General features: G+C 60.8%; 58 protein-coding genes and 1 tRNA gene (1 of these 59 running past the window's edge). 32 read left to right on the plus strand and 27 right to left on the minus strand.

Features of this window, described 5'->3' with window-relative positions; translation table 11 throughout:
* Positions 1–178: 178 nt before the first annotated feature.
* The 11 genes from HMPREF2526_RS04225 to HMPREF2526_RS04275 form a co-directional block, all read right to left on the minus strand.
* Complete coding sequence (locus HMPREF2526_RS04225) at positions 179–832, minus strand: response regulator (RefSeq protein WP_049156612.1); 654 nt, start codon at positions 830–832, stop codon at positions 179–181.
* An 11-nt stretch (positions 833–843) separates the two neighbouring features.
* Positions 844–1053 (minus strand): hypothetical protein, encoded by a 210-nt coding sequence (locus HMPREF2526_RS04230; RefSeq protein WP_049156615.1) that lies wholly within the window; start codon positions 1051–1053, stop codon positions 844–846.
* 48 nt (positions 1054–1101) lie between these two features.
* Positions 1102–2178: a sensor histidine kinase gene (locus tag HMPREF2526_RS04235; RefSeq protein ID WP_070546038.1), complete on the minus strand. Its 1077-nt coding sequence runs from the start codon at positions 2176–2178 to the stop codon at positions 1102–1104.
* A 15-nt stretch (positions 2179–2193) separates the two neighbouring features.
* Positions 2194–2469: a cell division protein CrgA gene (gene crgA, locus HMPREF2526_RS04240; RefSeq protein WP_010188168.1), complete on the minus strand. Its 276-nt coding sequence runs from the start codon at positions 2467–2469 to the stop codon at positions 2194–2196.
* A 68-nt stretch (positions 2470–2537) separates the two neighbouring features.
* Positions 2538–4478, minus strand: a complete 1941-nt coding sequence (gene pknB, locus HMPREF2526_RS04245) for a Stk1 family PASTA domain-containing Ser/Thr kinase (RefSeq protein WP_070546040.1) — start codon at positions 4476–4478, stop codon at positions 2538–2540.
* A 6-nt stretch (positions 4479–4484) separates the two neighbouring features.
* Positions 4485–5903 (minus strand): serine/threonine-protein kinase, encoded by a 1419-nt coding sequence (locus HMPREF2526_RS04250; RefSeq protein WP_049156622.1) that lies wholly within the window; start codon positions 5901–5903, stop codon positions 4485–4487.
* Positions 5903–7333, minus strand: a complete 1431-nt coding sequence (locus HMPREF2526_RS04255; protein WP_049156625.1) for a penicillin-binding transpeptidase domain-containing protein — start codon at positions 7331–7333, stop codon at positions 5903–5905. The genes HMPREF2526_RS04250 and HMPREF2526_RS04255 overlap by 1 nt, the downstream gene beginning before the upstream one ends.
* Positions 7330–8682, minus strand: coding sequence for an FtsW/RodA/SpoVE family cell cycle protein (locus HMPREF2526_RS04260; RefSeq protein WP_070517667.1), 1353 nt, complete (start codon positions 8680–8682; stop codon positions 7330–7332). The genes HMPREF2526_RS04255 and HMPREF2526_RS04260 overlap by 4 nt, the downstream gene beginning before the upstream one ends.
* Positions 8683–10020, minus strand: a complete 1338-nt coding sequence (locus tag HMPREF2526_RS04265; protein WP_070517668.1) for a protein phosphatase 2C domain-containing protein — start codon at positions 10018–10020, stop codon at positions 8683–8685.
* Positions 10017–10469: an FHA domain-containing protein FhaB/FipA gene (locus HMPREF2526_RS04270; protein WP_046648650.1), complete on the minus strand. Its 453-nt coding sequence runs from the start codon at positions 10467–10469 to the stop codon at positions 10017–10019. Before HMPREF2526_RS04270 ends, HMPREF2526_RS04265 begins: the two co-directional genes overlap by 4 nt.
* A 44-nt stretch (positions 10470–10513) precedes the next feature.
* Positions 10514–11338, minus strand: a complete 825-nt coding sequence (locus HMPREF2526_RS04275; RefSeq protein ID WP_070512829.1) for a DUF3662 and FHA domain-containing protein — start codon at positions 11336–11338, stop codon at positions 10514–10516.
* A gap of 190 nt (positions 11339–11528) precedes the next feature.
* Between HMPREF2526_RS04275 and HMPREF2526_RS04280 the strand changes: the two genes are divergently transcribed.
* A tRNA-Leu gene (locus HMPREF2526_RS04280) sits at positions 11529–11613 on the plus strand.
* Between the two features lie 107 nt (positions 11614–11720).
* On the opposite strand, the gene HMPREF2526_RS04285 is transcribed toward HMPREF2526_RS04280, so the two are convergent.
* Complete coding sequence (locus tag HMPREF2526_RS04285; protein ID WP_070546042.1) at positions 11721–12356, minus strand: Abi family protein; 636 nt, start codon at positions 12354–12356, stop codon at positions 11721–11723.
* A 207-nt stretch (positions 12357–12563) separates the two neighbouring features.
* On the opposite strand from HMPREF2526_RS04285, the gene HMPREF2526_RS04290 reads away from it, so the two are divergent.
* Both HMPREF2526_RS04290 and HMPREF2526_RS04295 read left to right on the plus strand, forming a co-directional pair.
* A complete protein-coding gene (locus HMPREF2526_RS04290; RefSeq protein WP_070546044.1) occupies positions 12564–13280 on the plus strand; it encodes an ASCH domain-containing protein in 717 nt (238 codons plus the stop codon).
* A 48-nt stretch (positions 13281–13328) separates the two neighbouring features.
* Positions 13329–13742 carry a hypothetical protein gene (locus HMPREF2526_RS04295; RefSeq protein WP_049156658.1) on the plus strand — a complete coding sequence of 138 codons (414 nt, stop codon included), beginning with the start codon at positions 13329–13331 and terminating at the stop codon, positions 13740–13742.
* Between the two features lie 2 nt (positions 13743–13744).
* Here the strand turns inward: HMPREF2526_RS04295 and HMPREF2526_RS04300 are convergent, their stop codons facing one another.
* Positions 13745–14290, minus strand: coding sequence for a membrane lipoprotein lipid attachment site-containing protein (locus HMPREF2526_RS04300; RefSeq protein WP_049156661.1), 546 nt, complete (start codon positions 14288–14290; stop codon positions 13745–13747).
* Between the two features lie 70 nt (positions 14291–14360).
* Between HMPREF2526_RS04300 and HMPREF2526_RS04305 the strand changes: the two genes are divergently transcribed.
* Both HMPREF2526_RS04305 and HMPREF2526_RS04310 read left to right on the plus strand, forming a co-directional pair.
* Positions 14361–15158: a trypsin-like serine protease gene (locus HMPREF2526_RS04305; protein WP_070546046.1), complete on the plus strand. Its 798-nt coding sequence runs from the start codon at positions 14361–14363 to the stop codon at positions 15156–15158.
* Positions 15159–15220: 62 nt separating this feature from the next.
* The gene (locus HMPREF2526_RS04310; RefSeq protein WP_070546048.1) at positions 15221–16048 is read left to right on the plus strand and encodes an esterase/lipase family protein; all 828 of its coding nucleotides are present in this window, start codon (positions 15221–15223) and stop codon (positions 16046–16048) included.
* Here the strand turns inward: HMPREF2526_RS04310 and HMPREF2526_RS04315 are convergent.
* A complete protein-coding gene (locus HMPREF2526_RS04315; protein ID WP_070546050.1) occupies positions 16045–16677 on the minus strand; it encodes a VC0807 family protein in 633 nt (210 codons plus the stop codon). The genes HMPREF2526_RS04310 and HMPREF2526_RS04315 overlap by 4 nt on opposite strands.
* Before the next feature lie 69 nt (positions 16678–16746).
* On the opposite strand from HMPREF2526_RS04315, the gene HMPREF2526_RS04320 reads away from it, so the two are divergent.
* Complete coding sequence (locus HMPREF2526_RS04320) at positions 16747–17469, plus strand: PaaX protein (RefSeq protein ID WP_118783644.1); 723 nt, start codon at positions 16747–16749, stop codon at positions 17467–17469.
* Positions 17466–17606: a hypothetical protein gene (locus tag HMPREF2526_RS13355; protein ID WP_168162654.1), complete on the plus strand. Its 141-nt coding sequence runs from the start codon at positions 17466–17468 to the stop codon at positions 17604–17606. The genes HMPREF2526_RS04320 and HMPREF2526_RS13355 overlap by 4 nt, the downstream gene beginning before the upstream one ends.
* Positions 17607–17610: 4 nt before the next feature.
* On the opposite strand, the gene HMPREF2526_RS04325 is transcribed toward HMPREF2526_RS13355, so the two are convergent.
* Complete coding sequence (locus tag HMPREF2526_RS04325) at positions 17611–18123, minus strand: hypothetical protein (protein WP_239663634.1); 513 nt, start codon at positions 18121–18123, stop codon at positions 17611–17613.
* A gap of 35 nt (positions 18124–18158) precedes the next feature.
* Complete coding sequence (locus tag HMPREF2526_RS04330) at positions 18159–19475, minus strand: M20/M25/M40 family metallo-hydrolase (protein WP_070546055.1); 1317 nt, start codon at positions 19473–19475, stop codon at positions 18159–18161.
* Positions 19476–19553: 78 nt separating this feature from the next.
* On the opposite strand from HMPREF2526_RS04330, the gene bioB reads away from it, so the two are divergent.
* From bioB to HMPREF2526_RS04345, 3 genes are read left to right on the plus strand one after another with little or no spacing between them, the layout of a single operon-like run.
* Positions 19554–20534 carry a biotin synthase BioB gene (gene bioB, locus HMPREF2526_RS04335; protein WP_046648630.1) on the plus strand — a complete coding sequence of 327 codons (981 nt, stop codon included), beginning with the start codon at positions 19554–19556 and terminating at the stop codon, positions 20532–20534.
* Positions 20534–20788: a biotin synthase auxiliary protein BsaP gene (locus HMPREF2526_RS04340; protein ID WP_046648628.1), complete on the plus strand. Its 255-nt coding sequence runs from the start codon at positions 20534–20536 to the stop codon at positions 20786–20788. Before bioB ends, HMPREF2526_RS04340 begins: the two co-directional genes overlap by 1 nt.
* 11 nt (positions 20789–20799) lie before the next feature.
* A complete protein-coding gene (locus HMPREF2526_RS04345; protein WP_049156682.1) occupies positions 20800–21723 on the plus strand; it encodes a Sir2 family NAD-dependent protein deacetylase in 924 nt (307 codons plus the stop codon).
* Here the strand turns inward: HMPREF2526_RS04345 and HMPREF2526_RS04350 are convergent.
* Positions 21720–22469 carry an esterase/lipase family protein gene (locus tag HMPREF2526_RS04350; RefSeq protein ID WP_049156683.1) on the minus strand — a complete coding sequence of 250 codons (750 nt, stop codon included), beginning with the start codon at positions 22467–22469 and terminating at the stop codon, positions 21720–21722. The genes HMPREF2526_RS04345 and HMPREF2526_RS04350 overlap by 4 nt on opposite strands.
* A gap of 167 nt (positions 22470–22636) precedes the next feature.
* Between HMPREF2526_RS04350 and amn the strand changes: the two genes are divergently transcribed.
* The 6 genes from amn (at position 22637) to HMPREF2526_RS04380 (ending at position 27619) form a co-directional block, all read left to right on the plus strand.
* A complete protein-coding gene (amn, locus tag HMPREF2526_RS04355) occupies positions 22637–24040 on the plus strand; it encodes an AMP nucleosidase (RefSeq protein WP_049156686.1) in 1404 nt (467 codons plus the stop codon).
* A gap of 53 nt (positions 24041–24093) precedes the next feature.
* Positions 24094–24609: a phosphoribosyltransferase gene (locus tag HMPREF2526_RS04360; protein ID WP_049156689.1), complete on the plus strand. Its 516-nt coding sequence runs from the start codon at positions 24094–24096 to the stop codon at positions 24607–24609.
* On the plus strand, positions 24609–26057 hold the full coding sequence (locus HMPREF2526_RS04365) for a SulP family inorganic anion transporter (RefSeq protein WP_049156692.1): 1449 nt from the start codon (positions 24609–24611) through the stop codon (positions 26055–26057). The genes HMPREF2526_RS04360 and HMPREF2526_RS04365 overlap by 1 nt, the downstream gene beginning before the upstream one ends.
* Before the next feature lie 117 nt (positions 26058–26174).
* On the plus strand, positions 26175–26657 hold the full coding sequence (locus tag HMPREF2526_RS04370; protein WP_046648618.1) for a ferritin: 483 nt from the start codon (positions 26175–26177) through the stop codon (positions 26655–26657).
* A gap of 64 nt (positions 26658–26721) precedes the next feature.
* On the plus strand, positions 26722–27108 hold the full coding sequence (locus tag HMPREF2526_RS04375; protein ID WP_046648617.1) for a hypothetical protein: 387 nt from the start codon (positions 26722–26724) through the stop codon (positions 27106–27108).
* Positions 27050–27619: an HAD-IA family hydrolase gene (locus HMPREF2526_RS04380; protein WP_049156695.1), complete on the plus strand. Its 570-nt coding sequence runs from the start codon at positions 27050–27052 to the stop codon at positions 27617–27619. The genes HMPREF2526_RS04375 and HMPREF2526_RS04380 overlap by 59 nt, the downstream gene beginning before the upstream one ends.
* On the opposite strand, the gene HMPREF2526_RS04385 is transcribed toward HMPREF2526_RS04380, so the two are convergent.
* Positions 27616–28692 (minus strand): ROK family protein, encoded by a 1077-nt coding sequence (locus tag HMPREF2526_RS04385; protein ID WP_070546057.1) that lies wholly within the window; start codon positions 28690–28692, stop codon positions 27616–27618. The genes HMPREF2526_RS04380 and HMPREF2526_RS04385 overlap by 4 nt on opposite strands.
* Before the next feature lie 97 nt (positions 28693–28789).
* On the opposite strand from HMPREF2526_RS04385, the gene HMPREF2526_RS04390 reads away from it, so the two are divergent.
* From HMPREF2526_RS04390 to HMPREF2526_RS04400, 3 genes are all read left to right on the plus strand, one after another.
* Complete coding sequence (locus tag HMPREF2526_RS04390) at positions 28790–29359, plus strand: LOG family protein (protein WP_049156802.1); 570 nt, start codon at positions 28790–28792, stop codon at positions 29357–29359.
* Between the two features lie 70 nt (positions 29360–29429).
* Entirely contained in the window at positions 29430–31091 is a 1662-nt protein-coding gene (locus tag HMPREF2526_RS04395) for a DUF885 domain-containing protein (RefSeq protein ID WP_070546062.1), read from the plus strand.
* A 93-nt stretch (positions 31092–31184) separates the two neighbouring features.
* Positions 31185–32435: an ATP-binding protein gene (locus HMPREF2526_RS04400; protein ID WP_070517082.1), complete on the plus strand. Its 1251-nt coding sequence runs from the start codon at positions 31185–31187 to the stop codon at positions 32433–32435.
* Here the strand turns inward: HMPREF2526_RS04400 and HMPREF2526_RS04405 are convergent.
* Entirely contained in the window at positions 32415–33467 is a 1053-nt protein-coding gene (locus tag HMPREF2526_RS04405) for an AbrB family transcriptional regulator (protein ID WP_246819854.1), read from the minus strand. The two genes, HMPREF2526_RS04400 and HMPREF2526_RS04405, sit on opposite strands and share 21 nt — an antisense overlap.
* Before the next feature lie 16 nt (positions 33468–33483).
* Between HMPREF2526_RS04405 and HMPREF2526_RS04410 the strand changes: the two genes are divergently transcribed.
* Positions 33484–34260, plus strand: a complete 777-nt coding sequence (locus tag HMPREF2526_RS04410; RefSeq protein ID WP_369816137.1) for a TSUP family transporter — start codon at positions 33484–33486, stop codon at positions 34258–34260.
* Here HMPREF2526_RS04410 and HMPREF2526_RS04415 read toward each other — a convergent pair.
* Genes HMPREF2526_RS04415 through HMPREF2526_RS04425 form a run of 3 tightly spaced genes read right to left on the minus strand, consistent with a single transcriptional unit; the run spans position 34257 to position 38219 of the window.
* Complete coding sequence (locus tag HMPREF2526_RS04415; RefSeq protein ID WP_049156712.1) at positions 34257–36446, minus strand: ATP-dependent RNA helicase; 2190 nt, start codon at positions 36444–36446, stop codon at positions 34257–34259. The genes HMPREF2526_RS04410 and HMPREF2526_RS04415 overlap by 4 nt on opposite strands.
* Positions 36439–37053 (minus strand): sugar O-acetyltransferase, encoded by a 615-nt coding sequence (locus HMPREF2526_RS04420; RefSeq protein ID WP_371326142.1) that lies wholly within the window; start codon positions 37051–37053, stop codon positions 36439–36441. The genes HMPREF2526_RS04415 and HMPREF2526_RS04420 overlap by 8 nt, the downstream gene beginning before the upstream one ends.
* A gap of 23 nt (positions 37054–37076) precedes the next feature.
* Positions 37077–38219 (minus strand): Fic family protein, encoded by a 1143-nt coding sequence (locus HMPREF2526_RS04425; RefSeq protein ID WP_046648684.1) that lies wholly within the window; start codon positions 38217–38219, stop codon positions 37077–37079.
* Positions 38220–38301: 82 nt separating this feature from the next.
* On the opposite strand from HMPREF2526_RS04425, the gene HMPREF2526_RS04430 reads away from it, so the two are divergent.
* From HMPREF2526_RS04430 to HMPREF2526_RS04460, 8 genes are all read left to right on the plus strand, one after another.
* Complete coding sequence (locus HMPREF2526_RS04430; RefSeq protein ID WP_046648604.1) at positions 38302–38838, plus strand: NADPH-dependent FMN reductase; 537 nt, start codon at positions 38302–38304, stop codon at positions 38836–38838.
* A 5-nt stretch (positions 38839–38843) separates the two neighbouring features.
* A complete protein-coding gene (locus HMPREF2526_RS04435) occupies positions 38844–39536 on the plus strand; it encodes an SDR family oxidoreductase (protein ID WP_070546068.1) in 693 nt (230 codons plus the stop codon).
* An 81-nt stretch (positions 39537–39617) separates the two neighbouring features.
* Complete coding sequence (locus tag HMPREF2526_RS04440; protein ID WP_046648600.1) at positions 39618–40304, plus strand: LysE family translocator; 687 nt, start codon at positions 39618–39620, stop codon at positions 40302–40304.
* Positions 40285–40563 carry an RNA-binding S4 domain-containing protein gene (locus HMPREF2526_RS04445; protein ID WP_046648682.1) on the plus strand — a complete coding sequence of 93 codons (279 nt, stop codon included), beginning with the start codon at positions 40285–40287 and terminating at the stop codon, positions 40561–40563. The genes HMPREF2526_RS04440 and HMPREF2526_RS04445 overlap by 20 nt, the downstream gene beginning before the upstream one ends.
* Positions 40563–41267, plus strand: coding sequence for a VOC family protein (locus HMPREF2526_RS04450; RefSeq protein WP_070546070.1), 705 nt, complete (start codon positions 40563–40565; stop codon positions 41265–41267). Before HMPREF2526_RS04445 ends, HMPREF2526_RS04450 begins: the two co-directional genes overlap by 1 nt.
* Positions 41239–41532: an MGMT family protein gene (locus tag HMPREF2526_RS12850; RefSeq protein ID WP_083295515.1), complete on the plus strand. Its 294-nt coding sequence runs from the start codon at positions 41239–41241 to the stop codon at positions 41530–41532. Before HMPREF2526_RS04450 ends, HMPREF2526_RS12850 begins: the two co-directional genes overlap by 29 nt.
* A gap of 2 nt (positions 41533–41534) precedes the next feature.
* Positions 41535–41885: a DMT family transporter gene (locus HMPREF2526_RS04455; protein WP_070546072.1), complete on the plus strand. Its 351-nt coding sequence runs from the start codon at positions 41535–41537 to the stop codon at positions 41883–41885.
* Entirely contained in the window at positions 41882–42190 is a 309-nt protein-coding gene (locus HMPREF2526_RS04460; RefSeq protein ID WP_070546074.1) for a DMT family transporter, read from the plus strand. The genes HMPREF2526_RS04455 and HMPREF2526_RS04460 overlap by 4 nt, the downstream gene beginning before the upstream one ends.
* Positions 42191–42230: 40 nt before the next feature.
* Here HMPREF2526_RS04460 and HMPREF2526_RS04465 read toward each other — a convergent pair whose 3' ends face one another.
* The gene (locus HMPREF2526_RS04465) at positions 42231–43505 is read right to left on the minus strand and encodes an HNH endonuclease signature motif containing protein (RefSeq protein ID WP_070546135.1); all 1275 of its coding nucleotides are present in this window, start codon (positions 43503–43505) and stop codon (positions 42231–42233) included.
* Between the two features lie 292 nt (positions 43506–43797).
* Here HMPREF2526_RS04465 and HMPREF2526_RS04470 point away from each other — a divergent pair, with 292 nt between their 5' ends.
* Positions 43798–44565 carry a hypothetical protein gene (locus HMPREF2526_RS04470; protein ID WP_141759873.1) on the plus strand — a complete coding sequence of 256 codons (768 nt, stop codon included), beginning with the start codon at positions 43798–43800 and terminating at the stop codon, positions 44563–44565.
* A gap of 100 nt (positions 44566–44665) precedes the next feature.
* Positions 44666–45268: a zinc metalloprotease gene (locus HMPREF2526_RS04475; RefSeq protein ID WP_046647030.1), complete on the plus strand. Its 603-nt coding sequence runs from the start codon at positions 44666–44668 to the stop codon at positions 45266–45268.
* Position 45269: 1 nt separating this feature from the next.
* Here HMPREF2526_RS04475 and HMPREF2526_RS04480 read toward each other — a convergent pair whose 3' ends face one another.
* Positions 45270–46112 (minus strand): PrsW family intramembrane metalloprotease, encoded by an 843-nt coding sequence (locus HMPREF2526_RS04480; RefSeq protein ID WP_049156732.1) that lies wholly within the window; start codon positions 46110–46112, stop codon positions 45270–45272.
* Complete coding sequence (locus HMPREF2526_RS04485; protein WP_049156735.1) at positions 46112–46603, minus strand: hypothetical protein; 492 nt, start codon at positions 46601–46603, stop codon at positions 46112–46114. The genes HMPREF2526_RS04480 and HMPREF2526_RS04485 overlap by 1 nt, the downstream gene beginning before the upstream one ends.
* 42 nt (positions 46604–46645) lie before the next feature.
* Here HMPREF2526_RS04485 and HMPREF2526_RS04490 point away from each other — a divergent pair, with 42 nt between their 5' ends.
* Together HMPREF2526_RS04490 and HMPREF2526_RS04495 are read left to right on the plus strand one after the other, a co-directional pair.
* On the plus strand, positions 46646–48562 hold the full coding sequence (locus tag HMPREF2526_RS04490) for a M13 family metallopeptidase (RefSeq protein ID WP_070546079.1): 1917 nt from the start codon (positions 46646–46648) through the stop codon (positions 48560–48562).
* Between the two features lie 13 nt (positions 48563–48575).
* Complete coding sequence (locus tag HMPREF2526_RS04495; RefSeq protein WP_246819143.1) at positions 48576–49385, plus strand: alpha/beta hydrolase; 810 nt, start codon at positions 48576–48578, stop codon at positions 49383–49385.
* 2 nt (positions 49386–49387) lie between these two features.
* Here the strand turns inward: HMPREF2526_RS04495 and HMPREF2526_RS04500 are convergent, their stop codons facing one another.
* Both HMPREF2526_RS04500 and HMPREF2526_RS04505 read right to left on the minus strand, forming a co-directional pair.
* Complete coding sequence (locus tag HMPREF2526_RS04500) at positions 49388–52681, minus strand: arabinosyltransferase domain-containing protein (protein WP_070546083.1); 3294 nt, start codon at positions 52679–52681, stop codon at positions 49388–49390.
* A 31-nt stretch (positions 52682–52712) separates the two neighbouring features.
* A protein-coding gene (locus tag HMPREF2526_RS04505; protein WP_070546085.1) for a galactan 5-O-arabinofuranosyltransferase crosses the window boundary here: on the minus strand, positions 52713–54581 show its 3' portion. The gene runs 78 nt beyond the window's last position; the window shows 1869 of its 1947 coding nt (coding positions 79–1947); its start codon lies beyond the right edge, outside the window — the gene reads right to left on this strand; it ends in the stop codon at positions 52713–52715.

The following is a 54581-nucleotide window of genomic DNA, read 5'->3' on the forward strand; positions in this document are numbered from 1 at the left end:
TTTTAGACCCAAAGATGCCTTTTGTCAGATGCCTTTTCCAGGGATGCCCTGACTTGGGTCAATTTAGTGCGGAAAAATCCCGCCCTGCCGCCGAAAACCACCAGGTAGCAGTGCCAAGAGTGGCGTAGCTCACCCACCCATGTCCTAGGTCGGTTCTGTCGCTAGAGCGAAGTCGGGCTCAGGAGCCAGCGCCACCCAGAATCTTGGTCACCAGGTTCAGGCGCGTGCTGGCGCCGAAGATGGTGATGAGGCGTGAGACATGCTTCTTCACGGCGGATTCCGAATAATGAGTGGCGGCGGCGATCTCTGAATTGGAGTTGCCGGCGAGGAGGAGCTTGAGGACGGCTATTTCGGCGTCGTGAAGCTCGTGGCTCTCAATGGCGGCGGCGACGGGATCGCGTGGGGTGGCAGGCTCACCGATGTAGTCGACCAAACGGTGCATGGCGGCGGGCGCCACGACGGTGCCACCTTCCACAGCGGCTCGAACCGCCTCAATGATGGAGCGCGGGCGTTGGTTCTTCAAGATATAACCCGCGCCGCCCGCCCGCAGGATCTTCAGCATCGTGTCATCCGAGTCGAAGGCGGTCACCGCCAAAAACGTCGGGGGATTCGGTCCGGAATTAAGGTGCTTGAGCAGCGTAATGCCGTCCATGTGCGGCATGTGAATATCGGCGAGGACGAGGTCCGGATTGACTTCTTCAATCTGCGCTAAGCAATCCGCACCATTGGTTGCCTCACCGACCACCGTGATGTCTTCGGTGGTCTGGAAATAGACGCGGAGCGTCGAGCGAACGAGCTCATCATCATCAACGAGGAAAACCCGAATGCTCATGGAGAAACAGTTTAGCCGCACCACCAGCGCTGGGGGCTGGTGGAGCAACGGAAGTGGTCGGCGAATTCGCTCGCGTACGACCTGTAGAAGGTGAATCCGGTGGACTCGGTGGTCTCAGCAGCAGCGTCAACGTTGGTTTCAGCGGGAGTCTCAGCAGCGCTGGCAATTGGTGCCGAGAACAGCGCGAGTGCTGCGGCGGCAACGGCGAGGGAAGTACGCATGTCGAACCTTTTAAAATCTAAGAAATAGCGGACTATCGGGCAATCTTACTATATTTTCCTTAGGCAGGCGGCCGGAAGAGAAAGGCGTGTGACCCAGAGATTGCCTTCTTTGCCGCTGCCGAAGCTGCCGTGCATCCTGCGAACACGGCGGGCGATTTCCCCCAAGCCCAGATTCGTCGTCATGTACTGGCGTGATTGTTGCGCCGCAATCTCGGAAGTGATCACGAGGTCGATGGATTTGGAGCTGCCGGTGGCCTCGATGCTCACACGGGATTCAGGGCGAGCGTACTTGAGGATGTTAATGGCGAGTTCAGAGAACACGAGGGAGAGCTTTTCCGGTAGCGCGAGCTCACCGTTCTTGCCTACATTGATCTGTGCTTCGCAGTGGAAGCCGTGGCTGCTCAGGAAGCTAACCATGGTGTCGAGGTCTTCTTCCAAGGACTTAACTCCCTGAGTCACGCTCTCATTCTTCATCACGCGCAATAGATCACGGACCTCGCCTATGGCCCGGCGGGCGTCGTTAGCAATCGCTTCCGCGGAGTCAGCCGCGGAAGGGTCCGTTTGGGTCAGCGCCAAGGTTTCGGAGCGCATGACCACGGAGGTTAGCGTCGCAGCCACCGAATCATGAAGGGCGGTCATCAGCGCCTCGCGTTGCTCGGCGGCGCGCTGTTCGGCGGCAAGACGCTGGTCCCGGTTTTTGCGCAGCGCGGCCCCAATGACGATGGCTACCGCATACAAGATGAGAGGCAGCGACAGGTTCAAGGGATCGAAATCCGGAAGATAGTTGTTCGCAGGATCCGTCGTGACGATGTAGGTGTACGCCACCGCTGGGGGAACCGCCCACAGCCAGCGTGTACGAAACGCCACGATGCCGACGATGACGGGGCTCCACGCCAAGAGCAGGAAAGACCGCCAATCGGAAAACCACATCGCCAGCGCAAAAAGCGCCCCGTACCCGCAGGCCGCCACAAGAGGGTAGCGGAGGGCCAGCGGAGTCAGCGTGACACCGAGGCCGGCGAGTACGAGTGCGCCAGGGGTGAGGAAGCTTTTGTCCACCGTGACGGTGAGCATCACCAGAATGATGCAGCCGACACCGGCGACGCTATAGAACCTCGAGGAGTTCATCGGCGGCGATGAAAACTAACGCCAGCCCATCGTCATCAACAGGCCGATGATGGCCAGGCCGAAGCCGATGCCGTAATTCCACGGGCCCAGCTCCTGCATGAACGGGATGGACTCACCTGCCAGGTAGTTCACGACCAGCCAGAGCAGGCCGAGGAGCATGAGGCCCAGCATGATGGCGATGTACCACTTCGGGGTGCCCTCAGAGTTGATCTTGACCGGGGTGCGGTTAGTAGCAGAGCTGGAGGACTGCGGGAGTGCGGAGCCCTCCGTCGTGATCTTGGACTTTGGCATTGTTACACCTTCACGAAGAATAGGGGGGGTTAATCTGTGGAATACCTTAGCAGCTGCGGCAATGAGAGCTACTGCGGCAGCAGCGCCGCAGGGTCAAACTCCCAGAACCGGACGTGGATGGTCGCATCCTTGCGGATGACATCACCGCGGCTTGCCGACGCCCACCCAATCTTGTCGCTGTCGATCGGGTTAGACGTTGGGATGCGCTCGCCCACCTCGAAGGAGCCGGACCAGCCCTTGGCGCGCAGCGCGGATTCGGCTTCCTGCTGGGTGGAATGCGTCAGGTCCGGTGCTTGGATGAGCATCGCGTTCGAGACCTCCAGAGTGACCTGGCTTCCCTTGGGAAGCTTCTGGCCCTTCTCGACGACCCTGAGCACCTGGTTTTCCGGAAGCTCAGAATCCACCGAATTCACGGAGACGTCGAAGTCCATGGAGGACAGCATCTCGACCGCGCGGTCACGATCCATACCGCTGACATCCGGGACGCTGACTTCCTTCTGCCCCTTGGAGACGGTGATCCGCACCTTCGAACCCTTGGACAGCTGCGTACCGCCCGCCGGGTTCTGGGAAATGATCTCGCCCGCAGGGGCCTCATCGTTCACCTGCTCGACGTCGGTGTGGAGCTCTAGCTCGGCTTCCTCCAGCGCGGCGGTGGCTTCATCCAGCTTCATGCCGGTGAGATCCGGGACCTCGGTGACCTCCTTGCCGGAGGACACCGTCAGCGTGACCGAGGAGTTCTTCTGCAGCTCTGAGCCTTCCGCAGGGTTGATGCGGATGACCTTGCCGCGCGGTACATCGGGGCTGGCTTCCTCGTTGATGCTTACCAGCAGGCCAAGCTTCTCTAGTTCCTCCACGACTTCGTTGCGCGGGCGGTTGGCCACCTTCGGGATAGTCACCATGTTCGCGCGCTGGGCTGCTTCATGCTGCTCCTGCTCGCGCTCGCGGGCCTCTTGGCGGGAGCTATCCCAGAAGTCCCAGGCAAAATAACCAATGATGGCGACGAGAGAGGCCGCGAGCAGCGCCGCCAGCCACTTCAGACCGGAGCCGGACTCATCGTCTTCAGAGGGACGAGTCGAGGCCACCGGTGCGCGGTGCTGCGCGGCCACGGGTGCCACCATCGTGGTGGGGTGATCCTCATCGTTGACGTGGGAGCGTGCTGCCTCCGGCAGCTGGCCTTGGGCCAAACGCTCGAGGTCATCGCCCATTTCCCAAGCAGATTGGTAGCGGTCCGCAGGGTGCTTGGCCATCGCCGTGAGCACGACGGCGTCGACGCCGAGGCGCTGCCGCTCCGTCAGATCTTCGGTGATGAGCTCGGAGGGCGGTGCGGGATCCTCCTGCACGTGCTGGTAAGCCACCGCAAAAGGTGTTTCACCTTCAAACGGCGTGCGGCCGGTAACCGTTTCATACATGACGCAGCCCAAAGCGTAGACGTCAGAGCGGGCGTCGGCAGGCTTGCCGCGGGCCTGTTCCGGCGAGAGGTACTGCGCGGTGCCGATCACCGCGGAGGTCTGCGTCATCGCGGACGTCGAATCATCCAGCGCGCGGGCGATGCCGAAGTCCATGACCTTCACCTGGCCGGTGTTGGTCAGCATGATGTTGGCCGGCTTAATATCGCGGTGGATAATCCCGGCCTCGTGGGAAGACTGCAAGGCATCCGCCACCGGCTTGAGCACGCGCGCGGCTTCTTCGACCGGCATGGGGCCATCCTCACGGACGATGTCGCGCAAGGTGCGGCCCTGCACGTATTCCATGACGATATAGGGCACCATCAGGCCGTCGACGTCCTTTTCACCCGTGTCGAAGACGGCGACGATGTTCGGGTGGTTGAGCTTGCCGGAATTCTGGGCCTCGCGGCGGAAACGCTCGCGGAAGTTTACGTCGCGCGCCATGTCGGGGCGCAGCATCTTGATGGCGACGGTGCGCCCCAAAACGGAGTCCTCGGCTTCGTACACCTCGGACATGCCGCCGGTGCCGATGGACTGGCGGAGGTGGTACCGATCACTGACCATGGTGGGTTACTGGCCTCCCTGTAGTGCGGATTCTTCGGTGGGGTTGCTCTGTGAGTCTAGTTCGGGCGCGGGCGTTGGGCTGTCATTGACCTGCGGTTGCGTCTCCTCCGTAGGGAACTCGGGCGGGTCCTGATGGGTCGTGTGTTCCGTGGTCACCGGTGGGGCGGGGATGACCGAGTGCGTCGTGGTAACGGTGACCCGGGTCGGTTCCTCCTCGACGGTGGTGATCTCGACAGTCTCGGGAGCTTCCGTTTCCTCTTCCTCTGTCGTCTCCGGCACAACCGTCTCGGTCACGATGACCTCCGTCGGCGCTGGTGGTGGGGTCGGTGCCGTGTTCCCCCACATCCGGTAGGCCATGAGTCCGACGGCCACGAGGGCGGCGATGGCCACGGCGATGAGCAACCCGGTGCCGAAACCACCTTTCTTGGCGGGGCGCTCCTCCGGCTCTGGTGTAGAAGGCTGGACGGCTGGCCGCACCGTGGTGGGGTGCGCCATGTTGGCCAGCATTTCCGTCGAGGCGGAGGGAGAAGGTTCAGCAGCGATGGGTGCGAGCGCCGCGGATTTGGGCTGCGGCGGGCGCTGGCCCTGGCGTACGGCCGAGATCGCATTGGTGAACTCGTTGCCATCAGCGAAGCGGGTGTTGGGGTCCTTGCGCAGGGCCATGCCGATCAGTTCCCGGGTGGGCGCGCTAATCGACGTCGACAAGGGCTCCGGCGCCTGACTAATGTGTGCCAGCGCCACCGATACCGAGGAATCACCGCTGAAGGGGCGCTTGCCGGCCAGCATCTCGTAGCCCACCACACCGAGTGAATAGACATCCGAAGTTGGGCCGACCTCGTAGCCCTGGGCCTGCTCGGGGGAGACGTACTGGGCGGTGCCGACGACCATGCCGGTGCGGGTCAGCGGCACGGCGGCGGCGGCCTTGGCGATGCCAAAGTCAGTGATCTTGACCTGCCCGTTTTGGGTAATCATGAGGTTGCCGGGCTTGATATCGCGGTGCACCAGGCCCATGTGGTGGATCACGGATAGGCCGTGGGAGGCCTGCTCCATGACGTCGAGCGCCAGGGTCTCCGGCAGCGCGCCCTCGCGTGCCAAGAGGTCTGCCAGGGATTCGCCGCGGATGTACTCCAGGGCCATGTAGCAGAAGGTGCGGCCGTTGTCCTCGAGCTCGCGGTAGTCGTAGGTGGCCACGACGTTCTCGGAATCGATGGACTCTGCCGCCTTGGCCTCGTTGCGGAAGCGCGAGAGAAACTCGTTGTTGTCGGAGAACTCGGGGCGCAGGACCTTGAGGGCGACTTCGCGGTCGTTGCGCACATCATCCGCCAGCCACACCGTGGACATGCCGCCGTGGCCGACGATCCACTGCAGCTGGTAGTCCTCACCGATCAGTTCTTGGAGGTGCTTTTTGTTATCTGCACTATTCACTACTGCTCACCTCCGTATGCGCGCAGGATGGCGCGGCCGATAGGCGCGGAGACCTGGCCGCCGGTGGCATTCTGGCCAAGGTGCCCGCCGTCCTTGACCACGACGCCCACCGCGATGTCCTTGTCCGGGTCGAAGGCCACGTACCATGCGTGCGGGGCGAGGCCCTCACCGTGCTCAGCGGTGCCGGTCTTCGAGGCAAAACCGTTTCCGTCGTAGCCGAAGGTGCTGCGCTCGGAAGCGAACATGAGGTCCTTGATGGTATTAGCCGTTTCTTCATCCACAGCTTCAGCGGCCTGGCGCGGTGTGGTGGTGCGCAGCTCATTCATTTGGGCATCGGTGATGCGGTTGACCAGGTAGGGCTCCATGCGCTTGCCCTTATTAGCCACGGTCCCGGCCATGATGGCTGCCTGGAGGGCGGACATGGTCACGTCGCGCTGGCCGATGGCGGATTGGGCGACTTGGGCGCCGTCGCCAAGCTCGCCGAGCGCGCCGGCGGAAGTATTAACACCCAACGAGTACTTCTCACCCACGCCGAAGCCCTCGGCGTACTTGCGCAGCTCATCGGCGCCGATGCTCTCCGACATCTGCACAAAGGCCGTGTTGCAGGACAGCGCGAAGGCCGTCTGCAGGGTGACGCTGTCCGCGCCGCCGCAGGACTGGTTGCCGTAGTTGGTGAGCTCCGTGACGGTATCGGGCAGCGTAATGGACGCTGCGCCGGTCAGCGTGGAGTTCGGCTCGAAGCCGTTGTTCAGGCCTGCTGCAGTGGTGATGATCTTGAAGATGGAGCCAGGGGGAAGGGTGTCCTGCGTGGCGTGGTTGACCAGCGGGGTGCCTTCCTGGTTCTGCAGCTGTTCCCACTTCTCGCCAGCGTTATCACCGAGCAGGTCGGAGACGTTGAAGCTGGGGGAGGAGGCCATGGCCAAAATCTTGCCCGTCGAGGGCTGGATGGCTACGGCCGCGCCGTTATAGCCCGGTCCAGCGAGCTGATCGTAGGCGGTTTGCTGTAGGGCTGGATCGACGGTGACTTCGACGTTCGCGCCCTTTTGCGGCTTGCCGGAGAGTATATCGAGCCAATTGCGCGCCAGGAGCGAATCATCCTTGCCATTGAGGATGTCATTCTGGGAGGCCTCCAGCTGGGAGGCGCCGAAGCGCTCCGAGAGGTAGCCGGTGATGTTGGCAAAGGCCGGGGAGTCGGCGGGGTAGGAGCGGGAGTAGTTGCCCTCGGCGTCGGCAGTGGACTGCGCCAGCACCGTGTTGCCAGCGAAGATCTGGCCACGCGGGGTCGTGCGCATCTCCAGGTAGCCGCGAACGTTCTTAGGGTTATGGGCGTACTTATCCGTCGAAAACGCTTGCACCACCGTGAGGTTTACCAGGAGGATGGCAGTGAGGATGAGGGAAAAAAGGGCGACGAGGCGGATCGATCGGTTCATCGGATGGCCTCCTGGACGGCGGGGAACATGGACGTGTCAGTGGGTGCGTTTGAGCTCAGCTCGCGCGCCGGGCGGCGTGCCGCGTTGGAGATGCGCAGCAGGATGGCCAGCAGCATGTAGTTGGCCATGAGCGAGGAGCCACCCGCAGACATGAACGGCGTGGTCAAGCCCGTCATGGGCAGCAGCGCGGAGATGCCGCCAGTGACGACGAAGACCTGCACGGCCAGCGTCAGGGCCAGCCCTGAAGAGACCAGTTTGCCATAGGTATCACGGCAGGTCAGCGCGGTGCGGAAGCCGCGAGAGACGAGCATGGCAAACAGCACAAGTACCGCGGCGAGGCCAACCAACCCGAACTCTTCACCGATTCCGGCCAGGATGAAGTCCGAGTGCGCCACCGGAACCATGTCCGGGTGGCCCTGGCCTAGGCCGGTGCCGGTAATGCCGCCGGAGGACATGCCGAAGAGCGCCTGGGAGAGCTGGTAGCCGGTGGAATCATAGTTAGCCAGCGGATCCAGGAAGTTGGAGAAGCGCTGCTGGATCTTCTCCGAGACCTGGTAGATGCCGAAGCCACCGATGCCCACGAGGATGACGCCAATGAGCAGCCAGCTCACGCGGTTGGTGGCCATAAAGAGCATGCCGAGCACGGTGCTAAACAGCAGCAGAGCCGGGCCGAAGTCATTGGAAATGCCCATGATGACAATCGCGATGCCCCAGATCACCAGGATGGGGGCGAGATCCCGCAGGCGCGGCAGGGAAATACCCAAGAACTTGTAGCCGGCCACCGTGAACAGTGAGCGCTTCTGGGTCAGCAGCATGGCGAAGAACAAAATCAGCAGGATCTTGGAGAACTCACCCGGCTGGATGGAAAAGGGTCCGAGCCACAGCCAGATGCGGGCGTCGACGCCCGGCGGCTGCGGCCACACCAGGGGTAATGCGAGGAGGATCAGGCCGAGCGCACCCAAGATATAGGAGTATCGGGTGAGCGAGCGGTGATCACGCAGGAGGACGAGCACCAGCGCGAAGAGAATGAGGCCCACGATGGTCCACATCACCTGCCGCACCGCCAGCCCGCCTCCGTTAGCTAGATCGAGGCGCTGCAACAGAATGAGCCCGGTGCCGTTGAGCACCGCGACGATGGGCAGCATGAGCTGATCCGCATAGGGTGCTAGGAAACAGAGCACCAAGTGAGCGACAGCAAAGACGCCGATGAAACCGCCGACGAGGTAGAGCACATCGAGTGTCAGCACGTTGCCTTGGGACAGCTCAAGGCTGACCAAGGTGATGGCGAAAACCACGGTGGCCAGCACGAGCAGGCCGAATTCGGTGCCGCGGGAGAAGAATTTACTCACCTACTTCACCTCCCGGCAGTTTCCTTTGGACGCGCTCTTGTCATCTTTTCCGTCTTTTCCGTCTTTCGAGGCCTTCGGGCAAGGCTTGAGCGCCTTGTCCGAGAGCTGCGACAGCTGCGTTTGCACCTCGTCATAGGAGCCGGAGGGCAGGTTGCCCACAGCGGCACGTTCAGATTCGGGCAAATCCTTCAGCGTGAACGGCGCAAAGTCGCCCGCGCACTCTCCGTGCCCGAGCTTGAGCGCATTGTCCTTGCCTAGGCACGCATTCTGATACGTGTGGTGCAGCGGGCGGCCAAAGATTTCATAATCCGCACCCTGCTGGATGGTGAGGGTGCCACCCTCATCCGTAGCCACGTAATAGTTATTGCCCAGATAATTCTTCATCCAGAGCCCGCCACTGACGACGAGCACGATGACGATGGCAAGGCATGCAATCACCTTCCACCCAATCCGGCTTCGTTGGGGCCGCCGCTGTGGTTCCTCCTGGGGCTTCTCCTCAGCGGCCTGGGCTTTTGGGGGCGAGATCAGCTTTGCGGCGCGGCTCGCGGAAGAATCCGGGTGCGTCGGCTCCGGAACAACACCTTGGATGGCTCCGACGGTGATGGGGGAGTCCTCGTCACCCTCCGCCTCCACGACTTCCGCCACCACAATGGTGACGTTGTCCGGGCCGCCGGAGCGCAGCGCCAGATCCCGCAGGGTGGTAGCGGCCTCTTCGACCGTGCCCTGCTTCAGCGCCTGCTCGATGGTGGAGGCCGTTACCGGATCCGATAGGCCATCCGAGCACAGCAGGAGGCGGTCGCCCGGTTCAGCATCGAGCATAAAGAGAGTCGGCTCCACCGGGCGGCCCGTGTAGGCCTTGAGGATCAACGACTTCTGCGGATGGGAGGAGACATCCTCCGGATCGAGCTTTCCCTCATCCACTAGGGACTGCACATAAGTGTCATCCTTGGTGATCTGGGTCAGCTTCCCCTTACGCAGCCGGTAGCCGCGGGAATCACCCACGTGGCACACGCCGAACTCGGAGCCGTTAAAAAGCAGGGCGGTCAGCGTGGTGCCCATGCCCTCCGTCTCCGGGTGCTCATCCACGTGCTCGCGGATCGCCGCATTGGCGTCTTCCGCCGCCGCGCCGAGCAGGGCCAGCATGTCGTTGTCGCCCGGATCACGCTCGAGGGAGGCCATGTGCTCCACCATGGTGGTGGAAGCGACCTCGCCGGCAGCGTGGCCACCCATGCCGTCGGCCAGCACCAGCAGGTGCGGGCCCGCGTGGGCGGAATCCTCATTGTTTTCGCGGACCAATCCGCGGTCCGTCACTGCAGTAAAAGTCAGGCTTAAAGTCATGCCATCAACCTCACGGTCGTTCGGCCAAGTTTGATATCGGAGCCGACTCCGACTCGTTCTGGCTGGTCAATGCGAACGCCACCAACAAAGGTGCCGTTGCGGGATTCGAGGTCCTCCACGAACCACTCGCTGCCCCTGCGGAACAGGCGGGCGTGGTGGCCGGAGGAGAAATCATCACCGGTGACAAAGTCACAGTCTTGCGCGCGGCCCATCGTACAGTCTTCGAGCGTGCCCAGTTCCATGTGGGAACCGCGCAGCGGCCCGTCCACGATGGCGATTTCACGCGGCGCTTCGCGACGCCTCTGGGCCCCCTTCACCGGGGACGATGCCTGGTAGACGCCGGCGGCCTTATTGGCGTCGCGGCGCATGGCGTTGAGCGCGACCAAGATAAACAGCCACAGCAACACCAGCAGGCCGATGCGCAGCGAGAGCAGCACGATCGAATCCATGAAAAGTCCTTACGCTAAGAATCTGGGAACACTTGCCGGGCGGCTTAGTAGCCCTGGTCTTCGAGGCCGGTGATGCGCACCTCGATGTGGGAGTGACCGAGGGTGATCACGTCGCCGTCGGCAAGCAGCCAGTTCTCAATCGGGGTGTCGTTGACGGTGGTGCCGTTCGTGGACTGCAGGTCCACCAGCACGGCGTCCTGGCCGTTCCAGGTGATCTCCGCGTGCTGGCGGGACACACCGGTATCCGGCAGGCGCAGGTCCGCGTCGTTGCTGCGGCCCAGAATATTGGAGCCCTCCTGCACGTGGTAGACGCGGGAGGAGCCGTCCTGCAACATGAGCGTCACCGCAGGGCCCTGCGGCGCTGGCTGATTCGGGGTGGGGGCCATGAAGGCGGTGGTTGCGGCCTCGTCGGCGTTGTGCGGCTGGGTCATAGAGTCCTCCTGACCATGGTCGTGGTGGAAAATCGCATCGAATCCGGTTTCTTCGGTGGGCTCGTGATCCAAAAAAGAGGACACGCGCAACTGCCCAGTCCGCAGCCCCGACTCCTCCGCGATGCGGACGATGACCGGCCCGGCGAGGGACCAGCCACTGTTACGGATGAAGCGGGTGAGCTGATCAGCTAGATCCTTGGGAACATCCCGGTCCTGTGAGAGATTCTCGATGTCCTTGGAGGACACGCCGACGGTCATGACGTTGGGGCTATAAAGCTTGCCATCATCACCGCGGGACAGATTGTCTTGCGCCTCCTGCTTGAGAAGCTCCTCAATCTCTGCGGGGACGACTTTACCGCCGAAGACAAAGGCCATGCCGTTGTCCAGTCCGCGTTGCAAGGAAGAATCCAGCTTGGCGAGCTTGTCAAGAAATGCCATAGGGTAACGCCGTCCTCCTTTCGGGATGTTCAAGGGAGAGGTATAGCAGCGATCAGTATAGGTTGCTTTCCTCTATTTAACGTAGACGCGCGGCCTATAGTTCCCTGGAAAGTTCGGGTTTGCCAGCGGATTTGTAGAATCTGTTGGACTGCGTGCTAAGGTTAGCTAGTCGCCAAGACATCAATACCCTGCCCGGGTGGCGGAATTGGCAGACGCGCTGGCTTCAGGTGCCAGTGTCCTTATAGGACGTGCGGGTTCAAGTCCCGCCCCGGGCACGCTGTGAAGTCTCGAGACATCGTTCCGGTCGGTGTCTCGAGATTTTTCTTTTTCAGTGGCCTGAGTTCGCTAGGCCAGTACGACGTATCAAGAAAGCGTCAATGGATTAAGGTCGTTGTGCCCGTATAGCGGGGACGCGTGAATTGTCTTTGATCCATACCGCGGCGTGAGGATCAATGAAGTCCGCTACTTCTTGAATAGCGTTATCAACGGAGTCGAGATGTGCGACTTCACGGGCTCTATCGCGTTGTTGAACGATTGATTCGTGGTGAGAGCACCTATTCCTCATTTTGTAAACAATGACTACAAGTTCTTCAAACTGCTGTCTACTGTCAGGCGTTCTCTTCAACGCCTTCTTTACCTGGGGCCAGATACTCGCCTGATAGTGACTACTCAAGAGGAAACGCCAGAAGTCGAAGCTGAGTTCAGCGATGATTTTTCCTGGTGGTGCACCTTCCTTCCCGGCCCGTTTCTTCGCTTTGCGGATATTCTTCTTCGCTGCATCGTTGAAAGGGATTCGATCGTCGTCAAACCATCGCTCGCCGTACCTTCCGGTTAGGGCATTGTGAATGCTATTTCGGAGGAGTACTTCGAGGTGTTCGATGTCAGCGAGATAGGTTTTCGTGAGGTGAGTATTCCAAAGGTAGAGCGTTTCTGGTGATGGATGATCGGCGTACCTGCTCATTCGCGCAGATGAAAACCACTGGGACAGCTGTACTTGGGCTGGGCTTGGATTATCCATATGGATATGATAATGTGCGCTTTGAAAACCCCGGAACGATCCCTGCACTACGAAAGTAGGAGTAAATCGCCGGGGTTATTGATATCTTCGGGGAATTATAGCGGCCAGAAATTCGAAGTTTTTCGCCCTTATTTACCGTGAATGACAGTGACAGATTTGTGATCCCTTGGGCTTGGGAGTTGTGGCAGTAACAGCTACCTTTGAAGGATGATTACTAATGAACTCCGAGAACTACTGACCGCAGCCACGACCCATGCGCAGCGCTTCCACGACGAGGAAGATCACACCGTAGCCGCAGCCCTTCTGACCGAATCCGGCAAACACGTACTTGGTTTGAACGCATATCATTTTCTCGGTGGCCCCTGTGGCGAAATCTCGGCCTTAGCTAACCACGCTGCTAGTCATCCCAAGGATCCGATCCGAGCGGTAGTCGCCGTCCACGGCCCGACTGGCCAGGTGCTTTCGCCCTGTGGAAAGTGCCGCCAAGTGTTATTTGATACTGATCCGTCTATCCGGTGCATTGTGCGCGGAAGCAATGGACTTGAAGCACTCACCGTGGAAGAGCTCTTACCGTTCGCATATAACTGGCGTGACATGGACAAAGAGCAACGCATCTATATGTGGGAAGGCTACGAGGAATCAATTCGAAGCGGAGAAAAGCAACAAACCATTCGGGTGGATGATCCCTTCCATGAAGGAAGCGCCCAGATTGTCTTTGAGAAAGAATCCGGAGAGGTCGTCACCATTCCCGCAGAGGTCACATCTGTCGTCTCTACCCAGCCGAGGTCCTTGACGGAGGAACAAGCCCGAAGAGATGGCTTTGGTTCTCTTGCTGAGCTTCATGAAGCGCTTGATACTCACTATCCCGGATTAGCTGAGGACGACGAAGTCGACGTCGTTGAGTTCACACTCCGCAAGGCTTAAAAGCTTTGGCGAAGGCCACGGGGAAATGGTTTTACCTAGACTGTCGGTATGTTCGGCCCCGCTTCCGCCCAGCCACCGCGGCTTATAGATTTCCCTGTGCTGCGGTTACCGTTTGTGGAGTTCGTGCTTGTTGGGCTGCTGGTGGCCCTCTTTTTCGTCGATACGCAAGGAACTGATGCTGAGAGTGGCTTCCTTGCAGTCTTTGTGCTTCTTCCCGCACTCGTGTTTCTGGGAATTGCTTACCTTGTTTCCCTGCCCATGCAGCGGAAGGTCATTACAGATTTCCGCCTGGATGCCGTTTTCGTCGTTATCGGGGCGGTTGGTCTCTTCGGCTGGGTCGGCCAGATGCTCATCGCTTTGCCCTTCCTGTGCTGCCTACCCGTGGGGCTTTCAGCACTGATCCGCAGAGGCATCGCCTTTGCGTTGTGGAAGAAGGGTAAAGGCCCTCAACTGCCGGAATGAGGTTACGCGCTTTGCCAGCGCATCCTGCCATCAGAAGCGGGTGCGCATGTCATCGGGACACCTCTCTTTGATACGCCGCTTCCGCCGCTGCAATACGCACCGGGATGAACGTAGTTCTCCTGCACGGCGGGTGCTTCATACACCGCGGCGGCTTCTTGAACTGGAGGATTCGCAGCCAGCATCTCGTCTGAGCACTGTTGCGTCCAGCCAGAGGTTCCATCGCTGAAGAATGTCGTTCCGGTTTCGTGCAGCGAAGGGTCTCCACACGATGCGATGGTTTTCTCCATCGGAGTAGGCTGCGCCGCGCCGGGGGCCTCGGTGAAGCCGATGACTTCCTCTTGTGGTTGATCTATGTTGACGCCTTCGACGTTTTCCTCGGTAGCGGGGAGGGTGGGCTGTGGGCCCTCGTCTGCTGTTTCGGCAGTGGTGCTGGCTGTGCTTGTCGACGGCCCACTGCTACTCGTCGAGGTATTCGTGGAAGGTTCGAGGTCGAGGGAACAGCCGCTGAGAAAGAAGAGTGCAGCGGCAAGAGAGAGAAATCGCTTCATCACAGGTCCTAATGATATGCCGTGGTGTGCGGTGAGCACGCATGCGATTTCACTGATAGAGTTACGCCTTGTGTTCCCTGGTATTCTCGCTTCCTTGCTCTCCATCATCGTGACAGTGACGTCCTCCCTGTTTGGCGCCCCCACTTCTGCGAACGTCCCCGGGGTTCTACAGGCAACGAGCACGGTTGCAGCCAGCGATGACCGCGTCGCGGCGCTGTGGCGAAACGGCAAACGCGAGTGCTCCGCGGGGTACATCGGCAATGATTGGTGGCTTACTGCTTCACACTGCTTGGGCCGCGACCTGCGTCTCACGCAGGCGGATGGTGACAACGCCAAGGTGCTCGCCTCCACCCCGGTAGCAGAGAAGTCGGACGTCGCCCTGCTGAAAGCGGAACCCATGGACGCGGAAGCCTTCGAGTTGCCCTCGCGGCCGCTGCGCGTCAATGACTCGCTCTTCCTCGTGGGCTACGGAGGGATGCACAATTTTGCCTCTGAGGCCGTGGTCCGCGTCGAAGAGACTGGGGTCGCTGGGGAGATTCAAGGCTACGATTTCGATAATCTCATCCAATCGCGCTCCATGTTTGCTTCGCGCACGTGCAACGGAGATTCCGGCGCGCCGCTCTACCAGGACACCATGATCTTCGCGGTGCACACCGGCGGTGAAGAAAACGAGGAGTGCACCGATGGCACGCGCCGTCACATGTGGCACAGCGAAATCTATCCGAATCTGCAGTCTCTGCGAACGCTGATGGATAGCTACGATGACTTCGATTCGCCCGCAGCATTCGAGGAAGCAAAGAAACACGCCCAGACCCAAAAGAAAGAATCCAAGCGCTCCAGCAGCTTGAGCAGCCTTTCCTCCTGGTAGTTCGGCAGGCATACAGGAACCGTACAGCAGATGCTCAGGGATCGGCGATAAGCTGTCTCCTTATGAAAAACGGCTTCCTGCAGCGTGCCTTCCTCGCTATTCTCCTCGCCACTGCGGCCCCCGTTCCGGCCCATGCTCAAACCATGGAGACCTCCGCCGCGCAGGGTCTCGGCATCAACGATCCCGACTGCCAGCCCACGGGTCCTGTTACCGAGCCGGTCGTTTTGCTGCACGGAACCTCGGCTAACTCGGCTGAGTGGAACGACCTCATCCCGACACTCAAGGACCAGGGCATGTGCGTCTGGGCCTTCGATTATGGCGCCGAGGACGTGGCCTACCAGAACGCCTATGACTACCTGAAGGGGATTTCGGATCTAGAATCCTCTGGGCGCGAAATAGCCAGGCAGATAGAGCACATCCGGGAGGTCACCGGAGCACACAAAGTAAACCTCGTGGGCTTCTCCCAGGGCGGCCTGCACACCAAGACCTTCACCCAGCTCTACGGTTCGCCCGATGAAGTGAACCGCGTGGTCACCATCGGCGCGAATTTTCACGGGACGACGTGGGGTGGCAGAGCAACGTCGCTAAGCACGGCAGCCAAAATTGCCCCCAGCGTGGTCAAATTCGTGGGTACCAGCGCCGGCATTCAACAGTTGGAGGGTTCGGAGTTCATGGAGAATCTCAACCAGTTGCCGGACACCGCGTCCGGCCTCACCTATACCTCCATCTACTCGCCGGCGGATAGCACTGTGACGCCGAATCAGACCTCTGAGCTGAGCGCTGTTCCGGGGGCGGATGTGGCCAACGTGGAATCGGCCCCGGTCGAACATGGGCAGCTGCCCCATGACCCGCGCGTGCACGAGCAGATTCTGTGGGGGCTCACGCGCTAGGCCGGGGTCGGCGCGGACTTGCGGGTGCGTGCAGCAATGACGAAGGTGGCCGTCAGGCAGATAGCGAGGGCCACGAAGGGCAACGCATTCGACAGCCAGTAGGCGGTGGTGAAGGGGAGGGAATAGGCGGCGACGACGCGGATGATGGCTTCGAGCAGGAACACGACGCCCCACACGATGGTGATGTAGCGCTGGGAGGCGCGGAAGGTCGGGTATTTCCACAACCCGTTCCAGTAGGCGACGCCTTCCTTTGTGCCGTCGGTGCCAAAGCGCTGGCCAAAGTAGAAGGCAAGGGGCTTTCCAAGGGCCAGGCTGCCGAGGAAGAGCAAGCCAATAATGCCGGTAACAACGCTGCCTTTAACTAGCAGGAGGCGCTCATCGGTGCCACCGACCAGCGTGGCCAACGCCGCAGCAACGTTGAAGGCAAGGATCAACGCAGAAATCCCAGAAAAAGACTTCTGGCGCACATGCTGGATGATGCCGCCGACGAGGGGGCCGATGCTGGCGGCCAGGTAGGCATAGACGTGGTTGTTGGTTGTGGAATCGACGATCTGGAATAGCAGGATGGCCAGGCCGACGTCGAAGACGCCGAGGATGAGGAAGTTGAGCAGGCGTGGATTGAGACTCATGCCACATAGTGTGCCACAAAACATACGAATCGGTTTGTTTCTGACACATAAAAACCCTAGGGTTGGGGCATGGCTGACGTTGGACCAGGAACTTTTGGATACCTCTGTGGGTTGGCCCGCCGCGAGGAGCTCCCCGGGCCTGTGCTGACACCGATCCTCACTGGGCTGGGTCTGTCGCCGGCCGGTGCGCGCACGTATCTATCCCGTATGGTGCGCGCGGGCGACCTATCCTCGCGCCGAGCGGGGCGTTGTTCCGTGTATTCCATGGTGGGGGACTACCTTGCGGAGTTTCGTCACCTAGGTTCGCCGCGCGACTTCCAGTGGGAGGGGGCGTTTCACACGGTGATCTTCGATATCGGCGAGGATCGCCGTGCGGAGAAAGATGCCTTCCTGCGCGCCGCCCATGCCAGCGGTTTCCGGCAGCTGCGGCCCGGAGTCCTGGTGGGCGCCCACGCGCCGGGGGAGTGGGCGCAGAAAACCTTTATCGGCACCTGGTCCGTGGATGAGGACACTGCTCGCGACGTTATTGCCACCGCGTGGGACCTTGAGGATAGTGCTGCTCGTATTAGCGCGCTGGGCGACGTCCCCCCTTTGCCCACCGATGACGTTGGCATCGTCGTCGAAACTACGCGCCGCCACGCCGCCGCCTTCGCGGCGCTGCGCCGCACCCCGCCCTTCCCCGCACAGCTTCTCCCCGCTGATTTCCCTGCGGAATTGCTGGAGAGCCGCCTGCGCATGGACATCACGCCGGCCCACCGGGCGATGGCGCGGCTGTTAGAGTCGTGGCCATGATCCACGGAGCGATTGACGCGGAGGGCCGGTGCCGCCACTGGCACACGCTAGTCGACGTCGTTGCGAACAAGTGCCCCGCGTGCGGGCATGCCTTCAATACCGGCTGCGCGCTGCACGCGGGGACGTATTTCCGCTAGTTTTCTACGGCAAAAGCTGGGCCAGCGGGGTGCCCTCGACGAGGGTCTTGAGGTACGCCACGATATCCGGGACGTGAATGGTGAAGTTACCGAAGGTCACCGGAATCGTCGGAAAAGCGTTGTTTGTCGGGGCCTTATTGCCGTTATTGGCTGGGGTACCACCGTTGTTGGTAGGCGCGGTGTTGTTAGCTGGGGCAGTGTTGTTGGCTGGGGCACCACCATTGTTAGCAGCGTTGCCACCGCCGCCGTTCAGGCCGCAGCGAGCGATGGCCTCGTCGGCGCGGGCGACGGCGTCGCGGATCTCGCCGCCGCGCGGGTGGAAGTTAGCGGCAGCGAGCGCCTGGGACTTCTTGCTGTTGTAGTCGGACGGGTTGGTGTAGTACTTGGTGGCCTGCTCGCAGGAGATCTGGCCGGCCGGGACCTTGGCCAGGTAGTCATCCACCATGTCGGCGGAGGCGGTAGGAGCGGACAGGCCGATGGCGGCAGCAACGGAGCACAGGACAAGCTTTTTTCTCATGCGCCACATTGTGCCACAGCTTTTACACGTTTGCGTTAGCGGCTCAGGAAACGATCGACCAGCGAAGAATACGCCTTCACGGTCAGCTCCAAGTCTTCCAGGTAAAGGTGCTCATCGTGGCTGTGCAGCTGCGAGTTCGCGCTGGCCATGTCCCGATCTTCGGCATGCAGCGCAAAACCATAGGCGTTGCCGCCGTGGCGGCGCGCCACGCGTAGGTCGGAACCACCCGTCGCCAGCACCGGCAGTACTTCCTTATCCGGAAAAAATTCGTGGGCGGTCTCCTCGATGCAGCGCCACAGCTCAGTATCGGTGGAGGATTGCGTGGCGTCCTCGGTAATAAGGTGCTCGATCTCTACCTCCGCGGCCATATCGCCGAGTGCTTCGCGTAGGAAATCATCAAGCTCCTCCTGGGTCTGGCCGGGGAAGGGGCGGATGTCCATCTCTAGATAGGCGTGGGAGGGCAGCACGTTGATGGCACCACCAGCGCGCAGGACGGTTTGGGCAATCGTCGTGTGCGAGAAGGCGTGGGCGTAGGCAGATAAATTACCGAATTTCTCATAATCTGCGGCGGTAGCGGAGCCGTCGAGAAGCGCTGCCTCCGTTGCGGGGTCGAAGCGGAAGGTCTTGACGAATCCCTGCCACACCTCATCCGTGGCCACGGGCGGCTCGGCAGCGGCGATGCGGCGAGCGACCTCACCGATCTTGACGATGGCAAAGTCCTTGCCAAAGGGCGTCGAGCCGTGGCCGGCATCGCCGTGCACGTGCAGGCGGCGCTGGCCCGCGCCCTTCTCACCGACGTTGAAGCCGAGCGCGCCGGGCAGGTGGCTACCGCCGGTCTCCGAGAGGCAGTTGCGCACCGAGTAGGCCTCCGGGTGGTGCTTGTCCATCCAGATGGATCCCAAACCGCCGCGGGCCTCCTCGTCCGCCATGCCGACAAAGGCCAGGGTGCCGCCGGGATTGCCGCGCTTGGCGACGTCCCTCGTTACCGCCGCCATCGTCGCCGTAATAAAAAGCATGTCCACCGCGCCGCGGCCATACAGCTTGCCATCCTCGATGACAGCGTCGAAAGGCGGCTTGGTCCACTTCGGCTCGTCCACGGGCACGACATCCGTGTGGCCCATTAGTGTGAGCGGCTCCTTGCCCGGGTCACCCGGAACGGTCACCACGATGGTCACGCGCCCTGGGTGCGATTCATAGCGTTGAATCTCCACCGGGGTGCCTGCAAAAAATCGCTCCAAGGTGTCGGCGTTGCGGACCTCGTGGCCGGAATCCGGCGTGAGATCGTTAACGCAGGCATTGCGAATAAGCTCCTGAAGTAGTGCGAGGGTGTCGTCGTAGAGCGTGGATTCCATGGCCTAGAGGTTAGTCCGGACCGAACAAAACACGCGGATTTACCACAACTTGAACGGTGTTCAAGTAAGGTTTCCCGCATGAGCATCGTAGATATCGCACGCGAGAAGGCCCTGGAGCAGGGCATCGGCCTGAACGAAGAAGAGCTGCTGCAGGTCCTTCAGATCCCGGATGAGCAGCTGGAAGAGATTGCGGACATCGCGCATCAAACCCGCCTCAAGTGGTGCGGTCCGGACGTCTCCGTGGAAGGCATCATCTCCATTAAGACCGGCGGCTGCCCGGAGGACTGCCACTTCTGCTCGCAGTCGGGCCTTTTCGAGTCCCCCGTGCGTGCCGCGCGCCTCAACATCCCGGAGCTGGTGGAGGCCGCCAAGAAGACCGCCAAGACCGGCGCCACGGAGTTCTGCATTGTGGCGGCCGTTAAGGCCCCAGACGAGAACCTCCTGTCCCAGGTTGCCGAGGCCATCCCGGCCATCCTCGATGAAGTTGATATCGAAATCTCCCTATCCCTGGGAACCCTCACCCGCGAGCAGGCCCAGCGCCTCAAGGACATGGGCGCCCAGCGCTACAACCACAACCTGGAGACCTCCAAGTCCTTCTTCCCCAACGTCGTCACGACCCACACCTGGGAGGAGCGCAAAGAGACCCTCGAGAACGTCCGTGCAGTCGGCATGGAGATCTGCTCCGGCGGCATCATCGGAATGGGCGAATCACTAGAAGACCGCGCCGAGTTCGCCTACCAGCTGGCCCAGATCGAGCCCTGCGAGGTGCCGATGAACTTCCTCGACCCGCGCCCGGGCACACCATTCGCGAACTACCCGTTGGTCCCGCTCGGTGAGGCACTGCGCGCAGTGGCCGCATTCCGCCTGGCCATGCCGTCTGTAACCCTCCGTTTTGCGGGCGGCCGCGAGCTCTCCCTGGGTGATGACGGAACCGAAAAGGGGCTGCTCGGCGGCATCAACGCCATCATCGCCGGCAACTACCTGACCACTCTGGGCAAGCAGATTGAAAAGGACGTCGACATGCTCGGCCGCATCGATCTGCCCATCAAGGCGCTCTGATGAACAGCTCGACGGAGTTGGCCGCCGCCGTCCTTGCCGGCGATGAGCCGCTGTTCCACCCCAACACGGGGAAACCACTAAGCGAGGAATTCACCTTGCACCCGGCGGCCGCGGCGGGCCTGGACGTCCCGCGCTATTGCCAGCTGTGTGGGCGCCGCATGGTGGTGCAGGTGCGCCCGGATGGCTGGAACGCGCGCTGTTCGCGCCATGGCGAGCTCGACTCAGATCATCTCTACGAGGAGGCTCTCCCGTAAGCTGGGGCACCATGGATCCCGCCGTTGCCCACGCTCACCAGTCCGCGTTGCGCTCCATCTCCCGGGTCGTCGCCGAGATCGCTGAGCCGACTCCCCCACAACAAGCACTGGACGCCGTCACCGATCAACTGCGCCGCGGCAACGTCATGGTCCTCACCGGCGCGGGCGTATCCACGGAATCGGGCGTGCCCGACTACCGCGGCCCGCGCGGTTCCCTCAGCCGGCACCGCCCCATGACCTACCAGGAGTTCCTGCACGATCCGCAGGCCTCGCACCGCTATTGGGCGCGTGCTTTCGTCGGCTGGCGGGTCATGCAAGCTGCACACCCCAACCGCACGCACTACGCGTTGGTCGAACTCGAGCGCGCCGGGCTCCTCACGGGTGTCGTCACACAGAACGTGGACGGCCTGCACGAGGAAGCCGGGCAGCGCAACCTCATTGCCCTGCACGGGGACATGCAGCACGTGGTGTGCTTGAGTTGCGGGTACGAAGAACCACGCGCGGACTACGACGCCCGCGCCGCCACAGCCAACCCGACTTACCTGCAACGCTGGGCAGTCAACAAAGAGGACGTTAACCCTGACGGCGACGTTGCCCTCAGCCAAGAAGCGGTCGAAGAATTTGTCATGCCCGGCTGCGTGCGGTGCGGCTCACAGCGCCTCAAACCAGACGTGGTCTATTTCGGCGAGCCCGTTCCGACTTTTAAAAAGGACGCCGCCTACGCGATGGTCAACGCGTCTGACTCCCTGCTGGTAGCCGGCTCGTCGCTGGCGGTGATGAGCGGCTTCCGCTTCGTTCTGGAGGCAAAGAAACAGGGCAAGCGCGTGGCCACCATCAATGGAGGGCCAGGGCGCGCGGATGACCGCGTGGACACACTGTGGCGGACCCAGGTGGGGCCGGCTTTCGATGCGGTTCTCGACGAGCTGGAGCTCTAGAGCCGCTCCAGTTCCTCGAGGACAAACTGGCATACCCGTTTATCCATGGGCATATCCTCGTGGCGAATAATCGCAAGGCGCTCGATGTCCTGGATATAGACGTTGTGGACATTCGGGCCATTGAGGAAACAGGTGTTTGGTGGAACCACGATGGCGTCGGCGCGCGTGGCGATGCACGTATAGCTCACCCCGGGTTCGACCTCGCTGCCGCGGTTCGTGGCCTCAACAATCTCGCTGCCGGTGACCTGCTGCATGCCGGCGGGGCCAAACCAGCCGTCGATAAGCGAGCGCGCCACCTCCTCCTGCCTCTCGCTGCGAAAGAGGGGGCTGGCGATTCCACCCTGGGTCGTGCCGTGATTGGGAGAGCTGATACACACCACGTGCCGTACAAACTCCGCGCTATCGTGCATGCGCATCCAGTACCGAGCCAATAATCCACCCTGGGAGTGGCCCACGAGAATCACCTGCTCCGCGCCGGTGACGGTGCGGACGGCGTTGATGTAGGCGTCGAGCTGCCGAGCGGATTCCTGCAGGGGGCCAGTGGCGCGGGTCCCGTAGTCAGGGGCGAAGGTGGCCCAGCCAGCGGCGCGGAGCATGTCTGCGAGAACCTGCCATATCCCCTTGCTGTCGCAGGTTCCGTGGATCAAGACAACCGGCCAGGGGCGTTCGGCGGTAGGGCGCGCGGACCAGTCGTCTTCGTAGACGCCGCGTGGGCGTCTGCGGGCACCGAGGGGGAGTGGGGTCATGAAATTTCAGTTTACTCTTGACCCCTATCCAACTTTCGTACTAAGCTAAGGCTTGCCTAATACGGAACGGCGGTGAGCTCCACACCGTACGCGTTACCGGATTAGTCATGGGGATAGGGCCCGCCGCTTCACCGCGGCGGGCTTCTTTCATGGATACACTCGCGGGCATGACCGACCTGCAGCATGTCCACTCCGTCAACGAAGCGGTTGCTCGTCTCTGCGAGCTCTATGACAGTTCCTGTGCGCTGGCACGTGAAGCATTGGCCTCAGGGGACCACGATGCCTACCGCCACGTGGTGTACCCAAAGATCACCGTGCATGTACGCCAGTGGACGCCCATCGACCGCTCCGAGCCCTTCGGTTACGTGGACCAAGAGGGCCGCTACTCGGCGGTGATATCCAAACCATGGCTGATTCGTGATTACCTGACAGAGCAGCTCACGCGGCTCACCAACAACTACCTGTGCGATCTCTACGTCGGTCAATCGGATGAGCGCATCCCGCCGGAATATATTCGGGGGATTACACAGATTCCCCAGGACCGTGGCGACATCCCCCGGCCCACCCTCGATGCGGTGCATGACGGAATCGTGGACGGCGCTTGGAAGGCTTTCCACGGCAAGGAAAAACCACTGTTCCATTTTGGTGCGCAGCGCTTCGACATTGCCTGCGCCCGCATCGAGCACTACACCGGCATCGAGGTGGACACCGTGCAGAAGTACATCCTGTTCACCAACTACGCCATGCACACCACCGAGTTCGTCAAGTTCGGGCTGCGCGAATTGGCGCGGGAAGACTCCCGCTACACCGCGCTCGTGCTGCCCACGGGGGAGACCATCCACCCCAATGACGCGGTGCTTCTCGACGTCGACGAGCTCACCCTCACCTCCCGCTACCAGATGCCACGTTTTGATCTCATCACCGCCGGCGGCGATGGCATCACGATGATCAACATCGGTGTCGGCCCCTCCAATGCCAAAACCATCACGGACTGCTTGGCAGTCCTGCGCCCGGAGGCCTGGATCATGATCGGCCACTGCGCAGGGCTTGATGGCCGCATGCGCATCGGTGACCTCATCCTGGGCAATGCTTATCAGCGCGAAGACCACATCCTCGACGGCACCGTCACCACCAGCAACCCGATTCCCGCCATCCCGGAGATCCAGCGCATGCTGGAGGCCGCCGTCGACGAGGTCTATGGAAAAGACAATTCGCTCATGCGCACCGGCACGGTGCTCTCCACCGATGATCGCAACTGGGAATGGCGCACCTCCCGTGATCTGTGGGAGTGGCTGCGCCACTCCACCGCGGTGGCAGTAGATATGGAATCCTGCACCCTCGCCGCCAACGGCTACCGCTACCGCATCCCTTATGGCACGCTGCTGTCGGTCTCCGATCTCCCTCTGCATGCCGTGCCCAAGCTTCCCGCCCAAGCGCAGGCCTTTTATTCCAATTCGAAGGAGGCACACGTGATGTGCGCGGTGCGCGCGGTGGAGGCTTTGGCGGAAAATCCGGAGCGGCTGCGCACCCGCAAATTGCGCCGAACGGTAGGAGAGGTACCGTTTCGCTGAGGTTGATGATTAGACTGAGGGAAATGCACAATCTGGCGAAGGAGACCTAGACGATGAGCACCCCGGAGTGGTGGAACCCGGAACGCGAGAACCTGACGTGGGAGGTCTTCGGTGAGGCCAGTCGCTCCCTGTCCCAAGAAATCGTGGATTCGGGTTGGTTCCCCGACCTTATCGTGGGCGTGGCCCGCGGTGGATTGATCCCAGCCGGCGCTATTGGCTACGCCATCGGGGTCAAGGAGATGGGTGCTATCAACGTGGAGTTCTACACCGATATCGGTGAGACCCTCCCGGAGCCGATTCTCCTTAACCCGCAGCTGGACACTGATTCGCTCAAGGGCAAGAAGGTCCTCGTCGTTGATGACGTGGCGGATTCCGGCAAGACCCTCGACCTCGTGGTCAACCTGCTCGAGCAGACCGCGTCCGAGGTCAAGTCCGCGGTGATCTACACGAAGCCGACCACCATCTTTGAGCCGGACTTCTCGTGGAAGAAGACCGATCAGTGGATCAACTTCGCATGGTCCGTCCTGCCAGTCATCACCCGCGACGGCTCTTTCAAAGACGGCCACTAGTGTCGGAGCACGCAGCCGGGTCTTTCCGCGCGGCCTTTAGCTCGCCCGCCCGCTTCCGCAAGGAGGTGTTTGGCGGGCTTGCTGTTGCGCTCGCCCTCATCCCGGAAGTTTTAAGTTTCTCCATCCTCGCCGGACTCGACCCCAAGGTGGGGCTCTTCGCCTCCGTCATCATGGCGATGTCCATCGCCATCACCGGCGGGCGCCCGGCCATGATCTCTGCTGCAGCTGGCTCTGTCGCCGTGGTGATCGCACCACTTGCCCACGAGCATGGCCTGCAGTACGTGCTGCTGACCATCTGGATGGCGGGAATTCTCCAAGTAGTGATGGCAGTGCTGGGCGTCGCCAAGCTCATGCGTTTCATCCCCCGCAGCGTCATGCTGGGGTTTGTCAACGCCCTGGGCATCCTCATGTTCACGGCGCAGCTGAGCCACCTGTGGCAGGTGCCGTGGCTGGTCTACCCCCTTGTCGCGCTAGGCCTCGTCATCATGGTGGTGTGGCCGCGGATTACCACGGTGATCCCCGCCCCGCTCGTCGCGATTATCGTGGTTAGCGCACTCACTGTGATTTTCGGCTGGCAGGTTCCCAACGTCGCGGACCAAGGCGAGCTGCCGACCTCCCTGCCCGGTTTTGTTATTCCGGACTTACCTTGGACGAAGGAGACTATTCTCCTCTGCCTTCCCTATGCATTGGGCGTTGCACTCGTCGGCCTTATGGAATCCCTGCTGACCGCCAAGCTTGTCGACGACCTCACGGATACCCACTCCGATAAGACGCGCGAATCCGTGGGCCAGGGCATCGGCAACATGCTCGCCGCGGCCATCGGCGGCATGGGCGTGTGCGCAATGATCGGCCAGACCATGATTAACGTCAAGGAATCCCAGGCGCGCACGCGCTTGTCGACGTTCCTCGCCGGCGTCTTCCTCCTCATCCTCATCCTCGTGTTGGGCGATACCGTAGGAAAAATCCCCATGGCCGCGCTCGTGGCGGTCATGTTCATGGTGTCTTTCCACACCGTGGATTGGCACTCGGTGCGCACGATTCACCGCATGCCGTTGAGCGAAACCCTCGTCATGCTCGTGACGGTGATTGGCACCCTGGTGACAAATAACCTGGCGGTCGGTGTGATCCTCGGCGTCCTGACCGCCTCGATAGCCTTTGCACGCCGCGTGGCGCACCTGGTGTCGGTGGAGCTGGAGGGCAACGTCTACACCGTGCGCGGCCAGCTCTTCTTCGCCTCTTCGAACGACTTGGTCTACGCCTTCGATTACACCCTGCCGGTGGACAAAATCATCGTGGATTTCTCGGAGGCCGATATTTGGGATGCCTCGACCGTCGCGGTACTCGAGTCCGTGGAGAACAAGTACGCAAGCCGTGGCATAGCGGTGGAATTCCGCGGCCTCGATGGCGTTAGCCTCGCGCGCTACCAGAGGATTTCCGGTTTGAGTTAGGTAAACCTATCAGAAAAAGTCTTATGACGTGCGAGTTTGCTTAAGATCGCCTTGCTAGCGTGCCCGAATTTTTTCTGTATTGTGGGTAACACCAAACAGACGAAAGGAATCACTTTCATGGACGAGAAGCTGCAAACCCTCCTTAACGAGCAGGTCATCAACGAGCACGGCGCAGCCCTGATTTACACCCAGCTGGCCTACGAGATGGACAACCTGTCCTTCCCGGGCATGCGCGATTGGTTCTTCAAGCAGGCAGAGGAAGAGCGCGAGCACGCACAGAAATTTGCTGAGCACCTGCTGGACCGCGGCTACCGCGTCGAGCTGGGGGATATCCAGGTCGGCTCCGTCAAGGCCGCCACCCCGCTCGATGCCTTTGAGGCCTCCCTCGCGCATGAGCAGAAGGTCTCGGAGCAGATCCGGGAGATCGCCCGCACCGCGGATGCCGCCGGGGATCTCGATTCCCGCGCCCTCATCAACTGGTTCCTCGAGGAGCAGGTTGAGGAGGAGTCCACCGTGTCCGAGATCATTGACCAGCTCAAGCTGGTGGGCAATGACGGCTCGGGCCTGCTGCGCATCGATGGTTCGCTGGCGCAACGGTAACGAAGCCATATAGTTTGCACGAATTCTCCCACAGCCCCCTGCGGTTGGTGGGAGAATTTCTTTTATGACTACAACGCGCCTGATGCTCATTTGCGGTGCCCTGGCCGGCCTTGTGATCGCATTGGTCGGCGGCACGTGGCTGGCGGCAACGAACATGGCGCTGGGAACCTTCTTCTTTGCTCTTGCCGTCATGCTTGGTCCGTTTGCAGGACTTGCCCTCTTGTTGGGCGCGGCTGCGGCATCGACGGCGCTGAGCCGCTCCTTGTTTAGCGTGGGCGGCTTGTTCCTCGTGGGAGCGATCTCGACGTTGTGGGCCCACGGCACGCTGTCGCTTCCGCTTTTCGTGGCGGGCACCCTGACCGGCGCTATTGCGGTCTGGCTACACTGGGCGCATGGCCACTTTGCTCTTCGACCTCTACGGCGTGCTCATGCGGCCCGCTGGGAACGCTGAGCTGGAGGATTATCTCCGTCCCGAAAACCCGGAGCACTTTTGGTCGCTCTATGAGGAGTTTCGCCCAGCTTATAATTCTGGGCACCTGAGTGATTCGCAATATTGGGGGCGCATCCGCGCGCTGACTGAACTGGACTCCTTTGACGTCAGCCACGCGACCGAACTGGACACTGAGCGCCTGCTGGTTGCCGACTCACAGGTAGTTCGTGCGGTGCTAAACCTCATCGGTCAAGGCCACAGCGTCGGCATCCTAGCGAATGTGCCGGCGGTACTGGGAACCCGGATCCGCCAGACGCAGACCTGGCTTCAGGAATGCGCCGCCGTGACGCTGAGCTGCGATATCGGGGTAGCTAAACCAGACCCGGAGGCCTACCTCGTGGCCGTCGATGCCCTGGGCGCGCAGGCCAAGGACACGCACTTCTTCGATGATCGGCCCGACTTCGTCACTGGCGCGCAGCGCCTCGGGCTCAAGGCTCACCTTTTTACGGGCATCAATTCGATCCCTTTTTAGGCAGCTTTCGCCTCGCGGCCGAGCTCCAGCGGTACGCGCAGCAGTGGATCGAGCGCCACAGCGCGGGTGCAGGCGCGAACAATTTCGGTGTGCGAGGGGATCATGCGCAGCTCCACTGGGTGATCGGTGGCCTGGCGCACGGCGGAAGCAAAGAGCTTCGGGGCCGCCGGATCATCCGAGAAGGCGCCGCCGGCCACAACGAGAGTATCGGGCGTGTGCTCCGTCAACAGCTCAGCGGCGGTGGTGCCGAGGGAGCGCGCGCGATCGTCGAGAAGCGCTCGCGTTTCTTCATCAGCATTCGCCACCACGTCTGGGAATGAGTCTCCGCCGGTCTCATTCAGTATCGCCTGCGTGGCCAGGGCGTCAGCACCGTCGAGTTCGAGCTGCACAATTTCATCGCCGACTGTGAGCGCAGCACCGACGGAGTCATCCGCGTAGAGCACCATGACGGGCTTTTCCGCGCCCAGCTCCGCGGACTGCGTTTCGGATCCCAGGATGGCGGGGATGACGGAAGACACGACAACCGGAACGCCGAACTGGTACTCCAGACGGCTGGCGATGTCCATCTCGTCCCAGCCCAGGTTGTGGGCAGTGATGCGTCCGGCCTCGTTGACGCTGCCGGAGGTGGTCACGCCGACTGAAACCAAACGGAGATCCAGGCCGGTCATGAGGCGATTGACACCAGCGATGATGTGCTCGATGACATCGCTTGCACTCAAACGCGAAACCGGGGTAGCCACGTCTTCCTCGCGGAGGGTGCGCCCCTTGGTATCGAAGAAGGCGATGTGGGTAAAGGCGGTACCAACCGCAATGCCGGCGAGCATCCAGTTATTATCCGCTACCTCTAGGGGCACGGTGGGGCGTCCGCGCCCGCGGGACTGAGTCAAATCCGTGCGCTCGCGAATCAGCCCAGCGCCCAGCAGCGCGGCAGTGGCGCGGGTAATCGTGGGCTGGGATAGCCCCGTGGCTTCGACAAGTTCACTGCGGGTCACAACGGGATTGAGTCGAATGATGTGGAGGCACTTCGCCGCCGGGGTGCGGGGGCGAGTGAACACGGGACCAGATTTAATCATGGCGCAAGTATAAATTCACCAGACCGCATTGTCTAATAGAAATTGGGATTCAGTAGACATCATAGTCTAGAAGTGTGCCTGCGTTAGAGTGGTGTTCATGGATTCTGTTGCTGTGTACTGCGGCTCCGCCGTCGGAAACTCTGAAGCCTATGGCCAAGCCGCACACCTTTTGGGGGAGGAGCTCGCGCGGCGCAACCTCACCCTGGTCTATGGCGGCGGTGACGTGGGCCTGATGGGCATCGTCGCGGATTCCTGCTTGGCAGCCGGCGGCACCGTCATCGGAGTAATCCCGCGGCAGCTCGTCGATTACGAGATGTCACACCAGCGGGTAACCAAGCTCGAGGTCGTGGACACCATGGCGCAGCGCAAGACGCGTATGGAGGAACTCGCGGATGCCTTCGTGTGCCTGCCGGGCGGCGTGGGAACTCTAGAGGAGCTCACCGAGGTGCTTACCCTGCAACAATTAGGCAACCTTGATGGCCCGGTGGGCCTAGTAGACGTCAACGGTTTCTGGCAGCCGTTTATAAACATGTACTCCGCAATGGTGCAGGAGGGGTTCGTTCAAAAACGCTTCCTCGACGCGCTCGTGGTCAGCCCGTTTCCAGCTGAAGTCCTGGATCAATTTGCATCATGGACGAGCCCGGGAAGTAAGTGGAGCAACAATTAGCTAACAACCTGGTAAATAAGGCGGCGCTGGGTTGGCCCAACCCCCTGGATCTTCGTTAGACTTCGCCCTTATGAGTTTTGACCAGAACGCAGAGCGCCAGCCTTCGCTGCTGGACGCGTCGTGCGATAACTTCGTCCACGACCTCGCGCAGCTCACGCCCACCGCTGCCACCGCGTGGGGAATTCCTGGCTTCGACGGAGAGTTGGAAGATTTCTCCCCGGAGTACTACTCCTCCGTGGCGGATCGCACTCGTGAGATGATGGCGGATCTCGATGCCCTCGATGACACCACCGACGAATCCGACGATGACGACGATTTTGACGAGGTGGACTACGTCACCGCCGCCGTCTTGCGCGACCGTCTCTGCCTGGATCTTGACCTGCACCATGCCGGTGAGGACATCCGCTGCCTTAACAACATTGCCTCCCCGGTGCAGACCATCCGCGACACCCTCATGCTCATGCCGAAGGACACCCCGGAACAGCTTGATGCGTTGCGTTCGCGCCTGTCGAAGGTGGCAACCTCGCTCAACGGCTACAAGGAGTCCCTCACCGAGGCGGCCTCGCGTGGCATGGTCGCGCCGCAGCGCCAGATCTCCGATGTCTTCGTGCAATGCGAGCGGCTTGCCGACGCCGGCTCCATGCTCGAGGACCTTGGCGTTGAGGGCCCAGAGGTGGACGCGGCCAAGGAAGCCTTCGGCGAGTTCGCCGATTGGCTCTCAAACGAGCTGCAACCACAAGCACCATCGCAAGACGCGGTGGGTCGCGAGCGCTACGAGCGCTTCTCCAGGCTCTTCGTCGGCGATGTCGTGGACCTCGATGAGGCCTATGAGTGGGGCATGGACCAGGTGCGCTCCATCAAGGCGGAACAAGAAAAGATCGCCCACGAGCTCTATGGCTCCGACGTCACCGTGCGCGCAGCTATGCGCAAACTCAACGAGGAGGAGCGTTACCAGCTGCACGGCACCGACGCGTTAGTGGAGTGGATGCAGTCCACCGCGGACCGCGTCATCAAGGACCTCGACGGCACCGCCTTCGACATCCCGGAGGCGGTTAAAGAAATCGAGTGCTGCATTGACCCGGCCGGCACCGGCGGTATCTTCTACACCTCGCCGTCTGATGACTTCTCCCGCCCCGGCCGCATGTGGTGGTCCGTACCGGCTGGCCAGGAGCTTTTCCACACCTGGCAGGAACTAACCACCGTCCACCACGAGGGCGCGCCGGGCCACCATCTGCAGATTGGTGCCGCGCTGACCCAGCCGGACCTCAACCTATGGCGCCGTGCGGTGACGTGGAACTCCGGCCACGGTGAGGGCTGGGCTCTGTACGCTGAGGCACTCATGGCGGAGCTGGGATACATGGATGATCCGGGCTTCCGCATGGGGCTTCTCGACGCCCAACGCTTCCGCGCCGCCCGCGTCGTGGTGGACATCGGACTCCACTTGGGCAAGGCGTTGCCGGAGTGCACCGCGTCCGGTGTCTGGGACAAGTCCCACGTCAAGACCTTCATGCGTGAGAACACCGCGATGGACGATGCCAACCTCTCCTTCGAGGTCACCCGTTACCTGGGCTGGCCGGGCCAGGCGCCGTCTTATGCCTTGGGCCAGCGCCTGTGGCAGCAGACCCGCGACGCCGCAGTCGAACAGGGGATGGACGTACGTGATTTCCACTCCCAGGCATTGGCTCTGGGCTCAGTGCCGATGTCGATCCTGCGCGAGACGATTCTGGACTAGCTGTCAGACTCTTGGATTTATCCACACCTGACTCTTGGATTTATCCACTAGTGACTCTGTAATTTATCCATGTTTCGGACTAGGGTACCTGGTATGTACCTGCCGCGAATTGTTGATGCAGAAGTAGAAAGAGGCCTTCGCGTTGCCGGAGCCCTCTTCCTGAAAGGCCCCCGCGCGAGCGGCAAAACGTCGACGGCGCGCCAGTTTGCTAAGTCTGTCATTCAGCTTGACCGTGACACTCCTGAAGCAAACGTTGCTCGCATGCAACCGGCACTAGGGCTTCAAGGGGCGCGGCCCCGGCTTATCGATGAATGGCAGGTTGTTCCTGCTATCTGGAACGAAGTGCGTCATGCGGTCGATGACTCGCGAGAAAAGGGACAGTTCCTCCTCACGGGTTCCTCGACACCCGATGACGATGCCACCCGCCATTCGGGGGCTGGGCGTATTCGCTCGATTCAGTTGCGTACGTTGAGCCTGGCAGAGCGTGGAGATTTGGCTGAGCGCGTATCACTAGGCGCGATTATTTCCGGCAATCAGGATCCCACGGCTGGGACGGACGCCACCGTGGCGGATTATGCCCGCTGGATCGTTGCCGGTGGCTTCCCAGAGTTTTTCGACCTTGATCCTCTAGATGCCCAAGAGGGGATGGAGTCTTACCTCACGGAGATGAGCGAGCACGACTACCCGGAACTTGGGGGTCCGCGCCGCGATCCGCGCCGTTTCCAGTCTTTTCTTCGCGCCTACGCGGGGCTAGTTGCTCAACCGGCCACCGCTGCAGCGATTCGTAAACGCATTGGCGAGCTCAGCAGTGCTACTCCTATGCCGGCAGCAGAAACCGTCAACGTTATTCATGATTTTGCTACACGTTTGTTCCTAGTTGAAGACCAGCCCGCGTGGTCACCAAAGACGAGATCTAAGACAACCATGGTTCAGATGCCGAAGCGTCAGCTCGCGGATCCTGGCTTGGCAGCTGCATTGTTGGCGGTTGGGCCAGACAAACTGCTTGGTGATCTAGAGACTTTGGGCATTCTCTTTGAGGCGCAACTGGTGCACGATCTGCGCGTTTATGCTCAAGCATTAAGGGCACGAGGCGTCTTCCATCTGCGGGATATGAAGGGCCGCGAAGAAATTGACGCGATAGTGGAACTCAGGGATGGCTCGTGGGTGGGATTTGAAGCGAAACTTTCGCACAACGAGGTCGATGCCGCGGCGGCACATTTGTTAAGAGTGGCAGAGAAGGTCTCCTTGCCACCGGCCGCTCTCATCGTGGTTATTCCCAGCGGACCAGCTTTCCAACGGTCAGATGGAGTGTGGGTGGTTCCACTAGCGGCGCTTGCGGAATAGCCGCAAAATCTGCGGCAGGTAGCCGGCGATGACCAGCACGATGATGAGCCGGATAATCTGCACGGCCACCACGGCTGGGCCCGCGCCTCCTTCCGCAGACAGCGCAAGCACCGTCTCCAGCGCGCCGGGTGAGGTGGCGAGGTAAGCCTCGAAGTAGGTTATGTCCAGCCATGTGGTCAAAGGCACAGCAGTGAGCGCGCACACGCCGATCACGACAATGATGAAGAGGATCGTCGCCGGTAGCTGCTTGGCGAAGGCCCGCAGTGCCGGTACTGAAAGCCCGCCACCGCAGACCCAGCCAATGGACATAAACGCCATGATCTTGAACACGTAGAGCGGCTCCAGAGTGTGGCCGGCTGGAATAACCTGCGCGACCAGCACCGTCACGATGAGCGGCCCCAATACAGCAGCAGCGGGCAAACGCACCAGCTTGCCCAGCTGTTCACCAACCACAGCGATGGCGAGGGTCAGCAGAACTACCCACCACGTGGCCTCGCCGTCGACGCTCATGTCGACACCGTGACCAGCGGGGGCATCCAACAACGACACCACCAACGGCAGCGACACCGACACCGCCAGAAGGCGCAGGTATTGCGTCAGCGCCACGTAGCGGTAGTCCGCGCCGAGCTCGCTAGCTAGTGCCGGCATGAGGGAGGCCCCGCCCGGCAGCATCGACAAAATACCCGTCTCCCAGGAAATATCCTTCGGCTGCGAACGATGCAGCAGAACACCGCCAGCGACGCCGATTAAAACAGTAATGAGTGACATCGTCACCGCGGCTGGCACAAAGCCGATGAGGGTGGAGGCAGGAACTAAGGTCAGAGGTATGCCCGCCATCATTCCGATGAATCCGCGGGCGACAGAATAAAAGTGCTCATTAACGGCGAGTTCTTTGCCCGTCGTCAAGGCCATGGCTCCCGAGACCACGATGGCGCCGAGGATCCAGGCTGCGGGTACGTGAAGGTAGCTAAACAATGCCCCGAGTGCTGCAGACCCCGGGGCCACGATGACCCATCTCGTACGAACAGACATGGAATCGAGTTTAATGATGGACATGGATTTCGGATTAAGCGGTTGGACGATTCTCACCATTGGCGCTGCCGTGGCCGGATGGATCGATGCCGTCATTGGCGGCGGCGGGCTCGTGCTTATTCCGCTCATTCTGGCGGTCGCGCCCCAGCTTGCTCCCGCCACCGCCCTGGCCACGAACAAGGTGGCGGCGGTCTCTGGAACGGCCTCTGCTGCCGTTACGCTCGTCAAGAAGGTCCGCCCGCCGAAGGGCGAGCTCATCCGTATGGGCCTTATCGCCCTCCTATGTTCCGGGCTCGGCGCTGCAGCAGCCGCACTCATGGACAAGGACGTCATGCGGCCGGTCATCATCGTGCTCATGGTGGCAGTCGGCATTTTCGTGGCCTTTCGCCCAGACTTCGGCAGCGGCGAAGGGGACGGTATCCGTGGCGGCTGGCGCACGTGGACCGGGTTAGCCGCCGTGGCGGCCATTGCCTTTTACGACGGTATTTTTGGGCCCGGCACCGGCATGTTCCTCATCATGGCCTTCACCGCCATCTTTTCCCAGAACTTCCTTACCTCCGCCGCGATGTCCAAGGTGGTCAACACATGTACCAACGTCGGCGCGCTCGTGGTCTTTATCGTGGGCGGGCACGTGGTATGGGGCCTAGCACTTGTTCTCGCAGCAGCAAATATCATCGGCGCGCAGCTGGGCGCGCGAACAGTGCTCGGCGGCGGTGCGAAGCTCATCCGCTATGCACTGCTCACTCTCGTCGTGGTGATGAGCGTGTACCTGGCCTGGCAGCAGTGGGGTTAAATCCGGTTCTTCGTCTTTGCGGTTGCTACCGCATTCCACGGATCCTCCGGCCACGGGTGCTTGGGATAGCGCCCGCGCATGTCGGCGCGCACCCCGGCATAGGGCCCAGACCAGAAGCTCGCTAGATCATCGGTGACGGCAAGTGGCCGGCCGGCGGGGGATAACAGATGAAATTGCACGCGATGGCCGCAGTATTCGGGAGACTCCGCCAACCCGAAACATTCCTGCAACTTGATGGAGACCACTGGGCGCTCGCCGGACCAATCGATCCTCGCAGCACGTCCGGACGGAACCGATAACCGTTCCGGCGCGAGCTCATCCAAGCGGCTAGCTTCGGGCCACGGCAGCAGGCGCTGCAGCGCCGGATACATGTCTGGGCGCTTACCGGAAGCCAGTTCATACAGCTCCGGCTCCAGCCAGCTCAGATCATCACCGTCCACGTCCGGCCATGGCTCACCGTATGCAGCGTGTAAGTGCCGCATACGTTCCCGCAGGTTCTGGGCCTTCTCGCTGAAGTGAAACAGGTTTAAACCCTGTCCGGAGTTGCGTAGTGCCTCCACCGCCTCATCACCGGAGACCTTCACTGGGGTTTCCGACAATACGATGGCGCCTGCCGCACGCACACGGATTCCCCGCACTTTGGAGCCGTCGAGAAAAGCCCGCGTCTCTTCGGTCACGCCGATGATCTCGAGCGCGTCTTTTTCCGCAATCGGCACTGCTTCACGAATGATGGCGTTTCCAGATTGCGCCAACGACACCTCAGCCACCGCCAACCACTCGTGACCATCCTCGAGAAACCGCGCGCGGGTGCCACTCGCCAACAAATACTCCTTGTCACCTACGCGCTTAGCCACGAACTCCGGGAAGGCAGTAGCGACCACCACGCCTGGGTCCACCGGACCTTTGTTGGGCACCAGGCGGGCAAGCCGCTTCGGATCCGAATCATCCAGGCGGGCAATCGTCTGCGCCGCCCCCGCACCGTACTTCAACAGTGCCGCGCCCCACCGTGGGTGCGTCGGCAGCAGCGCCAGTTCTTCGCCAGCGTTGAGCAGATCTAGGGTGCGGTGGGCGTCGGCAAGCGCGGGTGCCGGTGCTTGATCAAGCAACGGGAAGTCCGGTCCCGCGCCCCAACAATCCATGAACAGCGCCGCCTGCGTGAGGTCCGCGGAAAGAATCTCTGGAATCACGTGCGGAGAAAAGTGCTGGTAGTCCTCCTGTGAATAGCAGCGGACGACGGTACCCGGCGCCTCACGCCCGGCACGTCCGGCGCGTTGATCGGCGCTGCTTTTCGACGTCGACACCGTCACCAACCCACTCATCCCGCGCTGCGCATCCCGCTTGGGGACGCGGGACAACCCAGCATCGACGACGGTGCGCACACCCGGCACGGTCAGCGAAGATTCGGCGATGGACGTGGCGACGACGATGCGCTGTTCTCGCGTATACAGCGCAGCGTCCTGCTCCTGCGTGGTTTGGCGGCCATGGAGCGGAAAAACGTTGTGGCCGCTCAAGGCATCACACACCAGGTTGACCTCGCGAACTCCCGGCACAAAGACCAGCGTGGACTCGTGCTGCCGCGCGGCAACCCTCGCCACGCCTTTCCAAAAGTCTCGATCTCCCGCAGCGCGCCCCGGAATCGGTTCATAGGAGATGTTGAGCGGATATGTAACGGCCTCAGTGGAATGGATCGGCGCCCCTCCCATGAGCTGGGAGAAGCGGGAGGCGTCGACAGTCGCGGACATGGCAATGACCCGAAAATCATCGCGGAGCTGCGCCAACTCCAAGCACATGCCGAGTACGAGGTCAGTATCGAGCTGGCGTTCATGCACCTCGTCGATGGCTACGGCGGAAATTCCTTCAAGTTCCGGATCCCGCAGCAGGCGGCGCAACAAAACACCTGGGGTAACAAACTCGACGTCTGCGCCTTTGCGGGAATCACCGCGCACCGCATAGCCGATGCGCTGGCCTGACAACTCTTGAAGGCGGTTTGCCGCAGCACGCACAGCTACGCGGCGCGGCGCGGTGACGAGAACCTTGCCCTCTACTTGGTTAGCCAGCGCCGGCGGAACGAGCGTGGTCTTACCCGTGCCGGGCGGAGCCTGGACTACGACGTGACCGGCGGAAGGCAGAGAATCGATGGTCTCCAGGACGGGTAGCCCCTTGCCGATCGCCTTGAGATCAAACATCGAGATCCTGGCGCTCCCACCTATCTTCGTTGTCCTCCAGCGTGCGCACCACACGACCGGGTTGACCCAGCACCAGTGACCTATCCGGGATATCTGTGGTGACCAGTGTGTTCGCTCCAACGACACAATCCTCGCCGATGGTCACGCCCGGCAGCACCGTGACGTTGGCGCCGAACCACGTGTTGCGCCCGACGCTAATGGGCTTCGCAATCTCCCAGCCCTCCGCCCGCATCTCATGATCGTTGACGGGGTGGCCCACCGTGATGAGCGAGCAATTCGGCCCGATCATGACGCGGTCTCCGAGGGTTACAGGCGCCTGCGCCAGGATCGTCGCGCCAAAGTTGATGAAGACGCCCTTTCCGATGGTCACATTGCAGCCATACTCCAAGTTGAGCGGGACGTGCAGCCCGGGAACCTCGGACTCGGGCGACAACAGTTCCCGCAAAATCTCCTTCGCGCGCTCTGGGTTGGTGTTTTGCAGCTCATTGAGCTCCTTGGCCAGCAGGAAGCCGCGTCGATGTTCGGCGCTAACCTCCTCGTTGACACTGGGCATGAACCACTGCCCGCTGGTCATGCGTTCAAAGGATCCTTCGTCTGGGTGATGCATGTCAGCCATCCTATTCCCTCCTCTTAGTCTCGAGTCAGAACATCGAGAGCGGCACGGTGAAGGAAAACCTTGGAGCGGCCTTGTTGGATTTCTTCTAGGATTCCTAAATCTACGAGATGCGCCAGCCACGCGCTGGCGGTTTGGCGTTTGACGAAGCCCGTCTCTACCACGTCAGTAATGCGTACATAGGGCTTGATAAGAATGAGCTCGGCCATCTCGAGGGGATGGTTAATCACGCCCGCAGAACGTATTCGTTGCGCAGTGTTTTCCTGGATAGCCCGAAGCTGGGTAATCATCGAGGAGGCGTCGGCAGCCGCTGCGTGAACGCCGCGGATCATAAAAAGAAGCCAGTCTTCCCATGCTCCCTTAGCTGTCACAGCGTTGAGATGGCGATAGTAGTCTGCTTTGTTTCCGACGATATACCCGGACAGGTACAAAACCGGCAGCTCAAGAAGATCTTCTTGGATGAGGTAGAGGACGTTAAGGATTCGTCCAGTGCGCCCATTGCCATCGTAGAAAGGATGGATTGCTTCAAATTGATAGTGAAGCAGTGCCATCTTTACAAGGGAATCAACGTCGTGGCTGCAATATATATAGTCCTCCCACGCTGCGAGATGGTCCTCGATAATCTCCCTTCCTTCAGGTGGGGTGTAGAGCCTCTCCTTCGTTACAGGGTTACCGATAAACGTGCCCGGAAGTGAACGCACCTCGGCCTGAGTATCTAGAAGGGTGCTGCATACGATTTTTGCTGTCTTTTCTGATAGAGGTCGCTGCGATAGTGAGGAAAGTCCAGCGTGGAGCGCGGCGTTATAGCGAAGAGCCTCCTTGGTGGCAGGAGTCGGCTCGGCATCGACGTGCCACGCCGCACGGAAGAGCTCGTCATTAGTGGTGACGATGTTCTCAATCTCGGAGGAAGCACGAGCCTCACGCAGTGGAATCGTTGAGGTGATGATCTCCGGGTTAGGGATGAGCTGGCAGGCCGTACGCAGTTCAGCCAGTTTTTCCTTAGCATCGATGATGGCCTTAAGCACGGGAACGGTTTCCACCACTTCTGCAGGGGGGAGGGGTGGAAGCTCATTGTAGGGGGTGTCCGGGCTATAGGTTGGCATGGTAAAAGAATAGACATGTTGAGCAGATATGTCGATTTTTTTCAGAATTTTCGACATATCTGGATGACTTGTCGATTGCGTCGACATATCGGCGTACCCTCAGACGTTGACGTGTTAACAAATTAAGAAAGGCATCCTTATGGCGAAAATCGGCATCATCCTCGGCTCTACCCGCGACGACCGCGCCGGACTGGCCATCGCCCAGTGGGTCACCGACCTCGCTCAGGGGCGCGACGTGGACTACGAGCTCATTGACCTCAAGGCCTTCGACGTTCCGATCCTCACCACCTCCGTCATTCCTATGGCGGCAAACAAGAATTACGAGGATCCGCAGGTGCAGGCTTGGTCCGATGCTGTCGATTCCTGCGACGGCTATATCTTTGTCACCCCGGAGTACAACCACTCCGTGCCGGGCGCTTTCAAGAACGCCGTCGATTCCCTCGGCGCCGAGTGGGTAGGCAAGCCGATTGCGTATGTGGGCTACAGCTTCAGCGGCGGCATCCGCGCGGTAGAGGCGTGGCGCCTCATCATGGCGAACTTCTCTATGAAGCAGCTGCGCACCCAGCTGGATATCTCGCTGAATACCGACATGAAGGATGGCACCTTCACCCCGGCTGATTTCAAGGCCGGGATCGTCGAAAACATCTGCGCCGAGCTGGAAGAAGTCCTATCCTAGGGCGCATGGAAAAGGTAGCAGTCGTCACAGGAGCATCGTCGGGGATCGGGGAGGCGTCGGCAAGAGCGTTGGCGGCCGACGGTTGGCATGTTGTCGTCGGTGCGCGTCGCGTAGAGCGCCTTGAGGCCCTCGCGAAGGACATCGGCGGCGAGGCGCACGCCCTCGACGTAACCTCGGACGAGTCCGTGGCTGAGTTCGTCTCCCACCTCGACCGCGTGGACCTCTTGGTCAACAACGCCGGTGGCGCGAAGGGCTTGGAACCTCTCGTGGAGACCACCGTAGAGGACTGGCAGTGGATGTACGACGTCAACGTCCTAGGCACTGTCCGTATGATCCAAGCCCTCATGCCGAAGCTGCAGGGCGGACTCATTATCAACATGGGCTCCGTTGCCGGGTGGAACGTCTACGAGGGCGGCTCCGGCTACAACGCCGCTAAGCACGGTGTGCGCGTGATTTCCCGTGCACTTCGTATCGAGGAGCACGGCGTTCGTGTCACCGAACTCGACCCGGGCCGTGTAGCCACGGAAGAGTTTTCCCTCAATCGTTTTCGGGGCGACAAATCGCGTGCCAATGCTGTTTATGACGGCGAACTCAACCTCACCGCAGAAGACATCGCTGAGGCGGTTCGCTGGGTGGCCTCGCTGCCGGAGCACGTCAACATTGACACCATGACCATTAAGCCGCGCACGCAAAGCTAAATTACCTGTTTCGCTGCAGGTGAGACGCCTCTTATAGTGGCATGCGTTAGCAACAATGCATGTGAGTAATGGGGGTGTTAGATGGCATTCAGCGCCATAGTGGCCTTAATGGGTGTGTGGTTTGCGGCGATGGCCTCGCCGGGACCAGACGTGGTGCAGATTATTCGTTTGGGTGCACGCTCTACGCGCGCGGCGGTGTGGGCCGCAATCGGTAGCACCACCGGCTTGATGATGTGGACCGTTGCTTCGCTAGCGGGGCTGACCGCATTGATTTCGGCGCATCCGGAAATCCTAGTGGCGCTGCAGGTTGCCGGCGGCAGCTATCTGCTGTGGATGGCTTTTTCTGCCATCAGCGGTGGCATCAAAGAGCGCCGTGCTCCGGCAACTATGAATCCCCAACCGCGCGGGTTCACCCCGGACGGCATCATCAGACTCGGCACGGCGTATCGCATGGGCCTAGTCAGCGACCTTTCCAACCCCAAGGTTCTGATCTTCTTCGGCGCTATCTTTGCCAATTTTATCGATCCGGACATGGGCTTGAGCGCCAATGCCACGGTTGGTTCTGTGTTGGTTATAGAAAGCCTCATTATTTTTGTTGGTGTCGCGCTGTGTACTCGTGCGGTGTCGAAGTGGATGGCGAAGAACTCCGCCAGTGTCGATATCTTTAGTGGCGTAGTGTTTGCCCTGCTTGGCGTCATCATTCTGGTGGAGGGACTGCTCAGTGCAGCCGCTGGGTATGCTGGTCAGCATGCTAGAAGTCTCAATTAAGGGAGAATCCATCAAGCTCGGCCAGTTCCTCAAACTGGCCTCCTTGGTCGCAACCGGGGGTGAGGCCAAAGAACTCATCGAGCAGGGCCAGGTCACCGTCAATGGGGAAGTCACTAAGCAGCGCGGTGCAACGCTCGCGCTTGGCGACGTCATCTGTGTCTCCGACACCTGCGCCCGCGTCGTCGAAGACGACGACGATTATTTTGATGAGGCCACCGCCGATGATGACTTCGACCCGGAGAAGTGGAGGAACCTCTAATGCCCGCTTTTGAAGCAGAAGTAGGAATGCCCTACTGGATTACTCTGGCCAGCTCTGATGTGAAGGCCTCCGAAAAGTTTTACTCGGCCGTGTTGGGTTGGGAATTCGAAGACGGCATTGCCCGACTGCAGGGCCTTCCCATCGCGGAGATTGTCCCAGGCCAAGACACCTGGGCCACCTACTTCCTCTCCCGCGACTTGGAAGCGGATTGCGCCCGGGTAGAACAACTCGGCGGCAAGATCCTCGCTCTCGGTGCTCCGCTGGCGCTCGTTCTAGACAATTCCGGTGCCATGTTTGGTTTGACGCAGCCGGAGCTCGACCGCTTCGTCGCCGGCGGAGAGCCGGGTACTCCGGTGTGGCATGAGCTGACGGTTTCGGCGAATTTCCACTCAGCGCTGGACTTTTATGGCGAGCTCTTCAACTGGGAAATCCGTGGTGATGAGCATTACGCAGTAGCGGAGGAAGAAGGCGCTGCCTTCGCCGGATTTTGGCATGCCGAGGGCTTGCCGAGTTTCTGGCAAACCTACCTGGGCGTGCGGGACATTGACCAGGCAGCTAAGGCTGTGATTGATAACGGCGGAAAGATCATTCGTGAGCCCCACGATTCCCCATTCGGCCGCCTGTGTCTGATTGAGGACACGACGGGTGCGGCGCTCACCTTGTGTGAGGTTGAGGATGCCCCCGAAGAACCCATCGAGCTCTAGGGTTACGGAGGTCGTTCTCCGCATTCCAGCTGGCAATGTCTCCACCTACGGAGAGATCGCCAAAGTGGTGGGAGTCGGCGCGCGATATGTGGGCTGGGTAATGTCGAAAAGCGCAGATCTTCCCTGGTGGCGGGTGGTCAACAGCACTGGCCGCGCCCACACCTCGGCCGCCCAAGCCCATTGGGATGAAGAAGGCATCCCACACCGTGGGGACCGCGTGATCCTCTCGGAGTGCGGTCTGGATGCGGCGGATCTGGGAGGGTGAAAGTGCGCGCTTGGCTCCTTTTGAGCATCGCCATCGTCAGTGAAGTGGTCGCGACTTTATGCCTCAAGGTGGCGCTGGAGCACCCCGCCGTCTATGTCGTGGTGGTGGCGGGCTACGTCGTCGCTTTTTCCGCCCTGCACCAAGTGTTGCGCTGCGGCATGCACGTGGGTGCGGCCTATGGCATCTGGGGTGCAACCGGAGTGGTGCTTACTGCGGGGCTGTCCGCATACCTCTTTGGCGAACAGCTCACGCCGCTCATGATGGTGGGCATGGGCTGCATCATCGCCGGCGTAGTTTGCGTGGAGATGGGCGGCCGGGCGCCGAAAACAACGCTCGTGGAAGTGGAGACATGATCTGGTTATCCCTTGCCATTCTTATCGAAGTCGCCGGTACATTGGGCCTGCGTATGCTGGCCGTTCATGGGCAGAAGGCGTGGGTAGCGTGGGTCGTCGTGGCCTATGTGTCCTCCTATGTTTTCTTGTCGTTGGCTCTCCGGCAGGGCATACCGCTAGGTGTGGCCTATGGAATCTGGACTGCCTGTGGCGTGGCGCTTACTGCTCTTTTCTCCTTCATGTTTTTCCGTGAGCCTTTCACCTGGCTTAAGGGTTTAGGGGTCGCGCTGATCATTGGCGGAGTGCTCCTAGTGGATATGGGGTAGAAGGGCTATCCCATTCGTCGTTGTAAACGACGGATCCTTCCTAGAAGGGGATTTCTTCACCGCCTTCAGATTTCTTGTTCTTCGCCTTTTCTGTTTGGCGTGCGGCTTCTCGTTGTTCTTTGTCTAGCTCGGCTTTAAGCTCCTGAGCCTCGCGATGCTTCCTGGTGCGATATCCTTCAATATCTTGTGCAATGGTCCGTGCCCAGCGCTTTCGCTTAGGAGCCAGCGGCCCAGAAGGCTCTGTGATTGCCCAAGTTCCGTCCTCAAAAAGCCAGACCACATCCCCGGTATCCGGGTCCAAGATATAAAAGGCCCGTCCATCGGTTTTCATATTGTGGTGGTGCTGGCACAACGCCACCATGTTGTCCGGATGCGTTGGCCCACCATCGGCGTAGTTAATCCGGTGGTCTAACTGACACAACCACGCCGGCATTCCGCAACCAGCGGCACGGCAGGTGCCATCGCGGCCTTCAACGTATTTGCGAACCATCGTGGCTGGTCCGTAGCTCTTAGAGGCCTCCGGCTTGGTGCTCAAATCTCTCACCGTTGTGGATTGAGCCGGGATGTCTCCCACTTGCCAGCCATGTCCTTCCACGTACACCGGGGCGTCCTCTACATCGTCGGCTTTATATGTGTGGAGCACTACTCGGGCAGCTTCTGGCTCCACCTTTCCGGTAGTGAGGAGGATCAGCGCTTCCGCCATGGACACCTCATGCTTTTCGGCTGCTGCCTTAATTGCTTCATGGATGATGATTCCGACGCTGCTGTCTACCTCGAGTTCTAGGGTGGCGCGCTGGGCACGGGTCATCATGGAGTACCGATTCTTTGGGCGCTTATCTTCCACGGCGATGGAGTCATCATGAACCTTGACGAGGTCGCGTATCCGGCGGCGAATCTGCGCGGTGGTGGGAAAGACCTGATTTGGCTTAGTCGGGGTAAACCACCGAGCTAATGAGGCATCAATTGCGGCGACCACCTCCTTTGAAGGCTGGCCTAGTTTAGCCATCACCTGATCGATGGCAATCAAAGCCGCTAAATCCAGCAAATGGTTGGCATCTTGCAGAGCCTTTACTTGAGGAAGCTCGGTAAGGCGGTGAAGGCCCATGATAATGCGGGCTACCGCGCCAGCAGATTTACCGGTCTTTATCCCAAGGCGCATGCAGGCCGTATCGGCGTCCTCGTCAAGTGCGGGAAGAACGCTGGACCAGAATTCATAGTCTGCCCGGCGTACGCCTTGACCTGCCACGCAGACCGGATCATTCGGATTGGAATGAGAAAAATAGGACGCATTAACAACGTCTGTAGTGGAAGACACGAAACGCGCAACCCCCCTCTTTCTTAAGTGAATTACTGAGAGGATCCGAACCCCCACTGTTCGAAACCCCTTTCGAAAAACGAGTTTATGCCACACCCTCGACGATGTCTACCCCGGAAGAAAAGTTGTTAAAGGGGAGGCAACTGAGGTGGCAGATGCTGGCGAGGTGTGGTTTCAGTCGGTCTCCCGCTCGATGCGGGCCGCGCGGAAGTCCCCTGGAGTGGGACGTATGTTTGGTTAATGCGCCCTCACTAGGGGTTGTTAAAATTGTGACTTGAGTTAATCTATGCACGTGCTGAAACCTACCCCGCTCATCGTTGGCCTTGCTCTTGCGGCTCTCACCGCGCCACCCGCCCATGCCCTGACGTTCGATCCTGAAAAGGTCCCACCACGCACCGAGATGACCGTGCGTTATGCCGACGGAAACTCGGTCTCTACCGGAAATGGTCACGAGTCCCGCCCCGCGCTATCCCTGGCCAAGCTATACCTCGGCATGTGGGTGCTGAAGTACGGCGCGCCGGAGGATAAAGCCCGCGTGGAGAACATGATTCGTTTCTCTGAGGACGGAACTGCCAGCGACTTAGAGCGGAAATATCCGCAGGCGATTCCCTCCATCATCGGTGAGTATCAGCTGGGGGAGACCCACCACAACGGCTACTGGGGAAATGTCACGACGTCGACGGAGGATCTCACGCGCTTCATCGGGGTGATTTCTGGCGATCCGGTTGCCGCGCCGATCACGAAGGGCATGGCGACGGCAGCGCCCGCAGCGGCCGACGGTTACCGCCAGGACTTTGGCACCGCACGAATCCCGGGCATCATCGGCACGAAATTTGGGTGGTCGGATGGCCGCCAAGTTCACGCGAGTGCCTCTTTTGGTCCGGGCTATAGTGTGGCGGCTAATACCTATGGTTCCCCGGCGGATCTCACGACGGATGTTCTCGGTGCGGTGGAGGTTTCTCCGCAGGCGCCGAGCTTGCCGACGCCCCTCCAAGATGCGCGCGATAGGGCGTGTGCGGAACTGAAGCGCGCTGTGCCGAGCTCGTCGCAGGTGTGCTGACCAACCAGGAAATAAGCTAAGAAGTACCTTTGCGCTTGCTAAGAAATCAATATATTCTCGGCTGTCAACGAAGCAGTTGCTAGCCCGAAAGGTATTTCTGATGCGCAAGACGTTGTCCATTTTGACCATTGCTGTTGCAGCTTTGAGCGCTGCCCCAGCAGCGACTGCGAAGAGCGACCAAACCCGTTCGCTTATTTCCCCAGGCACGTGTGCCACCATTACCAAGTTGGCAAATGAAGGAAAGCCCGTTCCGGATCCGTCTATTCTGCGCGATGCCGATTCCGTTCCTTCTTACTTCCAGAGCGGGGTCCTTAAGTACAAGGTGGCGGATGATTTCCCCTACCGCGAGCAGCTCGATGCCGCGGTAGCTGAGTGGAACGACGCGCTCGACGGGAAGGCCTCGCTTAAGGAAGTAGCGCCGTCCGAGGCTGATGAAGACACCATCGCCATCATCTACAAGCCGGAACCGAACGGTTACGTCCAAGGTACGGCCTACCCGGACCATGGGATGCTCTTCATCAAGACCGCTAACGCTCAGTACCCAGAGGCGCTCCAAGGCACTATAGCCCACGAGCTCGGCCACATGATGGGCGCGGGTCACTCCTGCGCCCACGCGCTCATGGCCGGTGCGAACCAGAATCCCATTTCGTATCATGTGACTCCGCTCGATGCGGTGGCTGTCCTGCAAGGACAGTTCGATTAGTTCACCGCAGGCTGGCGGCGCCCGGCGAATGCGAATAGGTGTCGTCGGTCTTGGCCAAGCGGTGAGCGCGGATTCCCAGGTAGATGACCGTCGGGTACATGATGAGCGCCACGAGGACATACTGCGTGACGAGCTGCCAGGTTTCCTCCCACATGTAGTTCCACGCGAAGTGGAGACAGAAGGAGAAAAACAGCGCGCCCACGCCAATGCCGAGGCGCCACCACCATGGTTTATGCGCGGCGTAGATAGCCCAGCCGATGCCAAAACCTGCGATGGCAGAGAAGCACATGTGCAGGCACGGGCCTGCAACAAGGCGCAGGCCCCACATCTGGAGCATGCCGATCCAGTCTGAGGTGGGGTGCATCAGTGCGCCCATCGCGGAGTACAGGCTGTTTTCCAGGACTTCGAAGCCCCAGCCCACGAGGGCACCGACGATGAAGCCGTGCCAAGGCCGGTTGAGCTGTCGGAAGCTGAGGAGGATGAAGACCACGCCGAGGGCCTTGGCAAATTCTTCCGGATAAGCACCGGCCCAGGACATCATGGATTCCTCCCAGCCCAGGCCCACGGAGAGGTCGGTCAGTGGGGAGGCTGACAGCAGCGCCAAGGTCACAGCAGCGCCGGCTCCCCAGAGCACGCTTGCCGACGCCCACCCTTTCCCCGGCCTTGCCCACATCGGACTGCGACTCCACAGGAACAGGCCCAGCGCCAAGAAACCGACGCCGAGGATCAAGCTAACGAGGCCCGGCAGAGGAGCCACGAAGAAAATGCCGAGCAGATTAATCAGGGAAATCGGCAGGCAGAGACCAATGATGATCCACAAGGTAACGCGGAAGATTTTGCTCATCAGAAGGCCTCCATAAATTGTTGGGCAAGGTCGGTCGGGTCACCATTGGAGAAGACGATCTGATAGTTGAGATCGCCTTTAGCCACGCTGAAGGCGAAGACCGGAATAAAGCCATCCGTTTCAAGGGTGAGAATGCCTCCGGCATCTTTAACGTCTTCTTTCTTCGGCATGCCCTCGAAGCTGGTTGCGCGCACGGCGCGGCGCAGGGCGAGCGCATCGTCCTCGACGCCTTCGGTGACATAGGCCTCGACCAAGGTATCGCCGCAGTCCCAGGCCTGGTTGGCCATGGAATCATGATTCACGCTGCACGTAAGCCCCTCGATGGGCTGGCGCCACTCAGGGTCATCGAGCACCACTTCTTCCATTTCAGGTTCACGCTCCGGCAAGGCCAAGCTCAACACAGCGGGCAACCCAAGGACGAGCAAGGTTGCCCCGAGCACGGCGAAGAAAGGTCCCGTCATCTTCGCCGGAGGAAAACGATAAGAAGTCATGCACACCACACTAACGCGTGCTTCTGACATAGAGTGAAGTGCATGAAGGATCTGTATCAATTTGTTAATGGCCCATGGATTGAGTCCCACGTTATCCCCGATGATCGCGGTGTCGACGGCACCTTCCACGCGCTGCGCGACGAAGCCGAGGAACTCGTCCATGATATCGTCAAGGAGGATTCTGGCCGGCCAGGAACCCTATACGCCTCCCATATGGATACGGAGGGAGTTAATGCTGCGGGTACCGATCCCTTGGCAGCTGACCTAGACAAGCTAGTCGCCGCTGACCCCGAGGAACTGGCGCACAACCTGGGTGTTCTGGAGCGCGAGGGCGTTGGTGCCCCAGTGACCTTCTGGGTAGAAAAAGACTCCGGCTCTGAGGACGCGGTGGCCTACATTATTCAGTCTGGTTTAGGTCTGCCGGATGAGGCTTATTACCGCGAGGACGCTCACGCGCAGACGCTCGCTGACTACGAGAAGCACGTTGCGGCGATGCTGGGATTCTTAGATCCCGCTCGCCTCTTCGGGCTGGGCGCGGAGGTCGCTGCGACCCGCATCGTGAACCTGGAGAAGGAAATTGCGGCAGGGCACTGGGATGTGGTGGCCTCCCGTGATGCGGTAAAGACGTATAACCCGGTGGACGTCGCCAAGCTGCCCAACATCACCCGCGCCATCCTGCAGGGTGGGGGACTGCCGGAGCACCGCGTGGTGGCCATGATGCCGTCCTACTTTGAGCACCTCGAGGGCCTGTTCACCGCCGGCCGTATGGCGGATTGGCAGCTGTGGGCTACGTGGCACATTCTGTTGTCGCGTGCCCCCTACCTCACCGAGGAGATCGGTAAGAAGAACTTCGAGTTCTATGGAACTAAGCTCTCGGGTGCTACTGAACAGCGTGCACGTTGGAAGCGCGCCGTCGGGTTGGCGGAAAACATGGTGGGCCAGGAAATCGGCAAGGTCTTCGTGGACAAGCACTTCCCGCCGTCCTCGAAGTCCGAGATGGATGAGCTGGTGGAGTACCTTACCGCCGCCTACCGCGAGAGGATTTCGCAGCTGGAGTGGATGACCTCGGCTACCCGCGAGCGCGCGCTGGAAAAGCTCTCCCAGTTCAAGGCCAAGATTGGGTACCCGGATACGTGGCGCGACTACTCTGACCTGGAGTTTTCGCCGAAGGGTGCGGACTTGGTGGCCAATGTGCGCGCAGGCAACGCGTGGAACCACGATTATGAGTTGGCCAAGATTGGCAAGCCGGCGGACCGCGATGAATGGTTCTCCACCCCGCAGACGGTGAATGCTTTTTATAATCCGGTGGTCAATGACATCACCTTCCCGGCGGCTATTTTGCGCCCGCCGTTCTATAACCCAGAAGCTGATGCCGCGGAGAACTTCGGCGCTATCGGCGCGGTGATTGGCCACGAGATTGGGCATGGCTTTGATGATCAGGGCTCGCAGTATGACGGCCAGGGCAACCTCAACTCTTGGTGGACGGATGAGGACCGCGCGGCCTTCGAGAAGTTGACCGCGAAGCTGGTGGATCAGTTCCAAGGCCAGGTGCCCAAGGTACTGGAGGGCACTGATTCCGCAGGCGTCAACGGCAGCTTCACTCTGGGTGAGAACATCGGTGACCTGGGCGGATTGGGCATTGCCGTGGTGGCCTACAAGAACTACTGCGCCGACAAGGGCCTGGACATCAACGGTCAGGTCGCGCCCTTTGAGGCAGAAGGTGCTGAGCCTGAATTGGCAGAGCACGAGTACACCGGTCTGCAGCGCTTCTTCCTGGCGTGGGCGCGCGTGTGGCGTACTGCTATTCGTCCGGAGATGGCTACGCAGTACTTGGCTATTGACCCGCACTCGCCGGCGGAGTTCCGCTGCAACATCATCGCCGAGAACATTGACGAGTTCTACGAGGCTTTTGATGTCGAGGATGGATTGGTCCCAGAGGAGCGCGTCATCATCTGGTAGTACCCTTGGGTCCATGAGTGACTACCAACTAAGTCCGGAAAAACAGCTCGAGCAACTCTCCTCCTACATGGAGGTGCACTACCCGCTGCCGGACTTCCGCCCGCCGTGGGCAGGTGGAGGTTCGCCGGAGGCGGACCGCTACTGTGCGCTGCTGCCGGATCGCATCGTGCAGGCCTCGATGATGGTGCTGGGTTCCGCGGTGGATCACTCGCTGCCTGGTACTGCCTTCACGGAGGGGGTGCGTGTTGAGGAATCTGAGGTCGGAGCGATCTTTGTTCCCTCGGAACAGAATGGCCGTTGGGCAGTCTCGCTGCACTCCGGTGGTTGGTGGCGCGGTGACGGCAAGGCGCTAGAGATGCAGTGGCGGCCCGAAGTGGCTGCTGCGGCGCAGCTGTCGGGGACCACGATCATTGATGTGGATTATCCGTTGGCGCCCGAGCACACCGTGGCGCAGATGGTTCAGTCGGTTCAAGCGGCCGTCGATTATGCGCGCGCCCAGGGGGCAGAGCGCGTGACGGTGTGGGGCTATTCCTCCGGTGGCGCGCTCGCAGCGCTGGTGCCTGCCGACGCCCTCCTCCTCACCTTCCCCGACTTCGGTGCGTTGGCCAAGCTCCCGGAGGAGATCCGCGGCCACTATGTTCTTGATGTTGAGAAGCTGCCGGGCCTGTATTCCGACATCTTGGTCCAGACCGCAGTACAGGACGAGATTGCTGAGCGCGTGGAGATTCCCGGTGCACAGACCGCGGAGTACGTGTCGATGCACCGCATTTCTACCCCGGCCGTGGCGCGCCAGCGGGTGCGTGACGCTGCCAAGTTCCTCTAGCCTTACTGCTCGCCCTCTGGGCGAATCTTCATCTCAGAGTTCTTCCACCAGCCGGAGCGCTGAATGATTTCTTGGTCGATCTCCGCCTCCAGCGGGGCCTCGCCTTGGGAGTTGGTGCGCAGCTCGTACTTTTCAATGGATCCCCAGTCGCGCGCCCAATCGTTGTTGAGGTAGCTCGGGATCTCATAGGAGTAGTTCACTGCCTCCGCGGTTGCCAGCGCGCCACCACCGGAGAAGGACTGGAAGTCCGTGAGGGAAGTTTGCGCGGCGGCGTCGGGAAGAATGCGGAACTCCGGAATTTCGGTTACCCCGGCGTAGTGGTCAAAGGTGCGCTGGCAGGGGAACTGCAGAGCGACGGACCAGTCAAGGAGTGCCGGGGTGGAGGAATCGAATTGCGAGTTGATGGTGGCAAGCTCCGGCACGCGCGGCGGGGTAAACGCCATCCAATCATCCTCATCGGTGGAATCGTCTACCGCAACGAGGCGCACGACGTTGGCCTCGTCGGGGATCTTGTCCAGTTCGATTCGCAGGTTGCGCCACTTGGGGGTAGCACCGACGTCGGAAAGCTCGGCCTCACCCTTGTTGGTGACCTTGCCGTCCTTGAGGGTGCCGTACTCCAGGGTGAGCTCGGTGCCCTCCTGCTCCACGCCGTTGACGTCGTGGTGGTAAATCTTGCCGGCGGCAGAAACCGAGAGGATGGGGGAGTTTTCTGAGGATTCCGGCAGGTTGTACCACTGCGTGGTGATGGTGGCGGTGGAGCGCTGCGACTCATCGTAGGAGCCCATGACCGGGACCTTCGTGTAATCCAGGTTGAAGGGCAGGTGCATCTCGGAGCCGTTGACGCCCAAGGTTCCGCGCACGCCGCCGGCGGAAGAGTCGGTGACCTCGGTGGCCTTCTCCTCGGTCTCGGTGAGCTCCTTTTGCTCGTTAGAAGAAGCAGAGGAATCACCGGTGGTGTTGGCAATGGCGCCTACCGACGCCGAGTTGAGGTTCTCCGGTTCAATATCCTCCTTGATCATGTTCGGGCCGAAGCCGAAATTGTCTTCCTTCGGATCCACCAGGGAGTCTTTGAATTCGCCTGTAACCGGAGTGAGGAAAGCGTCGTTGGTGTTGGTTTCCACCAGCGTGGCATCCGCGAGCGAGCAGACATCGCCGCGTAGGGAGGCCAGGTTGCCCTTGCCCACGGAGTAAGAATCCGCCTGGGCCACGTAGCCCTTGGCAAAGGAGGCGCAGGAGAAGGCGACGATGAGGATGCAGGCCACTGCGATTGGTGCGGACATGGCGCCTGCCCAGCGGGACACTTCAGCCTTCCGGCTGTTGTGAGTAAGTGATTGGTAGAGGCCAATCGCCAGCACCACCATGCCGATGGCGAGCACCACGGTATTTGCCTCAATAGCCTTGAATTGCACCGTGCGGTCCCACCACGGGATGCCGAAGGAAGACACGTACCACCAGGCGTTCCAGCCGCCCAGGGAGATGGCCATGAGGAAAATCACCGCGGCGATGGAGAAGGTCCGGGCGCGCGGGGAGCGCATGGCGATCTGGGAAAGGACCACCGAGCCGAGCGCGGCGATAACGCCGGCGACACCGGCGTAGATGCCGAAGTGGTGCGTCCACTTCGTCGGCGTGAACATGAGGAAGAAGGCCGACAGCGCCATGATGGCTAGCAGGCGCTTGGTGGGATCTGCCTCCGCGCCCACGACGCGGTGGTCCTTAATGAAAGCGTAGATAATGAGCGCCAGGCAGAAGAGCATGGTGAACATGGCGAATCGGCGCGTCAGGGAGCCATCCACGGAGGGCTCAAACAGCGTGGAGTAGCGCACGAACTCCGAGTACCACGGCAGGGACGGGCCGACCGCGGAACGAACGCGAGTGGACTCGAGCACGGACGCTAACGTTTGATCCCCGAAGGCGGCAACCATGACCGCAGTGCCGCAGGCCAGGAACGGGGCGATGAGGGCTGTCCAGCCGACCTGGGAAGCGCGCGTGCCCATGATGCGGAACAGCGCGGGCAGGCAGACCAGGAAGATGCCCACCGCGGTAAGACCAGTGGGGCCTGCGGCCAGGGTAATGGCGGCGATGATGGTGCCCACGGCCGCTGGTAGGAGGCGCTGGTTGGAGATGGCGCGCTCAAAGGAGGCCCACGTCAGCATGACGCCGAGGGCCACGATGGGTTCCGGGCGGATGCCGTTGTTATACGGCAGCCAGAAAGCCAAGAACATGAAGGCCGCGGTCCAGTGCGCCAAGCGGCGCTCGTTGACGCGGGCACCGAAGCGCGGGAGCATCTCGCGCGACAACACGAACCAGATGATGAGCGCCGAGATGAGGGAGGGCAGGCGCACGATGATGGAGGCGCTGGAGAATTGCGCCAGCCATGCTACGAGGTCGTAGTAGGGAGCACCGAACGGGGCCTCGGGGACGCCGTACCAGCGGTAGTAGTTCGCCATGTAGGTCGCGTGATCGGAAACGCGGCCCATGGTGAGGATGAAGCCATCATCGGAGGTGTTGGCGCCGAAGATATACCACCAGCCGAGTACGGCAGCCACGACGCCATCGAGCGGGCGGATCTGCTTCCAGGTCTCGGGCATGAAGCCGAAACGTTTGCCATCGAGGCGGTCAATTCGCCACAAACACACCAGGCTGATGACCACCATGGCCAAGCCCAGCCACATGGCGATGAGCTTGAGCGGTGTCGGGGAGGAGGTGAAGCGCGAGTTGATCTCGACGTGGATACGGAGGTCATCGCCCAGCTCTGTGAGGTTTTCTGGGGTGTCGTCGATTTCGGTGTAGACGCCGGTGACCTGCGGGCGCAGATCCTCATCGGAAGTTTTCTTGTGCTTGCTCAGGGTCACCGTGGTGCCGTCGCCGGTGGACTGGATGCGGAGGGTGGCGTCGTCAGGCAGCTTCGCCACTTGCTCGGCCGTGAGCGAGAAAATGACCTCATCGAGGCTGGTGACCGAGAGACCGCCCTCGCCGGCACGGACAAACATGCCGCGGTTGGAGGCCTTCTTGGACTCCGGGGGCACGGTGCCGTAGAGCAGGTCCTGGCCATCGCGCAGCTTGTCGACGGCGCTCAGCGGGATCTCTGCGTCAATTTCTTCCGGCGCCACCGAGATGAGCGGGGCGTTGATGGATTGCAGGGAGCCCTGCTGGGGCCAATCGAAGGAGGACTGGGTTTGGTTCACCGGCAGCAGCGGCGTGGCCACAAAGCAGAGGAACCCGATGAGTCCAGCGATGATGGCGGTGAGCCGCAGCGATTGCGGTGCTCGCAGTGAAGAGGTATTCCGATCTGACACGGCGATCAGTGTACGTCACCGACGTGCCTTTTTAAGATCTGGCCGCGACGACGAAGGGGCCGATTTGTTTGACTTCCCAGCCCTTCTCAAAGACTTCCGGGTTGAAGAACACCGCGCGGTAGCGCACGTTGGGCTGGTTGGGGTAGATGTCTTCTGCCAAGTGCGTCTTGTAACCATCACCGGGTTCTTCCATGTCGCCGCGGAAGATGAGGACGTCCGGCCCGCGCCACGGCGCAGACTCGAGAGACTGCGCGAACTCCTCCGGAGTTTGTTCCCAGGACTTAGAGGCCCACTCCTCGATTTGCAGGTTGCGGGTGCTGAACTCTCCCAGCGGGTTGGCGTAGTTGCTGGTGAAGGCGTTGAACCCGTAGTAGGGGTTATACGCCATGAAGAGCTTTTCATCCGTCAGGACAACCGTGTCGGTGGCGTCGTAGCCCTGGGAGTCGATGAACTCGCGGATCTTGGCGTAGTTGGCGGAGGAATCGCTGGTGTAGCGGTCCGCGCGCTCACCGTAGCCGTCGGTATCGGTATAGGCGTGGTCCAGGGCGGTCACGTTCGTCGCCGGGATCTGCTGGGCATAGTAGATACCGCCAAGGCCCATGATGATGGCGAATACCAAGGTTATGCGCCTGCTCGTGGTCTCGGTGAAGCGCGCCGGGTAGAGCGTGGGCAGGCCCATGAGGCGGACGTCGGCCAGCGCGAGGATGCCGGCAGTGGCAAAGAGCACCGCGACGATCAGCTCGAGGCGGAAGCCCAGCAGCGTGCTGCCGGCGAGGGTCATGACCATAGAAGCCAAGATCCACAGGTAGGTGCCGACGATCGCGGTGCCCATTGACTTGATGTCGGGTTCGTCTATGCGTAGGACGAGGTAGATCAAGCCGATGAGGCTGAGAATGCCGATGACGGATAAGGAGAGGAAGGGGGCCGGGATCTGGGTGCCCTCCTCCGGCAGGTAATGCTGCGCGGTGGATTCCAGCGGGGCGGTGGCATGCAGAACCGCGCGCAGGTATGGCGCCCAGGCGATCGCGGCGATGGCCAGAGAACCGGCCGCGATAGTGGCGAGGTGTATCAGGGGAGTCCATGTACGTTCGGCCATGCAGGTGACGAGCGCAATGAGACTGACGATGGTCAATGCCACGGCACCGGTATAGAGCGTGTAGAAGCAGGCGGAAACTCCCAGGTAGATGGCAATTCCGGCGGTGGAGAACCAGGAGGAGTTGTGGAAAGCATGCGAGCACAGCACGGCCACGGCCGGCACCCCCATGGCGATGACCGCGGAATACGGCTCCTCAGCGCCGATGGCCAACGTCACCGCTGTGGTGGTGAGGGCAATGGCGGCGGCAACCGGAAGGGAACCGGACAGCCGTTGCCACAAGGGAACCAGGATGCACCCGGACACGGCCAAGGAGATGAGGCTCCATGGTTGGTATACCTCCCAGCCAGGCATGTTGAGGAGGTTGGCTAGCCGCCCGCCCATCCAGAACCAGCCCAGTGGGTAGAAGGTGGGCAGTCCCTCGTAGTTCATGTCCGCATAAGAGCTGGCCTCCGTGGCGCGGGTCAGGAATTGGGTGCGGAAGACCTGGTCTACCTGGACGCCGTCGAGCCACAGGCGGGAGGCCGAAAGGGGCAGACCGATGCTGGTGAGCGTGAGCAGCGCTGGGGAGATATAGCACACAGCGGTGGTGAGCCACGTCCGCCAGCGGGGGCGCGGGGAGGTACCAATCACCCACCACACGCATAACGCGCCCACCAGGAGAACGGTGAGCGCAGTTCCCGCAGTGCTCAATGCGCGGGTCACCATCGACGTGCTGAACGCCGGAAGGGAGACCGTCTTGAAGACGAAGAAACCAATGAGCGTGATAAGGCCACCACCTACAGCGGCAGCGGCCATTCCCACGAG

Origin of the sequence: Corynebacterium sp. HMSC070E08, assembly GCF_001808895.1 — a bacterium.
Lineage (GTDB): Bacteria > Actinomycetota > Actinomycetes > Mycobacteriales > Mycobacteriaceae > Corynebacterium > Corynebacterium hiratae.

Excerpts from the sequence above, each read along its gene's own strand:
- HMPREF2526_RS04225 (WP_049156612.1), bottom strand. The coding sequence starts at position 832 with ATGAGCATTCGGGTTTTCCTCGTTGATGATGATGAGCTCGTTCGCTCG.
- HMPREF2526_RS04230 (WP_049156615.1), bottom strand. The coding sequence starts at position 1,053 with ATGCGTACTTCCCTCGCCGTTGCCGCCGCAGCACTCGCGCTGTTCTCG.
- HMPREF2526_RS04235 (WP_070546038.1), bottom strand. The coding sequence starts at position 2,178 with ATGAACTCCTCGAGGTTCTATAGCGTCGCCGGTGTCGGCTGCATCATT.
- crgA (WP_010188168.1), bottom strand. The coding sequence starts at position 2,469 with ATGCCAAAGTCCAAGATCACGACGGAGGGCTCCGCACTCCCGCAGTCC.
- pknB (WP_070546040.1), bottom strand. The coding sequence starts at position 4,478 with ATGGTCAGTGATCGGTACCACCTCCGCCAGTCCATCGGCACCGGCGGC.
- HMPREF2526_RS04255 (WP_049156625.1), bottom strand. The coding sequence starts at position 7,333 with ATGAACCGATCGATCCGCCTCGTCGCCCTTTTTTCCCTCATCCTCACT.
- HMPREF2526_RS04265 (WP_070517668.1), bottom strand. The coding sequence starts at position 10,020 with ATGACTTTAAGCCTGACTTTTACTGCAGTGACGGACCGCGGATTGGTC.
- HMPREF2526_RS04270 (WP_046648650.1), bottom strand. The coding sequence starts at position 10,469 with ATGGATTCGATCGTGCTGCTCTCGCTGCGCATCGGCCTGCTGGTGTTG.
- HMPREF2526_RS04275 (WP_070512829.1), bottom strand. The coding sequence starts at position 11,338 with ATGGCATTTCTTGACAAGCTCGCCAAGCTGGATTCTTCCTTGCAACGC.
- HMPREF2526_RS04285 (WP_070546042.1), bottom strand. The coding sequence starts at position 12,356 with ATGGATAATCCAAGCCCAGCCCAAGTACAGCTGTCCCAGTGGTTTTCA.
- HMPREF2526_RS04290 (WP_070546044.1), top strand. The coding sequence starts at position 12,564 with ATGATTACTAATGAACTCCGAGAACTACTGACCGCAGCCACGACCCAT.
- HMPREF2526_RS04295 (WP_049156658.1), top strand. The coding sequence starts at position 13,329 with ATGTTCGGCCCCGCTTCCGCCCAGCCACCGCGGCTTATAGATTTCCCT.
- HMPREF2526_RS04300 (WP_049156661.1), bottom strand. The coding sequence starts at position 14,290 with ATGAAGCGATTTCTCTCTCTTGCCGCTGCACTCTTCTTTCTCAGCGGC.
- HMPREF2526_RS04310 (WP_070546048.1), top strand. The coding sequence starts at position 15,221 with ATGAAAAACGGCTTCCTGCAGCGTGCCTTCCTCGCTATTCTCCTCGCC.
- HMPREF2526_RS04315 (WP_070546050.1), bottom strand. The coding sequence starts at position 16,677 with ATGAGTCTCAATCCACGCCTGCTCAACTTCCTCATCCTCGGCGTCTTC.
- HMPREF2526_RS04320 (WP_118783644.1), top strand. The coding sequence starts at position 16,747 with ATGGCTGACGTTGGACCAGGAACTTTTGGATACCTCTGTGGGTTGGCC.
- HMPREF2526_RS13355 (WP_168162654.1), top strand. The coding sequence starts at position 17,466 with ATGATCCACGGAGCGATTGACGCGGAGGGCCGGTGCCGCCACTGGCAC.
- HMPREF2526_RS04325 (WP_239663634.1), bottom strand. The coding sequence starts at position 18,123 with ATGAGAAAAAAGCTTGTCCTGTGCTCCGTTGCTGCCGCCATCGGCCTG.
- HMPREF2526_RS04330 (WP_070546055.1), bottom strand. The coding sequence starts at position 19,475 with ATGGAATCCACGCTCTACGACGACACCCTCGCACTACTTCAGGAGCTT.
- bioB (WP_046648630.1), top strand. The coding sequence starts at position 19,554 with ATGAGCATCGTAGATATCGCACGCGAGAAGGCCCTGGAGCAGGGCATC.
- HMPREF2526_RS04340 (WP_046648628.1), top strand. The coding sequence starts at position 20,534 with ATGAACAGCTCGACGGAGTTGGCCGCCGCCGTCCTTGCCGGCGATGAG.
- HMPREF2526_RS04345 (WP_049156682.1), top strand. The coding sequence starts at position 20,800 with ATGGATCCCGCCGTTGCCCACGCTCACCAGTCCGCGTTGCGCTCCATC.
- HMPREF2526_RS04350 (WP_049156683.1), bottom strand. The coding sequence starts at position 22,469 with ATGACCCCACTCCCCCTCGGTGCCCGCAGACGCCCACGCGGCGTCTAC.
- amn (WP_049156686.1), top strand. The coding sequence starts at position 22,637 with ATGACCGACCTGCAGCATGTCCACTCCGTCAACGAAGCGGTTGCTCGT.
- HMPREF2526_RS04360 (WP_049156689.1), top strand. The coding sequence starts at position 24,094 with ATGAGCACCCCGGAGTGGTGGAACCCGGAACGCGAGAACCTGACGTGG.
- HMPREF2526_RS04370 (WP_046648618.1), top strand. The coding sequence starts at position 26,175 with ATGGACGAGAAGCTGCAAACCCTCCTTAACGAGCAGGTCATCAACGAG.
- HMPREF2526_RS04375 (WP_046648617.1), top strand. The coding sequence starts at position 26,722 with ATGACTACAACGCGCCTGATGCTCATTTGCGGTGCCCTGGCCGGCCTT.
- HMPREF2526_RS04380 (WP_049156695.1), top strand. The coding sequence starts at position 27,050 with ATGGCCACTTTGCTCTTCGACCTCTACGGCGTGCTCATGCGGCCCGCT.
- HMPREF2526_RS04385 (WP_070546057.1), bottom strand. The coding sequence starts at position 28,692 with ATGATTAAATCTGGTCCCGTGTTCACTCGCCCCCGCACCCCGGCGGCG.
- HMPREF2526_RS04390 (WP_049156802.1), top strand. The coding sequence starts at position 28,790 with ATGGATTCTGTTGCTGTGTACTGCGGCTCCGCCGTCGGAAACTCTGAA.
- HMPREF2526_RS04395 (WP_070546062.1), top strand. The coding sequence starts at position 29,430 with ATGAGTTTTGACCAGAACGCAGAGCGCCAGCCTTCGCTGCTGGACGCG.
- HMPREF2526_RS04400 (WP_070517082.1), top strand. The coding sequence starts at position 31,185 with ATGTACCTGCCGCGAATTGTTGATGCAGAAGTAGAAAGAGGCCTTCGC.
- HMPREF2526_RS04405 (WP_246819854.1), bottom strand. The coding sequence starts at position 33,467 with ATGTCTGTTCGTACGAGATGGGTCATCGTGGCCCCGGGGTCTGCAGCA.
- HMPREF2526_RS04410 (WP_369816137.1), top strand. The coding sequence starts at position 33,484 with ATGGACATGGATTTCGGATTAAGCGGTTGGACGATTCTCACCATTGGC.
- HMPREF2526_RS04415 (WP_049156712.1), bottom strand. The coding sequence starts at position 36,446 with ATGTTTGATCTCAAGGCGATCGGCAAGGGGCTACCCGTCCTGGAGACC.
- HMPREF2526_RS04420 (WP_371326142.1), bottom strand. The coding sequence starts at position 37,053 with ATGCATCACCCAGACGAAGGATCCTTTGAACGCATGACCAGCGGGCAG.
- HMPREF2526_RS04425 (WP_046648684.1), bottom strand. The coding sequence starts at position 38,219 with ATGTCGAAAATTCTGAAAAAAATCGACATATCTGCTCAACATGTCTAT.
- HMPREF2526_RS04430 (WP_046648604.1), top strand. The coding sequence starts at position 38,302 with ATGGCGAAAATCGGCATCATCCTCGGCTCTACCCGCGACGACCGCGCC.
- HMPREF2526_RS04435 (WP_070546068.1), top strand. The coding sequence starts at position 38,844 with ATGGAAAAGGTAGCAGTCGTCACAGGAGCATCGTCGGGGATCGGGGAG.
- HMPREF2526_RS04440 (WP_046648600.1), top strand. The coding sequence starts at position 39,618 with ATGGCATTCAGCGCCATAGTGGCCTTAATGGGTGTGTGGTTTGCGGCG.
- HMPREF2526_RS04445 (WP_046648682.1), top strand. The coding sequence starts at position 40,285 with ATGCTAGAAGTCTCAATTAAGGGAGAATCCATCAAGCTCGGCCAGTTC.
- HMPREF2526_RS04450 (WP_070546070.1), top strand. The coding sequence starts at position 40,563 with ATGCCCGCTTTTGAAGCAGAAGTAGGAATGCCCTACTGGATTACTCTG.
- HMPREF2526_RS12850 (WP_083295515.1), top strand. The coding sequence starts at position 41,239 with ATGCCCCCGAAGAACCCATCGAGCTCTAGGGTTACGGAGGTCGTTCTC.
- HMPREF2526_RS04460 (WP_070546074.1), top strand. The coding sequence starts at position 41,882 with ATGATCTGGTTATCCCTTGCCATTCTTATCGAAGTCGCCGGTACATTG.
- HMPREF2526_RS04475 (WP_046647030.1), top strand. The coding sequence starts at position 44,666 with ATGCGCAAGACGTTGTCCATTTTGACCATTGCTGTTGCAGCTTTGAGC.
- HMPREF2526_RS04480 (WP_049156732.1), bottom strand. The coding sequence starts at position 46,112 with ATGAGCAAAATCTTCCGCGTTACCTTGTGGATCATCATTGGTCTCTGC.
- HMPREF2526_RS04485 (WP_049156735.1), bottom strand. The coding sequence starts at position 46,603 with ATGACTTCTTATCGTTTTCCTCCGGCGAAGATGACGGGACCTTTCTTC.
- HMPREF2526_RS04490 (WP_070546079.1), top strand. The coding sequence starts at position 46,646 with ATGAAGGATCTGTATCAATTTGTTAATGGCCCATGGATTGAGTCCCAC.
- HMPREF2526_RS04495 (WP_246819143.1), top strand. The coding sequence starts at position 48,576 with ATGAGTGACTACCAACTAAGTCCGGAAAAACAGCTCGAGCAACTCTCC.